General features: G+C 73.9%; 51 protein-coding genes (2 of these 51 cut by a window edge). 24 read left to right on the top strand and 27 right to left on the bottom strand.

What is annotated here, in order from left to right; translation table 11 throughout:
- On the top strand, positions 1-586 hold the end of the coding sequence (locus ACSUPR_RS27360) for a hypothetical protein (RefSeq protein ID WP_436887699.1). 800 nt of this gene lie to the left of the window's left edge; the window shows 586 of its 1,386 coding nt (coding positions 801-1,386); the start codon falls outside the window, past its left edge; it ends in the stop codon at positions 584-586.
- A 1-nt stretch (position 587) separates the two neighbouring features.
- On the opposite strand, the gene ACSUPR_RS27355 is transcribed toward ACSUPR_RS27360, so the two are convergent.
- A complete protein-coding gene (locus ACSUPR_RS27355; RefSeq protein WP_436887697.1) occupies positions 588-1,013 on the bottom strand; it encodes a YchJ family protein in 426 nt (141 codons plus the stop codon).
- A gap of 68 nt (positions 1,014-1,081) precedes the next feature.
- Between ACSUPR_RS27355 and ACSUPR_RS27350 the strand changes: the two genes are divergently transcribed.
- Positions 1,082-1,567, top strand: coding sequence for a hypothetical protein (locus ACSUPR_RS27350; protein WP_436887696.1), 486 nt, complete (start codon positions 1,082-1,084; stop codon positions 1,565-1,567).
- 553 nt (positions 1,568-2,120) lie between these two features.
- Positions 2,121-2,852 carry a class I SAM-dependent methyltransferase gene (locus ACSUPR_RS27345; RefSeq protein WP_436887694.1) on the top strand — a complete coding sequence of 244 codons (732 nt, stop codon included), beginning with the start codon at positions 2,121-2,123 and terminating at the stop codon, positions 2,850-2,852.
- Between the two features lie 25 nt (positions 2,853-2,877).
- Here the strand turns inward: ACSUPR_RS27345 and ACSUPR_RS27340 are convergent, their stop codons facing one another.
- Positions 2,878-3,300: a kinase gene (locus ACSUPR_RS27340; RefSeq protein ID WP_436887693.1), complete on the bottom strand. Its 423-nt coding sequence runs from the start codon at positions 3,298-3,300 to the stop codon at positions 2,878-2,880.
- A 180-nt stretch (positions 3,301-3,480) separates the two neighbouring features.
- Here ACSUPR_RS27340 and ACSUPR_RS27335 point away from each other — a divergent pair, with 180 nt between their 5' ends.
- Entirely contained in the window at positions 3,481-3,915 is a 435-nt protein-coding gene (locus tag ACSUPR_RS27335; RefSeq protein ID WP_436887691.1) for a hypothetical protein, read from the top strand.
- A gap of 1,047 nt (positions 3,916-4,962) precedes the next feature.
- Here ACSUPR_RS27335 and ACSUPR_RS27330 read toward each other — a convergent pair.
- Positions 4,963-5,784, bottom strand: coding sequence for a DeoR/GlpR family DNA-binding transcription regulator (locus tag ACSUPR_RS27330; protein ID WP_436887689.1), 822 nt, complete (start codon positions 5,782-5,784; stop codon positions 4,963-4,965).
- A gap of 165 nt (positions 5,785-5,949) precedes the next feature.
- Here ACSUPR_RS27330 and ACSUPR_RS27325 point away from each other — a divergent pair, with 165 nt between their 5' ends.
- From ACSUPR_RS27325 to ACSUPR_RS27300, 6 genes are all read left to right on the top strand, one after another.
- Positions 5,950-7,338 (top strand): homoserine dehydrogenase, encoded by a 1,389-nt coding sequence (locus ACSUPR_RS27325; RefSeq protein ID WP_436887686.1) that lies wholly within the window; start codon positions 5,950-5,952, stop codon positions 7,336-7,338.
- Position 7,339: 1 nt separating this feature from the next.
- Complete coding sequence (locus tag ACSUPR_RS27320) at positions 7,340-8,713, top strand: GntP family permease (RefSeq protein WP_436887684.1); 1,374 nt, start codon at positions 7,340-7,342, stop codon at positions 8,711-8,713.
- Between the two features lie 95 nt (positions 8,714-8,808).
- Positions 8,809-10,044, top strand: coding sequence for a 3-oxo-tetronate kinase (gene otnK, locus ACSUPR_RS27315; RefSeq protein ID WP_436887682.1), 1,236 nt, complete (start codon positions 8,809-8,811; stop codon positions 10,042-10,044).
- Positions 10,041-10,685 (top strand): class II aldolase/adducin family protein, encoded by a 645-nt coding sequence (locus ACSUPR_RS27310; protein ID WP_436887680.1) that lies wholly within the window; start codon positions 10,041-10,043, stop codon positions 10,683-10,685. The genes otnK and ACSUPR_RS27310 overlap by 4 nt, the downstream gene beginning before the upstream one ends.
- 626 nt (positions 10,686-11,311) lie before the next feature.
- Positions 11,312-11,983 carry a hypothetical protein gene (locus ACSUPR_RS27305; RefSeq protein WP_436887678.1) on the top strand — a complete coding sequence of 224 codons (672 nt, stop codon included), beginning with the start codon at positions 11,312-11,314 and terminating at the stop codon, positions 11,981-11,983.
- A 119-nt stretch (positions 11,984-12,102) separates the two neighbouring features.
- The gene (locus ACSUPR_RS27300; RefSeq protein ID WP_436887677.1) at positions 12,103-13,143 is read left to right on the top strand and encodes a helix-turn-helix domain-containing protein; all 1,041 of its coding nucleotides are present in this window, start codon (positions 12,103-12,105) and stop codon (positions 13,141-13,143) included.
- Positions 13,144-13,165: 22 nt separating this feature from the next.
- Here the strand turns inward: ACSUPR_RS27300 and ACSUPR_RS27295 are convergent, their stop codons facing one another.
- Positions 13,166-13,525, bottom strand: coding sequence for an MmcQ/YjbR family DNA-binding protein (locus ACSUPR_RS27295; RefSeq protein ID WP_436887675.1), 360 nt, complete (start codon positions 13,523-13,525; stop codon positions 13,166-13,168).
- Positions 13,526-14,188: 663 nt separating this feature from the next.
- Between ACSUPR_RS27295 and thpD the strand changes: the two genes are divergently transcribed.
- Together thpD and ACSUPR_RS27285 are read left to right on the top strand one after the other, a co-directional pair.
- Complete coding sequence (gene thpD, locus ACSUPR_RS27290) at positions 14,189-15,097, top strand: ectoine hydroxylase (RefSeq protein WP_436887673.1); 909 nt, start codon at positions 14,189-14,191, stop codon at positions 15,095-15,097.
- Between the two features lie 143 nt (positions 15,098-15,240).
- Entirely contained in the window at positions 15,241-15,558 is a 318-nt protein-coding gene (locus ACSUPR_RS27285) for a hypothetical protein (RefSeq protein ID WP_436887671.1), read from the top strand.
- 543 nt (positions 15,559-16,101) lie between these two features.
- Here ACSUPR_RS27285 and ACSUPR_RS27280 read toward each other — a convergent pair.
- Entirely contained in the window at positions 16,102-17,187 is a 1,086-nt protein-coding gene (locus ACSUPR_RS27280) for a type I restriction endonuclease (protein ID WP_436887669.1), read from the bottom strand.
- Positions 17,188-17,986: 799 nt separating this feature from the next.
- Positions 17,987-18,700, bottom strand: a complete 714-nt coding sequence (locus ACSUPR_RS27275; RefSeq protein ID WP_436887667.1) for an NUDIX hydrolase — start codon at positions 18,698-18,700, stop codon at positions 17,987-17,989.
- An 89-nt stretch (positions 18,701-18,789) separates the two neighbouring features.
- On the opposite strand from ACSUPR_RS27275, the gene ACSUPR_RS27270 reads away from it, so the two are divergent.
- From ACSUPR_RS27270 to ACSUPR_RS27260, 3 genes are read left to right on the top strand one after another with little or no spacing between them, the layout of a single operon-like run.
- On the top strand, positions 18,790-20,553 hold the full coding sequence (locus tag ACSUPR_RS27270) for a hypothetical protein (RefSeq protein WP_436887666.1): 1,764 nt from the start codon (positions 18,790-18,792) through the stop codon (positions 20,551-20,553).
- Positions 20,550-21,497 (top strand): phosphorylase family protein, encoded by a 948-nt coding sequence (locus tag ACSUPR_RS27265; RefSeq protein WP_436887664.1) that lies wholly within the window; start codon positions 20,550-20,552, stop codon positions 21,495-21,497. Before ACSUPR_RS27270 ends, ACSUPR_RS27265 begins: the two co-directional genes overlap by 4 nt.
- Before the next feature lie 46 nt (positions 21,498-21,543).
- Complete coding sequence (locus ACSUPR_RS27260) at positions 21,544-22,233, top strand: hypothetical protein (RefSeq protein ID WP_436887662.1); 690 nt, start codon at positions 21,544-21,546, stop codon at positions 22,231-22,233.
- Positions 22,234-22,982: 749 nt separating this feature from the next.
- On the opposite strand, the gene ACSUPR_RS27255 is transcribed toward ACSUPR_RS27260, so the two are convergent.
- Entirely contained in the window at positions 22,983-23,828 is an 846-nt protein-coding gene (locus ACSUPR_RS27255) for an alpha/beta hydrolase (protein ID WP_436887660.1), read from the bottom strand.
- 221 nt (positions 23,829-24,049) lie between these two features.
- Here ACSUPR_RS27255 and ACSUPR_RS27250 point away from each other — a divergent pair, with 221 nt between their 5' ends.
- Positions 24,050-24,667, top strand: coding sequence for a hypothetical protein (locus ACSUPR_RS27250; RefSeq protein ID WP_436887659.1), 618 nt, complete (start codon positions 24,050-24,052; stop codon positions 24,665-24,667).
- On the opposite strand, the gene ACSUPR_RS27245 is transcribed toward ACSUPR_RS27250, so the two are convergent.
- The 6 genes from ACSUPR_RS27245 to ACSUPR_RS27220 form a co-directional block, all read right to left on the bottom strand.
- Positions 24,655-24,846, bottom strand: a complete 192-nt coding sequence (locus ACSUPR_RS27245; protein ID WP_436887657.1) for a hypothetical protein — start codon at positions 24,844-24,846, stop codon at positions 24,655-24,657. The two genes, ACSUPR_RS27250 and ACSUPR_RS27245, sit on opposite strands and share 13 nt — an antisense overlap.
- 117 nt (positions 24,847-24,963) lie before the next feature.
- Positions 24,964-25,914 carry a bile acid:sodium symporter family protein gene (locus tag ACSUPR_RS27240; RefSeq protein ID WP_436887656.1) on the bottom strand — a complete coding sequence of 317 codons (951 nt, stop codon included), beginning with the start codon at positions 25,912-25,914 and terminating at the stop codon, positions 24,964-24,966.
- Between the two features lie 103 nt (positions 25,915-26,017).
- Positions 26,018-26,587, bottom strand: a complete 570-nt coding sequence (locus tag ACSUPR_RS27235) for a hypothetical protein (RefSeq protein WP_436887654.1) — start codon at positions 26,585-26,587, stop codon at positions 26,018-26,020.
- Positions 26,588-26,641: 54 nt separating this feature from the next.
- Positions 26,642-31,165, bottom strand: coding sequence for an SbcC/MukB-like Walker B domain-containing protein (locus tag ACSUPR_RS27230; protein WP_436887652.1), 4,524 nt, complete (start codon positions 31,163-31,165; stop codon positions 26,642-26,644).
- Positions 31,165-32,538 carry a DUF2398 family protein gene (locus ACSUPR_RS27225; RefSeq protein ID WP_436887650.1) on the bottom strand — a complete coding sequence of 458 codons (1,374 nt, stop codon included), beginning with the start codon at positions 32,536-32,538 and terminating at the stop codon, positions 31,165-31,167. The genes ACSUPR_RS27230 and ACSUPR_RS27225 overlap by 1 nt, the downstream gene beginning before the upstream one ends.
- A gap of 376 nt (positions 32,539-32,914) precedes the next feature.
- A complete protein-coding gene (locus tag ACSUPR_RS27220) occupies positions 32,915-34,444 on the bottom strand; it encodes a TIGR02677 family protein (RefSeq protein WP_436887649.1) in 1,530 nt (509 codons plus the stop codon).
- Positions 34,445-34,904: 460 nt separating this feature from the next.
- Here ACSUPR_RS27220 and ACSUPR_RS27215 point away from each other — a divergent pair, with 460 nt between their 5' ends.
- On the top strand, positions 34,905-36,590 hold the full coding sequence (locus ACSUPR_RS27215; RefSeq protein ID WP_436887647.1) for an ATP-binding cassette domain-containing protein: 1,686 nt from the start codon (positions 34,905-34,907) through the stop codon (positions 36,588-36,590).
- A gap of 136 nt (positions 36,591-36,726) precedes the next feature.
- Here ACSUPR_RS27215 and ACSUPR_RS27210 read toward each other — a convergent pair whose 3' ends face one another.
- The 8 genes from ACSUPR_RS27210 to ACSUPR_RS27175 form a co-directional block, all read right to left on the bottom strand.
- Positions 36,727-37,641: a hypothetical protein gene (locus ACSUPR_RS27210; RefSeq protein WP_436887645.1), complete on the bottom strand. Its 915-nt coding sequence runs from the start codon at positions 37,639-37,641 to the stop codon at positions 36,727-36,729.
- A 121-nt stretch (positions 37,642-37,762) separates the two neighbouring features.
- Positions 37,763-39,004: a cytochrome P450 family protein gene (locus ACSUPR_RS27205; protein ID WP_436887643.1), complete on the bottom strand. Its 1,242-nt coding sequence runs from the start codon at positions 39,002-39,004 to the stop codon at positions 37,763-37,765.
- Positions 39,004-40,257 carry a cytochrome P450 gene (locus ACSUPR_RS27200; RefSeq protein ID WP_436887642.1) on the bottom strand — a complete coding sequence of 418 codons (1,254 nt, stop codon included), beginning with the start codon at positions 40,255-40,257 and terminating at the stop codon, positions 39,004-39,006. Before ACSUPR_RS27200 ends, ACSUPR_RS27205 begins: the two co-directional genes overlap by 1 nt.
- A gap of 184 nt (positions 40,258-40,441) precedes the next feature.
- The gene (locus ACSUPR_RS27195) at positions 40,442-41,053 is read right to left on the bottom strand and encodes a GTP-binding protein (RefSeq protein WP_436887640.1); all 612 of its coding nucleotides are present in this window, start codon (positions 41,051-41,053) and stop codon (positions 40,442-40,444) included.
- Positions 41,034-41,393 (bottom strand): DUF742 domain-containing protein, encoded by a 360-nt coding sequence (locus ACSUPR_RS27190; RefSeq protein WP_436887638.1) that lies wholly within the window; start codon positions 41,391-41,393, stop codon positions 41,034-41,036. The genes ACSUPR_RS27195 and ACSUPR_RS27190 overlap by 20 nt, the downstream gene beginning before the upstream one ends.
- Complete coding sequence (locus ACSUPR_RS27185) at positions 41,390-41,794, bottom strand: roadblock/LC7 domain-containing protein (RefSeq protein ID WP_436887636.1); 405 nt, start codon at positions 41,792-41,794, stop codon at positions 41,390-41,392. Before ACSUPR_RS27185 ends, ACSUPR_RS27190 begins: the two co-directional genes overlap by 4 nt.
- The gene (locus ACSUPR_RS27180) at positions 41,794-43,158 is read right to left on the bottom strand and encodes an ATP-binding protein (protein WP_436887635.1); all 1,365 of its coding nucleotides are present in this window, start codon (positions 43,156-43,158) and stop codon (positions 41,794-41,796) included. The genes ACSUPR_RS27185 and ACSUPR_RS27180 overlap by 1 nt, the downstream gene beginning before the upstream one ends.
- A gap of 358 nt (positions 43,159-43,516) precedes the next feature.
- Positions 43,517-44,350, bottom strand: a complete 834-nt coding sequence (locus tag ACSUPR_RS27175) for a hypothetical protein (RefSeq protein ID WP_436887633.1) — start codon at positions 44,348-44,350, stop codon at positions 43,517-43,519.
- Between ACSUPR_RS27175 and ACSUPR_RS27170 the strand changes: the two genes are divergently transcribed.
- Both ACSUPR_RS27170 and ACSUPR_RS27165 read left to right on the top strand, forming a co-directional pair.
- A complete protein-coding gene (locus tag ACSUPR_RS27170) occupies positions 44,351-44,545 on the top strand; it encodes a hypothetical protein (RefSeq protein WP_436887632.1) in 195 nt (64 codons plus the stop codon).
- 349 nt (positions 44,546-44,894) lie between these two features.
- Positions 44,895-45,278, top strand: a complete 384-nt coding sequence (locus tag ACSUPR_RS27165) for an RNA polymerase-binding protein RbpA (RefSeq protein WP_436887630.1) — start codon at positions 44,895-44,897, stop codon at positions 45,276-45,278.
- A gap of 72 nt (positions 45,279-45,350) precedes the next feature.
- On the opposite strand, the gene ACSUPR_RS27160 is transcribed toward ACSUPR_RS27165, so the two are convergent.
- The 4 genes from ACSUPR_RS27160 to ACSUPR_RS27145 form a co-directional block, all read right to left on the bottom strand.
- Positions 45,351-46,148, bottom strand: coding sequence for an HAD-IIA family hydrolase (locus ACSUPR_RS27160; protein WP_436887628.1), 798 nt, complete (start codon positions 46,146-46,148; stop codon positions 45,351-45,353).
- Positions 46,149-46,486: 338 nt separating this feature from the next.
- Entirely contained in the window at positions 46,487-47,251 is a 765-nt protein-coding gene (locus ACSUPR_RS27155; RefSeq protein WP_436887626.1) for an SCO1664 family protein, read from the bottom strand.
- Positions 47,252-47,258: 7 nt separating this feature from the next.
- On the bottom strand, positions 47,259-47,837 hold the full coding sequence (locus ACSUPR_RS27150) for a DUF3090 domain-containing protein (protein ID WP_436887624.1): 579 nt from the start codon (positions 47,835-47,837) through the stop codon (positions 47,259-47,261).
- Positions 47,838-47,847: 10 nt separating this feature from the next.
- Positions 47,848-48,591, bottom strand: a complete 744-nt coding sequence (locus ACSUPR_RS27145) for an MSMEG_4193 family putative phosphomutase (RefSeq protein ID WP_436887622.1) — start codon at positions 48,589-48,591, stop codon at positions 47,848-47,850.
- A gap of 146 nt (positions 48,592-48,737) precedes the next feature.
- Here ACSUPR_RS27145 and ACSUPR_RS27140 point away from each other — a divergent pair, with 146 nt between their 5' ends.
- The gene (locus tag ACSUPR_RS27140) at positions 48,738-49,691 is read left to right on the top strand and encodes an aldo/keto reductase (protein WP_436887621.1); all 954 of its coding nucleotides are present in this window, start codon (positions 48,738-48,740) and stop codon (positions 49,689-49,691) included.
- Between the two features lie 28 nt (positions 49,692-49,719).
- Here the strand turns inward: ACSUPR_RS27140 and ACSUPR_RS27135 are convergent, their stop codons facing one another.
- Positions 49,720-51,993, bottom strand: coding sequence for an LLM class flavin-dependent oxidoreductase (locus ACSUPR_RS27135; RefSeq protein ID WP_436887619.1), 2,274 nt, complete (start codon positions 51,991-51,993; stop codon positions 49,720-49,722).
- A gap of 124 nt (positions 51,994-52,117) precedes the next feature.
- On the opposite strand from ACSUPR_RS27135, the gene ACSUPR_RS27130 reads away from it, so the two are divergent.
- Together ACSUPR_RS27130 and ACSUPR_RS27125 are read left to right on the top strand one after the other, a co-directional pair.
- On the top strand, positions 52,118-52,678 hold the full coding sequence (locus tag ACSUPR_RS27130) for a MarR family winged helix-turn-helix transcriptional regulator (protein WP_436887617.1): 561 nt from the start codon (positions 52,118-52,120) through the stop codon (positions 52,676-52,678).
- A 106-nt stretch (positions 52,679-52,784) separates the two neighbouring features.
- Entirely contained in the window at positions 52,785-54,530 is a 1,746-nt protein-coding gene (locus tag ACSUPR_RS27125; protein WP_436887615.1) for a helix-hairpin-helix domain-containing protein, read from the top strand.
- A gap of 57 nt (positions 54,531-54,587) precedes the next feature.
- Here the strand turns inward: ACSUPR_RS27125 and ACSUPR_RS27120 are convergent, their stop codons facing one another.
- Positions 54,588-55,076: a glutathione peroxidase gene (locus ACSUPR_RS27120; RefSeq protein ID WP_436887613.1), complete on the bottom strand. Its 489-nt coding sequence runs from the start codon at positions 55,074-55,076 to the stop codon at positions 54,588-54,590.
- A gap of 183 nt (positions 55,077-55,259) precedes the next feature.
- Here ACSUPR_RS27120 and ACSUPR_RS27115 point away from each other — a divergent pair, with 183 nt between their 5' ends.
- Together ACSUPR_RS27115 and ACSUPR_RS27110 are read left to right on the top strand one after the other, a co-directional pair.
- Entirely contained in the window at positions 55,260-55,679 is a 420-nt protein-coding gene (locus ACSUPR_RS27115; RefSeq protein ID WP_436887611.1) for a MerR family transcriptional regulator, read from the top strand.
- A protein-coding gene (locus tag ACSUPR_RS27110) for an aldo/keto reductase (protein ID WP_436887609.1) crosses the window boundary here: on the top strand, positions 55,676-55,690 show its 5' portion. 603 nt of this gene lie beyond the right edge of the window; only the first 15 of its 618 coding nucleotides appear in the window; it begins with the start codon at positions 55,676-55,678; its stop codon lies off the right edge, out of view. Before ACSUPR_RS27115 ends, ACSUPR_RS27110 begins: the two co-directional genes overlap by 4 nt.

Here is a 55,690-nt window from a genome sequence, read left to right as displayed (position 1 = left end):
GGTGGGAGCCGCAGAGTTCCTCGACTCGCTGAGGTCCTTCTCCTCCGACGGGCGGCTCATCGCCATCGACTCCTGGCTGGCGGCCCGCACCCCGGCCCGCGCCCTGCGGGAGGTGTGCGAGGCCGTCGACCGGCCGGGGGTGGAACCGCGCCGCTGGGAGGGCGCCGCCGTCCTGGACCTGACCAGCTCCCACCTGGGCCCGCAGCTGCGCGGCCTGCTGCACTGCGACCGGCCGCCCCGGGCGCACCTGGCCGCGATCGTCCTGCTGGGCTCGCGGATGCTCCGCCAGGACGAGATCGACCGGATCATGGCGGGCCGCGGCCCGTGGGTGATCGTGGACATGCTCGCGGCCGCGCTCTCCGGCGGGGAGGAGGGCCTGGCCGACTTCCTCGCCTCCCCCGCCACCGGCGGACTGGAGTCCCTGCTCCTGGACGACGTCGACCGGCTGCGCCGCGCCGGCCACCCCGACACCGTGGGCGTCCTGGAGGCGCTGGGCCGCGTGCACCCCGACCCGGAGCGGGCGGCCCGGGCCCGCACCGTCGCCTTCCTGCTCCGGACCCTGGGCCGCCCGGACCGTCCCCGGTGACTCAGGAGGGCAGGGCGTCCAGGTACACCCAGGCGCCCTCGAGCCGGACGAAGCGGCTGTGCTCCACCATCTCCCCCGCACGGCCGCCCTCCCGGTAGCGGGCGCGGAACCGCACCGTGCCCTCGGTGTGGAAGGGGGTGCCTCCGCCGGTCTCCAGGATCTCCAGGCCGGTCCACTCGGTGTCCGGGTCCGCCTCCACCCGGGCCGGCCTGGTGTCGGGGTGCCAGGTGCGCTCCAGGTAGGCGCGGTCGCCGACGGCGAAGGCGCTGTAGCGCGAGCGCATGAGCGCCTCGGCGGTGGCCGCCGCCCGGTCGCCGCGGTGGGCCGGACCGCAGCAGGATCCGTACTCCCCGCCCCCGCAGGGGCAGGGGGCGGTGTCCGGGGGGCGGGCCGGGGCGGTGCGTTGGCGTGTTCTGCGCTGCGACATCCTCCCATTGTGGCGTCCGGCCGGACCGGCGGGATCCGGCGCCCGGCCGCAGGCGGGAGACTGGCTCCATGACCTCTTCCCCGGACCTGCCCGACGAACTCCTCCCCGGCAACGACCCGCTGGCCCTGCTGGCCGACCCCGCCGCCGTCCCCGACCGCGCGGAGGAGTACGCGGCGGCCGTCCGCGACCTGGTGCGCGAGGTGGAGGCGCTCTCCGCGCTGGACGAGTGGGCCGCCGCCGAGGCCCTGGCCCGCCGCGCCATCGTGCTGATCGACCGCACCGTCCCGCTGCTCACGGATCCGGACACCCCGGCGGCGGAGGCCGCGGCCCTCGTCCCGCTGCACGCCGCCGCCTGCGCGCGGGCCGGTCTCGACCCGGAGGAGGTCGCCCGGTGGCTGCTGGCCGCCCGGGCCAACGGCCAGGAGGTCCCCGCCCTGTCGGCGGACGCCTACGCCGAGGCTCTGGGGCCGGAGGGCGCCGCCGCCTACACCGCCTCCCTCGCGGCCCTGCACGACCTCGACCCCGCCACCGCCGCCCGCCTGGACACGGACTGACCACCGGCACGGGCCGCACCGCGGCAGCGCGCGCCGTGTGCCGCGCGCTGCCGCGGGCCCGTCGTCCCCGCTCCGGCCCCGGCACTCCGCCGAACGGCACCGCGAATTCGGGGCGCCCTCCTGTGTGATTCCCGTTTTCGTTGGGGCCGTTGGCGTGGATTGGTGCTCGATGACCGATCCGCCACCTTTATAGCGTAGATCAAATATTTTTTCTTGGATTTTTGCGAAAAGCCCGCGCGGGACCGGCCGGGCCCGGTACGTTCGGTCACGCGAACACCACCCCCACTCGGCGGCCCCGCCCCGTACCCTTTCTCCTGTTCGGCCGCGATCGCCGCCCCCACGCCGCCGGCCCCGGCAGGAAGCCGCCCCCGGCCACCTCCTCCACCCCCTCCGCGCCCGCCCCCGCGCGGAAGCCGACCGGCGGACGGCGCCCGGAGCAGAAAAGGGAAATCACCTCCACGGAACTCCAGGATAAGCTTCGGAACGCACCCCCGCCTTTCCGGGGAGAAATGCGAGCACGCCCGCGAGCGACCCCACCAGGAGGAACAGCAGAATGCCGACAGTCGAATGGAACCGCAAAACATGGGGCAAAACGCACTCCTGGGACAAGAACGGCGACGAGTGGTCCTTCATGGCCGCCCACTGCGGCCAGCCCTACGAGGAATGGAAGACGTCGCTCATCGACACCCTGCTCGTCCCGGGGGCCTCCCTCGGCCCCTCCCTGGAGATCGGCCCCGGTCACGGCCGCTGGACCGAGCACCTGCTGGAGCACTCCCCGCAGGTGTGGATCGTGGACGTCAACGAGAACTGCCTCGACCACTGCCGTGAGCGCTTCGCCGACCGCCCCGGCCTGCGCGTCCACCACACCGACGACTGCGGCATGGAACCCGTCCCGGACGCCTCCGTCGCGTTCGTGTGGTCCTTCGACGTCTTCGTCCACCTGGACCCGGACGTCATCACCGGCTACCTCGCGCAGATGTCCCGGGTCATGGCCCCCGGGGCGACCGCGGTCGTCCACCACGCGGGCAAGCCCGACTGGTCGCTGCGCCTGGCCCCGCTCACCCGCCGCGCCGGGCGTCCGGGCCGCATCGCCCAGCGCTGGATCAGCCAGCGGCGCTGGCGCGACGACGGCAACCGCTCCGACGTCTCCCCCGAGGCCTTCGCCCGCTGGGCGGAAGCCAGTGGCCTGGAGGTGGTCGAGCAGCGCACCTCCTGGGGCGACCGCGGCCAGCACACCGTCGCCAGGTACCGCGACCGCATCACCGTCCTGCGCAAACCCTCCTGACCGCGGCCCGGACCGGCCGGCGCCCTCACTCCCGGGGCGCCGACCGGCAGCCCCACCCGCAGGACTCCATGATCCGGGCCACGCCCTCCTCCAGGGAGGCGCCGCCCCCGATGGCCTCCTCCACTCCCCCGGGCAGCAGGTCCCGCGACCGCCACCAGCGCCGCAGGGACTCCGCCCCGTACTCCGCCGCCTCGGGCCCGGTGGCGTGCCGCTCCACCGTCACCCCGAAGGGCACGTCGAGGTAGAAGCACCGGGACACCCCCCTGTGGTCGGCCACCAGCGCGGTGAGCATGTCCCCGTACCGGTCGGCGTACAGGACCCCCTCCACCACCACGTGGAACCCGTGGCCCAGGACGTAGCGGGCCGTCGGGTCGATGAGTCCGATGTCGGCGCCCCCGACCGCGCCGCGCTCGCGCAGCACGGTGCGGCGCACGTTGTCCCGGCCCACGACGGCCGGCCCCGCCCGTACGCGGCGCGCGCCCCGGCGGCCAGGGAGCTCTTGCCCGAGGCCGAGTCGCCCCGGATCACCACCAGACGCGTGTCCGGCCGGCCCGCCACCACGGAACCTCCCCGAATCCGGCCTGTGGACAACCCGATCCGGGCGGGTCGGGGCGCACATACTCGGACCATGTCGACCTCACGCGCCCGCATCCTGCTGTCCGCCCTCCTGCGGGATCTGCCCGGCAGGCACCACATCCTCACCCTCTACACCGGCGATCCGGTCTCCACGTCGATCGTCCTGCACGCCGGGGGCTGGGACATCGAGCACCCGCCGGTGGTGGAACGGCTGTCCACCGTCCTGGCCACCGGCCGCAGCGCCGCCGTGGTGCTGCGCAGCTTCACCGAACGGGTCTCCCACACCCTCCCGGACGGCCTGGAGGTCCCGGTCAAGGTGGTCCGCGGCTGGCGGATCGCCGACCACACCCTCCAGCCCCTGGACGAGGCGGAGATGTTCGACGCCCACTGCACCGACGCCGCCTCCGGCGAACCGATCCCCCCGGAGCGGGGGGTGGAGTTCGCCCCGGCCCCGGCCGTGGACCTCTCCGCCTTCCACACCCGGTGAACCCGGCCCGCGTCTCCCGGCGACACGGCTCCGCACCCCGGGCGCGGCCGGAGCCGGGTGAGCGCTTCCCGCCGGGCGCCGCCCTCTGCGGTCATCGGGGCGGCCGCTCCCGAGCGGAAGCGGTGCCATGCCGGGCCCCTGCGCGGTTCCTCCCCTCCGGCACCGGCCCCATCGCCCGCACGGCCGGCCGGGCTCGGACGGCACGGGCCCGGTGCGCCCGGGGCGCTCCCCCGGCGGGCACACGGTCACCGTCAGGGCGGCGCGCCCCGAACCCGCCGACACCCCCGGCTTCCGGCGCCGCTCCACCGTGGGGACCTCTGTCACCCGCGGGTCGGACGGCCTGTACACCGCCAGGTCGTGGAGGCCCGCCCCGGCGGCGACCCGCCGCGGCCGGCCCCGGGGGAGAGGCGGGCCCCGCACGGCGCTCCGCGGCCGTTCGGGACGGCGGCGGCCGCCACAAGGGGCACCGGCCGGTTCGTGAAGGTGCGCTACGTGGCCGCAGCGACGGCGCTCCCGTCCGCCGGATCCGTGCTCTTCGGGCCGCCGGCCGGTCCCGTGTGCGGGATGCGGGAGCCGCTCTGCGACGAAGCCCCGGCGTTCGCCCGGGACCTGCCCACGGGAATGCCCGGGGTCCGGCTCCTGGGGGCCGGTGCCGTCCCCGCCCTCCTCGGCGAGGGCTCCTCGGGACGCGGCCTCCTCGTCGTGGACCTGAGGCGGCTGCGCGTGGGGGACCGCCCCTTCCTCCCCGGCCCGGCGCCGCCTGCGCTCCCCCAAGGCCCCCGTTGCCCGTTCCGCTTCGGGCGGGGCCGAGATCGGCATCGCCGCGGAGTCCGCAGGAGGCCGCGCACCCGACGCGGTCCGGCTGCGGCGCCACCGCGTGGTCGGGCCCGACCGGGGCCGCACGGTCGCCTCCGCGCGCCTGCCGAACGCGGCCGTCACACCGCGCCGGGTGTGCGAGGCGCTGGAGCACCTCGGCGGCGACGCACACGTCCGGTCCCGACGGCCCCCGTGGTCGGAAGTGACCGGCCGCGGGGCCGGTCACCGGGTTCAGGCCGACGGGTCGGCGTCCTGGGAGCCCTCCTCCTCGGTCTCGCCGGTCCGGTGGGGCACGGCGATCTCCAGGGTGACGCCCAGCTCGCGTACGGCGCGGGCCGACGACTCCGGGAGGCGGTCGTCGGTGATCACCGACGAGAAGCGGGTGAGCGGCGCGACCTTGAAGGTGCCGAAGGACCCGTACTTGTCCGCGCCGGCCACGAGCACCGCCGTGGAGGCGGCGGCCATGGCCGCCCGCTTGACCGCCACCTTCTCCCGGGAGGGCGTGGTCGAGCCGCGGTTCAGGTCCCAGGAGCTGGTGGAGATGAACGCCGTGTCGATGTTGAACTCGCCGACGGTGGCGGCGGCGATGTCCCCGACCGAGGAGCGGTTCTCCCGGTCCACCATCCCGCCGACGAGGAACAGGGTCACGTCCGGGTGGTCGCTGAAGGAGGCCGCCGTGGTGATGTCGTTGGTGATGACGGTGAGGCCGGCCGTGGTCCACAGCAGGGGGACCAGGTGCCCCAGCGTGGTCCCGGCGTCGAGGTAGAGGGTCTGGCCGTCGCCCACGAGCGACGCCGCGGTGCGGGCCATCGCCCGCTTCTCCGCCACGTCCGCTCGGGACTTGTCGCGGTAGGAGGGCTCGGCGCGCACCTGGGAGACCAGCTCGACGCCCCCGGGCACCGAGCGCACTCGGCCCTCGCCCTCCAGCGTCATGATGTCGCGGCGCACCGTCATGTGGGAGACACCGAGGATGTCGCAGAGCTCCCGCACGCTCAGCACCCCCATGCCGCGCAGTTCCCGCAGTAGCAGCTCGCGTCGTTGCGCCGGGATCATCGTCCTCCTTCGGGGCCGTCTCACCCGTCATGGTAAACCAGAGTTACCACATGATCTCAGATGTGATGATTATTGACTCATATGTGCATGCGATGTTAAAACTTGGCTCATCGCCGATGCGGGACGCGGGCACGCGCCCTCCATGAGGCGGGAGAAGGAGAACCCATGCAAGACACCGACGCCACCACCGCGCCGCCCTCCCCGGTGCGGTACGCGCTCACCGGGGCGCGCGGCGGATTCGCGCGCACCCTGCTCGCCCAGACGAGGCACATCGAGCGCCTGCGGCCCGCCGTGCTGTGCGACCTCGACACGGCCGGTACCGTCGCCCTGTGCACCGAGCTCGGCTACGACCCCGCCGACCTGCGCGTGTGCGCCGACGGGCGGGAGCTCGCCGCACTGGAGGAGGGGCGCATCGCTGTGATCGCCGACGCCGCCCTCCTCGAACACGCCGGCTACGACGTGCTCGTCGAGGCGACCGGCAGCCCCGGGACCGGAGCCCGGGCCGCCCGCACCGCCATCACCACCGGCCGCCACGTCGTCATGGTCTCCAAGGAGGTCGACTCCGTCGCCGGCATCGCCCTGGCCGACCTGGCCCGTGAGCGCGGCGTCGTCTACACCCCCGGTATCGGCGACCAGCCCGCCAACCTCATCGAGTGGTACGAGCGCACCCGACGGCTGGGCCTGGACGTCGTCGCCATCGGCAAGTCCGGCGAGTACGACCTCGTCTTCGACCCCGCGACCGGACGCGTGCGCCAGCTCGACCAGGAGATCGACGCCCCCGGCCTCGCCGACCTGCTCACCCTGGGCGAGGACGTGCCCGCGACCCTGCGGGCACGCGCCCGCGCGGTGGCCGCCCTCCAGCGGTCGGCCACCGCCGACTACTGCGAGATGGCCGTGGTGGCCGACCACACCGGCCTGGTCCCGGACGTGGAGTCACTGCACTACCCGGTGGCACGGACCGCCGAACTCGCCGACGTCTACGCCCTGGCCGAGGACGGCGGAATCCTCGGCCGCCCCGGTGCCGTCGACGTGTTCAGCGTCCTGCGCCTGCCCGGGGAGGCCTCCTTCGCCGGGGGCGTCTTCGCCGTCGTGCGCACCGGGGACCCCGTCACCTGGGAGATGCTCGCCCAGAAGGGGCACGTGGTCTCCCGCTCGGGCCGCTACGCCTGCCTGTACCTGCCCTACCACCTCATGGGCGTCGAGACCCCCCTGAGCATCCTCGACGCGGCCGACCGCCACCGCTCCGCCGGCACGCGCCGCCCCGCCCGCCACACCGTCCTGGCCGGGCGCGCCCGCGGGCCGCTGGCCGCCGGTACGCGCCTCGACATGGGCGGACACCACCACGACGTCACCGGCGTCACCCCAGTCCTGATGGACGCCGGGCAGGCGCCCCGCGACATCACACCGCTCTACCTCGCGGCCCACTGCGTCCTGGCCCGCGACGTCCCCGCCGGCGAACCCCTGCGCCTGGGCGACCTCGCCGACCCCGACGAAGACCTCCTCCACGCCTGGCGCCACGCCCGGTCCCTCCCCCCGAACGATCGGAGCCGGTGACATGTCCGACCTCTACACCCTCGGGGCGTTCGTCGCCGCCATCGTCGTCCTCGTCCTGCTCATCGCCCGCTTCAAGGTCCACCCCGTGGCCACGCTCTTCATCGTGGTCGTCTCCCTGGGCCTGCTCCTGGGCATGGGCGGCGAGGGCACCGTCGAACTCGTCACGGCCGGATTCGGCAACACCCTGGCCAACGTCGGCCTGCTCATCATCTTCGGCTGCGTGCTCGGCAAGATGCTCGAACTCAGCGGCGCGGCCCTGAAGATCACCGAGACGGCGCTGAAGATGTTCGCCGAGAAGCGCGTCCCCTGGGCGATCGCCCTCGCCTCGGTCGTCCTGGGCATCCCCCTGATCGCCGACACCGCCGTCGTCATGCTCATCCCCATCGTGTCCGCGCTGGCCTACCGCACGGGCATCTCGATGATGAAGCTGGGCCCGATCCTCTACCTCGGCGCCTACGTCATGACCTCGGTCGTCCCGCCGGGCCCCGGGCCGCTGGCCTCGGCCTCCCTGCTGGACGTGTCCATGGGCGAGGCGATCCTCTACGGGCTCGCCGTGGGCCTGCCCGGCGTCCTCGCCGCCACCCTCTACCTGTCGCGGACCAGGACCCACGTCCCGCCCAAGCCGGAGTTCGTCGAACACCTGGCGGGCGGTCCCGGAACGGGCTCCGCCGGGACCGGGACCGACGCACCCGCGCAGGAGGAGGCGCCGCGGGTGGGCCTGTTCGGCTCCCTGCTGCCGATCGTCGCGCCCATCCTCCTCATCGTCACCGCCGCCCTGGCCGCCCCGGTCCTGCCCGAGGGCTCCCCGCTCGCCTCCGCCGTCCTGTTCGTCGGCGAGCCCACCATCGCCCTGTTCCTGGCCTGCCTGCTCGCCCTGCCGCTGTTCCGGGGCCGCTGGCGCGACAAGGAGACCCTCAACGACCTCTTCGAGTCGGGCCTGCGCATCGCCGCGATGCCCATCGCGCTCACCGGCGTCGGCGGGGCCCTGGCCACCATCATCCGCGAGACCGGCGTGGCCGAGAGCGTCGCCGGGAGCATCGAGAACGCCGGCCTGTCGCCGATCATCATCCCCTTCCTCGTCGCGGCCGCCGTGTGCACCATCACCGGCTCGAACATCCTCGGCGTGATGACCTCGGCCGCCATCATGCAGCCCCTGATCCCCGAACTCGACCTCTCCCCGCTCGCGGTCTACCTGGCGTGCGCCACCGGCGCCCAGATCATGAAGCACGCGAACTCGTCGGGTTTCTGGGTCACCACCACCCTGTCGAACATGACGGTGGGCCAGGGCATCCGCTCCATCGGCGTGGCGTCGGCGCTCTCCGGCGTCACCGGTTTCGCGGTGCTCTACGCCCTGCTCACCTTCGGCCTGGTCTGACCCGGCCGCCCCTGGCCGCCCCGCGCCCCGGCCGCAGTGCCGCGGGGCGCGGGCGCGGCCCCCGCGAACGAGAGAACCCAGCACAGGAGGACACCATGGCGACCCTCGGCGTGATCGCCGACGACCTCACCGGCGCGACCGACATCGCGATCGCCCTCGCCTCCGCCGGCCACCGGACCACCGTCGTCCTGGGGGACGAACTCCCGGACGGCACGGCGGTCGGCGCCGACGCCGTCGTCGTGGCCCTGAAGTCGCGCACGGCCCCCGTGGAGGAGGCGGTCTCGGCCTCGCTACGGGCCCTGGACCGGCTCCGCGGCGCCGGCTGCGAGAGGTTCTACGTCAAGTACTGCTCCACCTTCGACTCCACTCCCGCCGGCAACATCGGTCCGGTCTGCGAGGCGGTCCTGGAGGCGCTGGAGGAGGAGGTCACGGTGATCGCCCCCGCCTTCCCCGCCAACGGGCGCACCGTGTACCGGGGCCACCTCTTCGTCGGGGACGACCCCCTCGACGAGTCCCCCATGCGCCGGCACCCGCTCACCCCGATGACCGACTCGAGCCTGCCGCGACTGCTCGCACCCCAGCTCAGCCGGGGCCGGGAGGACGTCGCCCTGGTGCCCTGGCCGGTGGTCGCCCGGGGGGTCGAAGCCGTGCGCGAGGCCCTCGACCGGGCCGGTGCCGCGGGAGCCCGGTTCGTCGTCGTGGACGCGCTGTCCGACGAGGACCTGGACGTACTGGCCCGCGCCACGGAGCACCTGCGCCTGCTCACCGGCGGCAGCGCCCTCGCCCGGGGCCTGGCCGGACCCCGTCCGGGCGCCCGCCCGGCACCCGCCCCGCCCGCGGGGCCGCGCGTGGTGCTCTCCGGCAGCGCCTCCCGGGCCACCCAGGGCCAGGTCCGCCACGCCCTCGCCGCGGGCGGCGGGCACCACCTGCGCCCCGCCGACCTGCGCGCGGACTTCGAGGGCACCGTGGCGCGGGCCGCCGAAAGCGCACTGCGCTCCGGCGGGACCGCCCCGTTCGTCGTCTACGCGACGGCCGCACCCGAACACGTCGTGGACACCGCGGACGCCCCGCTCATCGAGGGGGCGCTGGCGGAGATCGCCGAACGCCTCGTCGCGGCGGGCGTGCGCGCCCTGCTCGTCGCGGGCGGGGAGACCAGCGGCGCGGTCGCGGGCCGGCTGGCGCCGGGCCCCCTGGCCCTGGGCCCCGAGGTCGACCCGGGCGTGGCCTGGATGGTCGGCCGCCGGAACGGCGAGGACCTGCACCTGATGCTCAAGTCCGGCAACTTCGGCCGCGAGGACCTGTTCGTCCGTGCCTGGAAGGGGAACGCGTGAACCGGGCGGAGGCCGCCGGGGAACTGTGCACGGCCGGGCGCCGGGCCGTCGGCCTGGGATTGAGCCCGGGCGCCTCGGGCAACATCTCCGTACGCGCGGACGGCGTCACCCTCATGAGCCCCACCGGTGTCTCCCTGGGCGGGCTGGAGCCCGACGGCCTGTCCGTGCTGGACGCCGACGGCCGGCACGTCGACGGGCCGCCGCCGTCCAAGGAATTCCCCCTGCACCGGGCGATGTACCGCCGCGTCCCACAGGCCCGGGCGGTCGTCCACCTGCACTCGCCGCACGCGACGGCGGCCTCCTGCCTGCCCCCGTGGTCGCCCGGCTCCGCGCTGCCCCCGGTGACGCCCTACCTGGTGATGCGGGTCGGCCGGGTGCCGCTCGTCCCGTACGCGGCGCCTGGCAGCGCCCGGCTGGCCGAGAACGTGTCCGCCCTGCCGGGCCGCTTCGCCGCGGCACTGCTGGCCAACCACGGTTCGCTGGTGGCCGCAGCCGATCCGGCGGCGGCGCTGGAGGGCGCCGTGGAACTGGAGGAGGCCTCCCGGATCGTCGTCGCCCTGCACGGACGGGAGTACTCCGTGCTGGCGCCCGAGGACGTCAGGGAGCTGACGGAGCGCCACGGGACCAGCTGGGACCTCTGACCGGCGCCGTGGGTCCGCCCGGGGCGGGGCGTGCGCGCCCCACCCCGGGCACCTCGCGCCCGCCCCGGGCACCTCGCGCCCGGCACGGGGGCCCGGGCGGGTCGGCGTCATCCGCCCGGAACCGGGGATGCCGCCCGCGCCGGAGGCCACCGGTCCGGGCCGCCGCCCAGGAGCTCCCCGGGACCGGGATCGGCGGGCAACCCCTCCTGCACGTCCTCCTCCACCCGCGCCCCGCGACCGGTCATCCCACCTCCGTCGGCAACGGATCCCACGGGATCACCGCCGTGGCCGCCCAGCGGCCTGCCGGGCGGCCACGGTGGTCCCCGCCCGGCAGGCCGGGCCGTCCCGGAAGCAGCGCCTTCACCGGCCGCCGTCCTCCGGTGGGAGGGCGGAACGGAACACCCGGGCGGGCGTGTCGTCCGTGGTCCCGGAGGCGCGCGGGGCCCCGCGCGCAGGGGCCTGGAGGAGCCGCCGCTGGTGTGATCCGTCGGCGCGCGGCCGCGGAATGTCGGAGGCGCCGGGCACCATGGACGGCACCGACACCCCCATCCCACCCTCGACTTGAAGAAATCCGACCACGATCGCGGCGGGTTTTCTCCAGGCGCACAGAACCCGAGAGGTGTCTCTTGCTGATCGCCGCACACGACCACCCCCGACGGGACGACCGCCTCGCCCTCCTGGGCACCTCCTGGCCGGTCATGGAGAAGGCCCTGCGCATGAGCGAGGCGGGTCTGCGCCGGGTGACCGAGAGCCACGGCCGGACCGCCTCGGGCCAGTACGCCTACCACGAGCGGCTCGCCGCGCTGCGGTCGGAGCAGAAGGTCCGGTACGGCTGGGACAACGTCAGCCACCTGCAGATCGACCTCACCGTCGACCCCGGGCGCACCGTCGGCATCCAGACGCTGAGCGGCGACTCCAACACCGGCAACCCCGAGGCCGTGCCGCGCAGCCAGCACCCGCGAGGGCCCAACGGACGCCACCTCCTCACCGACGAGACCGTGTTCGAGCAGCTCTCCCTGCCAGGTCTGCCGACGGAGCTCGTCCCGGCCCCGCCCGAGCCCTCCGAGCTCGACGGGCTGGAGGTGTGGGTCTTCCTGACCTACCGAAAGCCCGAGACCGACAGCGGTCCCGCGAAGTGGCATAGTGAACTGTCCCGCCCCGGCCCGCCCGACGAGCAGGGGTACCTCACCTCCTGGCACGAGCGCATCCTGTTCCCCGACCTGGAGATCGGGAGCGTGGTCTTCCCCGAGGACGGTGAGGGGATGGAGCCGATCGACATCCCCGTCGACTTCCGTTAGCGACGAACACGCCCGGCGGCGTTCCCACCGGGCCCACAACCGACAGGGCAGCGCACACCATGGTCACGCCGTCACGCATCCGACTCGCACGGGAGCGAAGGGCGCTCACCCTGGCGCGATTGTCGGCCCTGACGGGGATATCGCAGCAGAGCCTGTCGAACTACGAGAACGCCCGCACCACCCCCACCGGGCCCACCCTGGGCCGGATCGCCGACGCCCTGGGGTTCCCGGTGGGGTTCTTCTCCGCCGACGAGGTCGAGGAGGTGGCCTCCGAGGCGGTGGCCTTCCGGGCCCGGACCAGGACCTCGGTGCGCAAGCAGAAGGCCGTCCGCTCCCAGGCGGCCCTGGCGATCGAGTTCAACGACTGGCTCACCGCGCACTTCTCCCTGCCCGACCCGAACGTCCCCACCTACGGCAGGCCCTCACCCGAGGACTGCGCCGAGACGGTGCGGGCGCTGTGGGACCTGGGCGACACCGCGGCCCCGAACATGGTGCACCTGCTGGAGGCGCAGGGCATCCGCGTGTTCTCGCTGGACAGCGAGCACCACGAGGTGGACGCGTTCGGCTTCTGGCGCGACTCGGTCCCCTACGTCTTCCTCAACACCGCCAAGAGCGGCGAACGCGGACGCTTCGACTGCGCCCACGAGCTGGGCCACCTGGTCATGCACGGCGACGAGCGGCCGCTCAGCGGACCGGAGGCCGAACGCGAGGCCAACCGGTTCGCCAGCGCCTTCCTCATGCCCCGCGCGGACGTCGTGGCGCGCATGCCCGCGGGCGCCCAGGTCGACCAGATCCTCAAGGCCAAGTCGATCTGGCGGGTCTCCGCCATGGCGCTGACCCACCGGCTGCACGACCTGGAACTGCTCACCGACTGGCAGTACCGGTCCACCTGCCGCCGGCTGGCGGAGATGGGGTACCGCACCGCCGAGCCGGACGGGATCGCCCGCGAGACCTCCCAGATCCTGCCCAAGGTCTTCTCCCTCCTGCGCCGCCGGGGCACCACGCCGGGGAGGGTGGCCGAGGAGCTGCGCATCCCGCCGTCCGAGCTCGACTCCCTCATGTTCGGGCTGTCCTTCACCGCCCGGACCGGTGGAGGCGGCGGCACGGGCGGCCGCCGGGACCGGGACCGCCCCGTCCTGCGCGTGGTCCCGGCCCGCTGACGGCGTCCGCCCGCCGCGGCGCTCAGACCCCGACCAGTTCCTCCGGGGTGGGCTGGACGGGGTGCAGGTCCTCGGGGGCGGTGTGGAACCAGGCCTCCAGCAGGAGTTCGCTGAGCTCGTCCAGCTCGATCCCGTCGAGGTGGACGACCACCCATCCGAACCCGCCCGCGGTGAACTGCACCTCGAACACCTCGGGGCGCTCGGCCACCAGTGCCTTCTGCTCCAGCAGGGTCTGCTTGAGCCCCACGGTGGCGGTGCGCGGCCACAGGTAGCCGAACGGCTTCCCGCGCACCCGGAAGGTCGTGTACTTCTCGCCCTGCTGCTGCTCGCATTCCGGCAGCGCCTTCACCAACCGCAGGAACCGCTCGATCTCGACACCCATGGGACGAGACAACCACATCCCACCGACACCGCGGCCGCCGGTGCCGCAGGGAGGGATCGGCCCCCGAGGCGGACCGAAGCGCCGGGACCGTGCACCCGGTGTCCTCCGGATCCGCCGCGACGAGGCCTCCGGCCGTGTCCCGTGGACGGCGCCCCGACCGGGGACAAAGGCCGGGAACACCCTTTCGGCCGACCCGGGAAATACACGGACAGGGGTTCATCGCTTTTCGGTGGCGGCGGAAACCACAAAGGACACGGAAGGCCCCGGGAAGCGATCGGAGATCTGCACCAAGCATTGCATCAGATCCGTGTGAAATAGCGCATAGCACAAGTGTGCATCAATGCCAGAATCCCCTTCCCCGGCACTCCGCGGGGCAACGAACTGGGGTGATGACGATCGGTGGCCGCTTCGACACCCCCGGCCCCTCTGCCCAGGTGAGCAGACCGACGGCCAGGACGAACAAAGGGAGAAGAGCGGGAGAAATCCCGCTCCGAAGAATTTCCGCCCATATAGTAAGGGAGCCCTACCCGGGCGTTCGGGTCGTCAAACACATCGCGCCGCGCACCCCGGACAGGCGGAATGCCGGTCTTTGTTAAGTTCCCGTGACGGCAGGAGAGAACACCGACACCCGGAGAGGATGAGACCCCGCCAGGGGATTCGGCCATGACTCTGCAGATGGATCTTCAGGCATCGACCGTTGACGAGTACCCCACCCGCAAGACCCCCGAACCGGCACTGCTGGACCGCCGGGACCCCACCGTCTGGGGCCCCGGCGACGGCCCCTTCACCTCGGACGAGCTCGCAGGGTACGAGCGCCGCGGCTACACGCAGACCGAAGCCTTCGTCACCGACGACGAGGTCGCGGCCTACCGGGCCGAACTGGACCGGCTCGCGAACGACCCCGCGCTGCGCGGCGACGAGCGCCTGATCGTCGAGCCCACCTCCGAGGAGGTGCGCTCGGTGTTCGACGTGCACAGGATCAGCCCGGTGTTCTCCGACCTGGTCAACGACCCCCGCCTGGTCGAGCGCGCACGCCAGATCCTGGGCTCGGACGTGTACGTGCACCAGAGCCGCGTCAACTACAAGCCGGGCTTCGGCGGCGGCTCGTTCTACTGGCACTCCGACTTCGAGACCTGGCACGCCGAGGACGGCATGCCCCGGATGCGGGCGTGCAGCTTCTCGATCGCACTGACCGACAACTACACGCACAACGGCGCCCTGATGATCATGCCGGGCTCGCACAAAACGTTCGTGTCTTGCGTGGGCGAGACCCCGGCCGACCACTACCGGGCCTCGCTGAAGAGCCAGCACGTGGGCACCCCGGACGAGGGGTCCCTGTCCCGCCTGGCCGACCGGCACGGCATCGACGTGCTCACCGGCCGGGCCGGAGGGGTGACCGTGTTCGACTCCAACTGCATGCACGGGTCCGGTGGCAACATCACGCCGTTCCCGCGCTCGAACGTGTTCATCGTGTTCAACAGCGTGGAGAACGCCTGCGTGGAGCCGTTCAGCGCTCCGACCCCGCGCCCGGAGTTCCTCTCCTCGCGCGACTTCACCCCCGTCGGCCGCTGACGCCCGGGGCCCGGCGCGGGGGCACCGCACCTCCCGCGCCGGGCCCGCGGAGGAGCGCCTCCGGCCGAGATGGCCGAAGGCGGCCGGACGGAACACCTCGACCGGGGGTCCCGCGCGGGCCCCGGACCCGTAGGCCGGCTGGCATGCGGACTCTTCGAGCGGTCCTGATCCGGCTCGGCTTCTTCTGCCTGCTGCCGTCCGCCGTGCCGGTGCCGGCCCTGGCCGACGCCGCGACGAGCAGCACCCCGGCCTCCCCGGGGCTCTACAGCGTGCCCTTCCCGGTGGTGTCGGCACTGGTGGGCACCGGCCTGCTCGTGGGTGCGAACACCCTGGGACGGTCCCTCGCCGCGCCGCAGGCGCCGTCCGCGCCCGGCGACCAGGCCCCCGTCCCCCAGCCGTACGCCCAGCCCCGGCACCAGTCCCCACGCGCTCCAGCCCCCGGCGGCCGGTGCCGCGTCTGACGCCGCGCCCGTCCCCGACCGCTCCCGGCCCCACCGGCACTCCGCTCGGAGCACGCGGCGGGGCCGGCCGCCTGCCCGTCGGGCCAGGCGGCCGGGTGCAGGCCCGGGGTCGGTCGGACGGCGACCTCAGGAGCGTCCGAGGGGCCGCGCACCGTTCCGTCCGCCCCGGTCAGCGCCCCGGTCAGCGCCCCGGGGGTGGCCCCGGGGCACGGAGACGCAGGCCACAGCGACGCCGCGAGCCAGACCGGCGCCGCACCGGACAGCACGTGGATCCCGATGGTCAGGAGCGAGTCGGGAAGGGGCGCCGCGAGCGCGAGCGCGGCCGGGCACACCGTGTGCACCCAGGCGGGAAACGGCCTGATCTGGTCCCGGGCGGGGCGTTACCCGCTCGAAAATGCCAGCGAGTCCGAAGCGGTCCGAATCGGACCCGCTTCACGGTGGGTGCGGTGGAAGACCGTGGTACCGGTCACCCGCCCCGCAGAAAACAGCCGGTCGCGAAGGGACTTCCGAAGTACCTCTGCTGCCGGCGGAGGCTCCGCGCGCTCAGTCCAGATGGCTGCGCACCGCTGCGCGGATCGCCTCGGCGTGGAGGTAGATCTCGTCCAGCGACCCCAGGAGGTGACGGGTCTCGTTCTTGTTCGCGTCGAAGGTGCCCAGGTACTTCTTGGACCTGGCGTTGAAGTGCAGGCGCGCGATCGGCTTGCGGTTGTTGTCGTCGAGCAGGATGGCGAAATAGCTCTTGGAGTCGCGATGCGTGATCCGCTGGGGCTTGACCTCACTGCACGCGATGGCCTTGACGACCTGGTATCCCTCCAGCTCCTCCAGTGTGGTCTCGATTCCCGTCCCGCGCTCCAGGCTCTCCTCGGCGACCCCTTCTCCGTCGACCGCGGCTTCCTCCTCGGCCCGGGGCCGGGTGCTCTCCAGGGCCTTCTTCAGCCGGATGTTGACCTGGTCGTCGAGGAAGGCTGAGGCGGCCTCGCGCACCAGAGGGGTGAACTGCTCACGCGCGCGCTTGCTGAAGGTGCCGTCGTAGACGCGGCCTGCGAGGGACTTGACCCACGCCTCGTCGGGCTCGGCGAACTGCTCGGCGAGCGCGCGCTTGATGGCTCCTAGGTACTTGAGCTTCTCCGCGGCGCTGACAACGGAATCGAGGTTGAAGGAGGCTTTGGTGAGTTTGCGCAGCTCGGGCAGCAGGCTCTCGTCGACGTCCCCCAGATCGAGCACCATGAAAGGCTTGGAGTCCATGAGATTGGGAGCTTCCAGGTCGGTGAAGAACTGGTACTCCACACCGTTGGTGAGGATGGCGATCCGCGCGTTGGTGACGGAGAAGTACCGGAAGAGCTGGGAGGCGTGCTCCACCTTCAGCGGGCCGTTGGCCTTCTTGCACTCGATGAGGATCTGCACCTCGTTGTCGCGCATGATGGCGTAGTCGACCTTCTCGCCCTTCTTCACCCCGACGTCGGCAGTGAACTCGGGGACGACCTCGCGCGGGTCGAAGACGTCGTAGCCCAGGACCGTGGCGATGAAGGGCATGACGAAGGCGTTCTTCGCCGCCTCCTCGGTCTGGGTCAGGTCGCGCTGTTTCTGCGCCTTGGAGCTGAGCGCTGCCACCTTCTCCGTGAACTCCATACCGGGGGGCCTCCTCCATCACCTGGGCGGGGAGCCTGCCTGAGGGCCTCCCCGCACTTCTTCCAGCGGTTCTCTCGTCGCGGCTCAGAGTGCGCCGACTGTGGGGACAGCCCATCGCACCGCGATCGCCCATGTAGGACATTCGGCGGACTGAATGACGAATCGTGACATGGACTCGCGTGCTCCACGAAAAGCACGAAGTTCTCCGTACGGCGGCCCGTCGGCCGGGTAAACCGGGGGAGAGCCGCTGCCGTCTCTTTTGAAGAGAACGCGGTCCCGTTTCTGAAACAACGATACACAGAAGCCTGTGAATCTAGTTAACAATCTAATCTCGCCTCTAAGTGGCCCGACCAGGAAGACCACTGGAGGCCGGGGCTCGGGTACCGCCGCGTCCACCTCTGCGGACCGCGCGCCAGAAGCCGCGGTCCTTTTCCGTACGTGCACCGCCGACCTCCCTCCGGCCGCCGCATCGGAAACCGGCCATGGACGTGCACATGACAGTCCCACTGTCGACTTCCGACCGCGCCGTCCCACCGGATCGGAGGAGGCCGGGTCCGGGTCTTTCAAAACCGGTATCTCCGAACACGACACCCCGTGCGGGGCGGTGCTCCAGAAAGGATGGAAGGCACAGCACAAGGCGGACCGTGGGCCGCAACCCCCTCGGCCACCGGGAGCGGCGCGGCACTCCATAAGTGGAGGCGGGCGTCGTCTCGTACAGATCCGACCCGGCCCCCGCCGCCTCCGGCGCCCTGGCCCGGAGAATCGCACCCCTGATCCTGCGGGCCGACGGAGGCGGAGGTCACGGGGCCGATCTCAGCAGGGGCGGGGAGAGCAGCACCGCGCCTCCCCTTCGGTACAGGGCCGCGGGCCGTCCCGCCTGCTGGGCGCGCTGGTCGCCGGTGGGCTCCACGAAGCCCTCCGCCCGGGTGACCTTGCGGCGGAAATTGCTGGGGTCGAGCCCGTGTCCCCAGACCACTTCGTAGACGGTGCGCAGTTCGGTGAGGGTGAACGGTTCGGGGCAGAACGCCGCCGCGACGGTGGTGTACTCCAGTTTCTCCCGGATGCGCTCGAGGGCGTCGGAGAGGATGCGGTCGTGGTCGAAGGCGAGGGAGGCCCGGCCTTCGAGGATGTCGCCCACCGGTATCCAGTGGGCCTGCGCGGCGTCGGTTCCGCCAACCGGCTCGGGTAGGTCCGGCCCCAGGGCCAGGTAGGCCACGGTGACCACCCTGCCCCGGGGGTCGCGCCCGGGGTCGCCGTAGGCCCCGAGCTGTTCGAGGTGCAGGCGCGCTCCGTCGATTCCGGTCTCCTCCATGAGTTCGCGCCGGGCTCCCTCGTCGAGCGTCTCCCTGCTGCGGACCCTGCCACCGGGCAGTGCTCGGCGGCCCGAGAAGGGCTCCTCTCCGCGTTCCACCAGCAGGATCATCAGCGTCCCGCCCCTGATGGTGAAGATGGCCAGGTCCACCGTCACCAGGGACAACTCCACGCCGACGGACCTCACCAAGCGGTCGTCCACCGCATCCCCCTTAAAGGTCATCTTGACCTGAACACTCGAAGCCATTTATGGTCACATCGACCCTAATTGGATCGGCGCAGGAGAAGTGCATGACCGCCACGACCCACGCCCCTCCCTTCCACAGCCCTCCCCCGTCTCCGGACACCACCGGAGAACCGACCGGGGCCACCCGCCACCTCTGTACCGGCGTCCATGTCGACGAGGAGTTCCGGGACCTCGTCATCGGAGAGATCTGCACGACCCCCTACCGCCGGATCGCCCCCTCCTACGGGTTCGACCTCGTCCCCGTGATGCGCCACGCCTGGCTGGCCCTGCACCTGACGTCCCTGCTGAGGTCGGCGCTGGCGGCCGCGGCACTCGCGCCCCACCTGTTGGGGTACACCGTAACGAGCCTGCTGGTCATCGGCGGGTTCACGCTCCTCGTCCTCCTCGAGAGGGCATGGGCCCTGTCCAAGCGGCTCACCCGGCCCGAGGAGCCGCTGCCCGGCCGGCGGTCGAAGAAGAAGCCCAAGCGCCTTCCCAGGCTCCCCTCGGCGTACGACTGGAAGTACGGCGAGGACGGGCAGCACCTCAAGCGCACCGGCGCCTACTGCCTACTGCTCGCCGCGGCCCTGGCCGCCGTGGCCTACTTCCACCCCGAACAGGGGACCCTGGCCCTCTACATCGGCTGCGCCGTCGCCGCGCTGGCAGTGGTCACGGGCGGTCTACGGCAGTGGTGGATCAACGGGATCCAGAAAGCGCCCAGCCTGCGGCCGCGACGGCTCTCGCACCGGGAACAGGTCGTGGACGACCAGCAGAAGCACCCCTGCGTGGTCTACCGCCGCCCGGCGCACAGGAAGGACACGAAGGACGAGGAGCAGGGCTTGTTCACGCTCTTCGGCGAGGAGTCCCCCTTCATCGGCGCGGGAACGCTGATCCACCAATGGAACCCGCCCATGAACGTCCAGCTCCTGCGCCCGGGGAGCGAGGGCAGCCCCCTGCACGAACGCGAGCACCGGTACCCGCCGTTCAAGCCCCACGAACTGGTGGACCACCTGCGCGAAGCCGTCGCCCAGCTCCGCGAGGACGACGAGAGCGTCCGCCTCCCCGTGGAGGTGCGGGACCGTGTCTACGTCGCCCAGTCCGACATCTCAAAGGACAGGTCCCTGCTCCGGGAAGAGGTGAGCACCTCGGTGATGCGCCGCATCATCGACCGGCGGGACCCCGCGTACCACTACTTCCTCGAAGCGATCGTGCCCGACGCAGGCGGCGAACTGGTGGCCACCGTCCTACTCCAGATCGGAGTGCGGGGCCGCACGCTGAGCCTCTCCTTCGCGGCCTGTGTCCTGACGCGCACCCCCGACGACTTCCGCAAGGCCGGAGAGTTCGGCCAGCACGGCAAGCGGGCCGTCATCAGCGCCGCACGACGCGGCCTGTTCCGCCTCCCCCGAGAGATCCGTTCCCTGGGGCGGGTCGTCTACTACCCCTACTTCCTCGCCAGGGCGCTCGTCTTCCACAAACGCGATCTCACCCTCAAACCCATGCGCAATGTCGGAATCGGCAGTCGAATCAGCATCCGCCAGGAGCACGCGGAGGAATGGAGCAAGGTCCAACTGGACAAGACCCACGTCCTGGGCCACATGAAGAACGTGGAACAGCGCCTGCTCAAGGCCACCAGCGACTTCCTCCGCTCCCGCGGCGTGGACGTCTCCGACTTCGACAATCGAGCGCTGCAGATCATCAACAGCGGCATCGTCAACATGGGCGGCACCAACGACTTCCGGAACACCGCCGTCGGCGACCACGCCCAGTTCCACCACAACCCGAACGGATCCACCGCTCCCGGTGGAGCACAGAACGGAAGTGCGACATGAACCCCCACGGATCCACGCAGGGCAACAGCGGCATCGTCAACCTGGGAGGGAGCAACAGCTTCACCAATACCGTCGTCGGCAACGAAGCGCACATGACCGTGTCCCCGAACACCGCGGAGGCCCTCGGAACCCGGACCGCACCGGGCGGCGACGAACGCCGCCGGGACGTCGGCGTCGTCACGATCCTGCCCACGGAGATGCGGGCGGTCCTCGACGAGCTGGGGCTGGACCGTCCGCGCAAGAAGGAGGGCCTGTTCTTCAGCACCGGCGACATCCCCACCGACAGCGGTACGGCGAGCGTCGTCGCCACCCGGACCCACGGTCCCGGGCAGCGGTCCGTGATGGCGGCGCTGGACCATATGCGCCACCACTTCGCTCCCCGCCTGTGGGTCCTGGTCGGGATCGGAGGCGGCCTCCATCACGGATACAGCCGGAATGAGGGGCCCACCCGGGCCGGCAACGTCATCGTCTCCACACGCATCGTCTACTACGACGCGCGCAAGATCACGGCCGGGGACCGCGTACAGCGCCGGGGCGAGGAGCGACAGGCTCCGGCCCGCATCGTGCACGCGGTGAACGCCTACTTCACCGACCAGGGGGAACCCGCGATGATCCGGGGCCGGGTGGACGGGCACCGCAAACGCAGCTTCGAGGTCCACCACGGACTGATCGGTTCCGGCGAGGCGGTGATCGCCGACGGCGACTCGGAAGTGCGCCACTGGCTCAGGGACTACAACGACAAGGTCCTGGCCGTGGACATGGAGTCGGGCGGCCTCAGCCAGTTCTGGCAGGAGAACTCGGTACGCGGGGAGGACAATCCGGGCTGGCTCGTGGTCCGCGGGATCTCCGACGGGGCGAACGCGGAGAAGGACGACGGCGCCCATGGGCTGGCCGCGCACAACGCGGCCCACGTGGTCAGGGAACTGCTCCCCTACCTGCTCTGATCCGTTCTTCGACCGCGCCTGCCCCTGATGGACGAGGAGTCATCGCGTGACCGCCTTCGCACTCGGCGTTCTCAGCTCGATCCTGGCCACGATGATCCTCCTCGCCGCGGGGTGGGTGCGGTCGTCCCGTCCCCGCTGGTGGCTGGTGGGGCTGCTGTCACGACTCACCGGCACCGGGGTGCGCCGGGTGTACCGGCGGCAGCGGTCCGCCGAGGAGGACATCTCGCGTGACCTGGCGAGGGCCCGCTGGGTGAAGGTGCTGGCCGGGCGGGGCAACACCCTCACCAGGGACGTGTTCGCCCCGTTGTGGTCGGGAGCCGTCGACAGGGTCGAATCAGTACAGATCCTCCTGCCCGACCCCGACGCCGTTCCCGGCGAGTGGCTGACACGGCGTGCGACCGGTCTGGCTTCGGTCGACCCGGGTTTCACCACCGACCTGTTGCGCGACCAGATCCGGTCCAACACCTCTTATCTGGCGCGGGTGGCCCGAGGCCGACGGGGGGTGGAGCTGCGTCGGTTCGACCTTCCGCACCTCTACCGCATCATCGTCACGGACCGGGCCGCGTACATCACCTTCTACGAGCGCCACGGGCATGGAAGGCACTCACCCTGCCTTTACGTGCGCGCACCGGGAATGCTCTACGAAGCGGCGCTCCACTTCTTCGCGACAACGTGGGCAGGAGGCTCCCCCGAGACGCCGGAACAGGGCAGTCGGGCACACGGACAAGGCGGATAGAGGTCGGGGAGCGGCGCCGCTCGCATACCGTTTTCAAGCCGGGGAGGAAACCATGGCCTCACCCCTCTCCCCTACTTCGGATCACGGGCCACGGGCGGCCGCACAACCGCAATACGCGATGGTCACCGCACCACCGGAGCGTCTTCGCCGTTCCGGGCTCTCTGGACCGGCACCCGGCCGACGCGATGGCGGCGCGGCGGAAGTCGGCGTGGAAAGAGCACGAGGAGGGAGTGAACCTCGCCGACCTGGTCGCCGGGCAGGAGCGTGGCTGCCCGTGGGCCGTGCGGCGGGGATCGCAGCGCAGGTGTACGCGGTACTCGCTGAACATGCGGCGGCGGATCCGGTCGGCGGTGTCGTCCAGGGCCACATAGGGGACGAGTTCGTCGACGACCTCCTGGATACGGCCCTCCTCGTGTGGGGCGGCGGTACCGCGGCGGGCCTTCCCCCGGCCCGGGCGAAGACGCCCGCCGTCTCCCCGGCGCTCATGGATCCGCCGCCGTGGACCACGCGGCGGTCGTCTCTCGTGCGCAGGCCGACCCGCGGCAGGAGGAACGGAACCGAAGCGGCAACGGGCGGCGGGCAGCCCGGGACGAGGCCCCGGAGGGCCCGGCCCCGTGGCGGGGGCCGGGCCCGGGTCCCGGCGGGGTCCGGCGCCGGGACCGGGGGGTGCCCCGGCCGTATCGGTGGGCGGCGCGGCCGGGGCGGTGTGCGGCCCGGCCCCCGCGAGCCGGGCCGCACGATCGGGGGGGTCAGGACAGGTTCTTGTGGGCGATGGTCCAGTCGGTGCCGCACAGCCCGCAGTCCGGGCCGACGAACTCGGCGCGGGCCTCCTGGTCGCCCTTGAGGTGCCAGCGCAGCCAGGCGGTGCCGACCCGCCCGTACTCGCCGCCGTTGGGTTCGGCGAAGGTCCCGAAGTGGCCGACGTCGAGGTGGCCGATGAAGGCGGGCAGCCCGGAGGGGAGCTTGCCGTAGTCGTCCAGGGCGTTGGGGTGGGCGATGTCGCTCGGGCCGCCGGTGAAGTAGGCGACGGGTGCGTGCAGGCGGGTGAGCAGGTGGTCGTCGCGGTCGGTCAGCAGGCCGCTGTTCCAGAGCACGGTGGTGGTGATGCGCCGGTCGTCGGCGACCTCGTAGGCCTCCAGGCCGCCGCAGGACTGGCCCATGACGGCGATACGGCCGGTGTCGATGCGCCCCCGGTACTCGCTGAACAGGCGGGTGTTCTCGGCCACCGCCCAGTCGATGGCCTCGGTGAGCATCTCCGGGTCGGTGCGGCCGGTGCCGCCGGGGCGGCCGTTGGCAATGACGAGGAAGCCGTGGGAGGCGAACTCGGTGAGGATGTTCCGGAACCAGGTGCCGTCGGCGCGGCAGGCGCCGTTGCCCCACACCACGATGGGCAGCTTCTCGTCGGCGGGCAGGACCACGGGGCGGTAGACGGTGTGGTCGCGCAGGCGCCAGGTGGTGGTGTACTCCGCGTCGTAGGGGCCGCTGCCGCCCGCCGCGGAGACGGGGGCGGCGGAGGCGGCGGGAGTGAGGGTGAGGGCCATGAGCACGCCCAGGGCCAGTGCGGTGAGGCCGCGGAGCGGTCGTCGTCGGTGCATGGGGGTCCTCTGGTGGACGGGGGTTCGGGTGCAGCGCGCTGCACCCGAATATCGGGGGGCCGTGACGGCGCGTCAACGGGGTGTGACCGCGGACGGGTGGTTTCCCTGATCGGGATCCGGAGCCGCTCGGGTGTGTCCCGTGGTTTCCCTGATGGGACCGCTCCGTTCCGGGGGAGAACCGGGTCCGCGGCGCGGGGATCGGAGCATGGCGGAGGTGCCGGATGGGCGGACGGAAGCGGCGGGGTGTGCGGCGCAGGGCGGAGCACGGGAGGACGGGGCGCGGAGGGGCGGCCGAGCCGAAGGCGCCCGAGGAGGGGCGGGCACGGCCGCCGCGGATCGGGTCGCCGGCGCGGCGGCTGGGGCTGGCGGCGGTGTCGGCCCTGCTCGCGTACTTCTTCCTCTCGGTGGGCTTGCAGTTCGGCGGTCACGAGGTGCGCTCGCTGGGAGCCGCCTACGGGTGGGCCGGGGAGGCCGGGCGGGTGACGGTGACCCACGAGGCGCAGGTGCGCAAGGAGAGGCGTTGTTACGGCGTCTTCGACCCCGTCGACGGCCCGCTGCGGGAGGGGGTGCGGGTGTACTCCTCGCACGGGTGTACTCCGGGCAGGGTCGCCGACGCCCGGCTCGTGGACGGTGAGCGGACGAGGGTGTCGACGAGCCTGGAGGACCGGGCCTACGAGGAAGGCGCGCCCGGGGGTGTGGTCGGCTCGGTGCTGTTGCTCGTGGTCATCGGCCTGTTGTGCTTCGGTCTGGGCGGGCTGTTCGGGCTGGGGGCGCTGGTCGTGGGCGGCGGGCTCGCGGCGGGCGCCGCCCGTCGGCTCCTGCGGGGTCAGTCGAACTGACAGCGCGGGCGGGGGATCCTGCGCCTGCGGTGGGCGCGGGCGCGCCGCAGGGGTTCGTGCGCGGGGACCGGGGCGGGTTCCGTCAGAACGGGAGCGGGCGGCGGGGTCGGGCTGAGGGGGAGGTGGGCACCGGTCGCGGTCAGGGACAGGGCGAGGAGGCCGGAGAGGATGCGTGCCATGGCCACAGCCTGGCAAGCATCACTCTCCGGCGCGAGTCGATCACCCGAAGAAAACTGTCCGGTTGTGGACTTTGAATGCGCGTGTGGGTGCGATCATGCCCGGGTAGGCGGTTCCGGTCAGGGGGGCGGAACCGGCTCGTCCTCGGGTGCGCGGCGGGCCCAGTAGGTGGCCAGCGCCGATCCGGACATGTTGTGCCAGACGGAGAACAGGGCGCCCGGCAGGGCGGCGAGCGGGGAGAAGTGGGCGGTGGCCAGGGCGACGGCCAGCCCGGAGTTCTGCATCCCCACCTCGATGGCGGTGGTGCGCCGGGCGCTCTCGGGGACGCGGCCCACCGCGCCGATGAGGTAGCCCAGCCCCAGGCCCAGCCCGTTGTGCAGGACGACGGCGAGCGCCAGCAGCAGACCGGTGCCCAGGACGGCGCCGGCGTTGGCGCCGACGATCCCCGCCACCACGACGACGATGCCCGTCACCGAGACCAGCGGCATGGCGGGCAGCAGGCGGTCGACCAGGCCCGGGGCGACCATGCGCAGCAGGATCCCCGCGACGACGGGCCCCAGGACGATCTGCAGGATCGACAGGAACAGGTCGCCCGCGTCGACCGGGAGGGTCGAGCCGGCCAGGCCCAGGACCAGGAGCGGGGTCAGGAGCGGGGCGAGCAGCGTGGAGACCGAGGTCATCGCCACCGAGAGGGCGACGTCGCCGCGGGCCAGGTAGACGATGACGTTGGAGGCGGTGCCGCCCGGGGCGGCGCCGACCAGGATCATGCCGACGGTGAGCATCGGCGGCAGACCGAGCAGGTGGGCGATGCCCCAGCCCAGGAGCGGCATGACCGTGTACTGCGCCAGCACGCCCAGCAGGGCGGCCCAGGGGTGGCGGGCCACGACCGTGAAGTCGGCCGGGCTCATGGTCAGGCCCATGCCGAACATGATGACGCCGAGCAGCAGCGGGATGTACGGGGTGAGGGGGGCGGTGGCCCCGGGCAGGAGGAGTCCGAGCACGGCTCCGCCCAGGACCAGGAGTGCGAACCATCGGCCGGTGAAGTCGGCGATGTTCTTGATGGTGTTCATGTGCGGCTTCCCAAGGAGTTCCCCGGGGCGGGCGGGACGTCGTACCCCGGGCGGTTGCCGCCCCGTGGGGTCGACACCGCCCGGTCAGGGTAGCCCCCGCCGCTCAACGGGCGACCAGGTGGGTGTCCAGTCCGTCGTCGGGGTGGAAGCTCCAGGTCGCCTCGATGCCGTTCCATTCGAGGCTCCGGCGCCCGTCGAGGGCCCGCGTCTGGCCCATCTCGACGAACAGGCTGTCGGGGGCGTCCAGCTCGGTCAGGACGCAGTCGAGTTCCTCGTCGGTGAGGCCGGTGGTGTCGGTGGCGCCCCGGTGCTGGAGGAACACGGAGCGGCCCTCGTCGCCGACCTCCGCGGAGGGGTGGTCGGTGAGGCCGCAGGTGTCCAATGCGGCGTCGAAGGGGCGCCCGCGCAGGTCGAACGAGGTGAACAGGAGGGTGGCGCCGACGCCCACGACCGCTCCGGCCAGGAGCCCGGCGACCAGGGTGAGCCAGGGCGAGACGCCGCGGGCGGGCGGGCGGTGCGGTGCCGCGGGCGAGCCGGGGGGCGGGGGCGGCAGGGGGCCCGCCCCGGGCGGGATGCTCCAGCCCGGCCCCGGTGCCGAAGGCGGCACGGGCGGCGGCGGGGCCCAGCGGGGCACACGTCCGGACTCCCCCTGCGGGGGTGGCCCTGCGTCCATACCGCCCTCCCTGTGCGTCTGTGCGTCGCGCTCAGGAGGTCATGCCCGGCGCGGTCACATCGCATCCTCCGGCCCGGGCAAAGCCGCGGTCGCGCCGCCCGCCGGACCCTCCTGCGGGTCGTCGCCGACGGGGAGGGTGCCCTCGGTGTTCAGGGGGACGAACCGGCTGGGGGTGATGCCGAGCAGGTGGGCGGCCAAAGCGTCGTTGCCGGAGAACCCGGCGTCGGCGTCGACGACCTGGGCGCCGTCCCAGAGCATGAACATGGCGGAGACGGTGTGGGAGGCCTTGTCGTGGTGCATGTCGTAGTGGGCGGCCATGGGAACGCTGTCGTAGTGCACCCACAGGTCGTGCCCGGTCATGAACACGTCGAGGTCGAAGGTGACGGTGAGGCCCATGAGCTCGGGCTTGTAGCGGTCGTCGATACCGGCGAACGCCTCGTCCAGGGCGATCAGGCGCGGGCAGGTGGCGCGCGCGGAGGAGTACAGGGCGTTGGCGGCGGCGAACAGGGGCAGGTGGATGGCGGCGGACTTCTCGCCGCCGGACATCTCCTCGTGCTTGGCCTTGGTGAGGCGGACCTCCTCCTGGCCCGGGACGGCCTTGCGCAGCTCGAACCGGTACCAGTCGCGGTAGTCCAGGACGGCGGCCAGGACCTGCTTGTAGGTGGCGCGGGGGTGGGCTGCGTGGTAGGCGCGGATCATCTCGCGCAGCTCACCGCGCAGGTCGGCCAGGCCCTCGGGGCCCGGGCCGACGGAGTCGCGGCGCAGCAGGTCGGCGACGGCGCGGCCGCGGCCGGTGAGGTGGTCGGCGCGGGTCCAGCGGATGCCGATGCGGGTGCCGGAGGTCATGGGCCGCGAGCGGGTGTCGGCGTCCATGCTGCGGACCAGGTCGCGGGCGGTGCGCACCCGGTCGCGGATCTGCTGGGCGATGGCGGTCAGCAGCTCGTCCTCCAGGACCCCGCGCTCCTCCCTGCGCAGCAGGGCGTCCTGCTCCTCGACGCGCTCGGCGACCAGGCGCGCGAAGGCGGGGAGCGGGTTGCGCCCGGCCTCGTCGTTGACGTGGACGACGACGAGGCCGCTGGGGTCGGCCTCGTGGTCCACCTGGTGGCCGTCGGCGGTGGCGGCGAGGGCGTCGGTGAACACGCGCAGCGCCTCGGACATGCGGTTGCCCGCGGTCTTGAGGGCGGCCTCGGTGACGGGTGCGGTGCCGACCCTCGCGGTGAAGGCGTCCAGGGTTTCGGCGGCCCCCGCCGGCAGGACCGACCGCAGGGCCCCGGCGGGGGCGGTGCCGCCGGTGACGGCGGCGGTCACCCGGTCGGCGGCCTCCTCGGCGTCCGGCCACAGGGCCGGGGCGGGCCAGGGGTGGCCGCCGTCGATGCCCAGCAGGGTCCGGGCGCCGGGGCGGGTGAGCGGGGCCAGGCCGGCGCAGTGCTCGAACACGGCCTCCAGGGCGAGCCGGAGGGAGGAGCGGCCGTTCTCGATGCCGGATTCGGCGCGGACGACCTCATCGCGGGCCGCGGCGGCGCGTTCGCGCAGGTCGGCGAGGACGGAGCGGGCGTGGACCAGGTCCTCCTCGGTGCGGCGCAGCCGGTCGATGACCTCGCGGGCGGGGGCGCCGACACTCTCCTGGCGGGTCCGGAGCCGCGTCGCGGTCTCGGCGTGCTCGGCGGCGCGTTCCTCGTGGGCGCGGGTGTCGGCGGTGTGGGCCTGCGCGAGGCGCTCGATGGTGGCGGTGCGCTCGGAGAGGTCGTGCTCGGCGCGCTCGACGTCGGTGCGGGTCTGGATCAGGGAGCGGTGGGCGGCGCGGAACGCGTCCAGTGCGGCGGCCACCGCGTCGAGGTCGGCGGGGGCGGTGGGCAGGGAGCGTTCGGCCGCGACCGCGCGCAGCCGGGTGCGGTGGGCGTCGACGTCGGCGGTGGCGGAGTCCAGGCACAGGCGGGCCTGCTCGCGGGTGGCGCGGGCCCCGGCGACGAGGGTGGCGTGGTGTTCGAGGGTCCTGAGGGCTCGGGCGACGGGCGCGGTGTCGGGCAGGTCGGTGCGGGCCAGGGCGAACGCCTTGACCCGGTCGGCGGCCTGGGCGAGGCGTTCCTCGGTGGCGGTGAGGTCGGCGGTGAGCGCCGCGAGGCGGGCGTCGAGGTCGGCGAGGCGCTCGCGGCGGCGGGCGGCACGGTTGGTGGCTCCGATGAACTCGGGGGCGGCCTTGGGTCCGGCACCGACCAGCACACCGAGGGAGAAGCCGCCCCCGGTGGTGACGTGCGCGAGGGGGGTGCCCGGGGCGGGCGGGGTACCGGGTCCGGTCGGCTCTCCGGGGGCCGTGGTCGCCGGCCCGCCCGGGGTCGGGGTGCCGGCGGCGGTGGGGACGGCGTCCTGCACCGCGGCTCGGCCCGGCGCGGCGGCTGGGCCCGGCGCGGCGCAGGCGGAGCCGGGGGAAGCGGGGCCGGAGCCGGGGGCGGTGTCGGCACCCGCGGCGGTGGCCCCGGGCCCCGTGGAGGCGGCGGAAACGGGATCCGGGCCGTGGGCGGCGGGGGTACCGGCGAGGGCGATGGAGGCGAGGATGCGGTCGATCACGTCCGCGGGGACGTGGTCCTGCTCCTCGGCGACCAGGACGTCGGCCAGCGTGGGCCCGGCGGGGGCGGTCCCCGGCGGGGCCGGGACCAGGTGGGCGTCGGCGGTGCGGGCGGCCAGGGCGGTGCCGGCCGACTCCGGATCGGGGTGGACCCAGGCGGTGAGCAGCCCGGCGGCGTCCAGGGCGCCCTCGATCCCGGCGGCGCGGTCCGGTTCGAGTCCGTCGGCGAACCGGACCAGCCGCCACAGCGGGGCGCCCGGCCGGCCTTCGCGGGAGGCGGTGCGGGCCCGGTCGGCGGGCGGGGCGTCGTCGCGTTCGGCGGCGACCTCGGCGCGTTCGGCGCGCACCGCGGCCAGCTCGGCGGTGATCCGCTCGTGGTCGGCGGCCAGTCGGTGCTCGTGGCGGATCGCGTCGGTGCGCGCCGGGTCGGTGAGGTCGGTGAAGACCTCCGGGAGGGTGGGCGCGCCGGGCTGGCCGCAGGTGTCCAGGGCGGCGTCGAGCGCGGGCAGGGACGCCCGGTCGCAGACCGCGCCCGGCCCCTCGGTCCAGCGGCGCGACCAGGCGCGCAGATCGTCGGAGACTCCGGCGCGGGCGGACTCCAGCCCGGTCTCGGCCCGGGCGCAGGCCTCCTCGGCCTCGGCCAGGGCCGTCCGGGCGCGGGCGGCGTCGGCGTCGGCGCGGCCGCGCTCGGCCTCGACCCGGTGCAGGTCGGCCAGGTGGGCGCGGACCTCGTCGAGGTCGGCGGCGCGGGCGGCCGCCCGCGCCCGGGCGGTGTCGGAGCCGGTGTCGGCGGAGCCCTCGCCGTCGCCGGTGATCCCGGCGCGGTCGGCGGACTCCTCGAGTTCGGCGAGCAGGTCGGCGATGGCGGACCGGCGCTGCTCCAGATGCCGGGCGACCCCCTCGGCCTCCTCGCGCAGGCGGGTGATCTCCTCCCCCTGGCGGTGCAGGCGGCGCGCGGTCTCGGCGAGTTCGCGGCCCCGGTCGTCGCTGTGCCGCAGCTCGACCTCCAGGGCCTGGGCGTCGCGCAGCGCCTCGCTCTCGGACAGGCCCCGGCGAACGGCCTCCAGCTCGTCGGCCTCCTCCTTCACCCGGCCGACCTCGGCGGCCAGGCGCTCTCCCTCGGCGGTGGCGGTCGCCAGCGCGGCGGTGTGCCCGGCGAGGGCGGAGATGTACTCCTCGGCCCGGGCCAGGGCGGCGGCGACACCGGAGGAGCGGTGGCGGGCGTGGACGGTGAGGTAGGACGTGTAGGCGCCGGTGAACGTCTCGACGGCGGCGTGGGCGGCGGTGGCGTCGTCGAACCGGCGCTGGACGGCGGAGAGGTTGGCGAAGTCGCGGGCGGCCTGGTCGATGAGCTCCTCGTCGAGGGGGCTGAGCCCGGCGGTGAGGGTGTCGGACACCTTCTCCGGGTCCAGGTCCTTGGCCAGCAGCGGACGGCGCAGGGCGAGCAGCAGGTCGAGGAGCTGGACGTAGCGGTCGCCGAGCCCGAACAGGCGGGCGTCGACGGCGGCCCGGTAGTCGGCCGCGGAGGTGTGGTGGGACTCCTCCCCCAGGGCCGCCTTGAGCTGGCGCTCGGTGAGGGGGCGCCCGTCGGAGGACAGCAGGCCGAAGTCGACGCCCAGGCGCCGGTCGGTGACGAAGAAGGAGGTGGTGACGCCGTCGCGGTGCTGCTGGGCGCGCAGGCCGATGACGAGGGTGGCGGTCTCGGGGCGGGGGCCGTCGCCGGGGCGGGCGAACTCCATCCACACGTAGCCGTGCTCGGCGTCCTGTCCCCGGTAGAGGAGGTTGGACTTCATGGTGCGGTTCTGGCCGCTGAAGGGGTCCAGGCGGCGTGGGTCGGTGTGGCCGTCCAGGATGAACGGGAACAGCACCTCCAGCGCCTTGGTCTTGCCCGAGCCGTTGTGGCCGCGCAGGACCAGGCGCCCGTCGGCGAAGGCGAACTCCTCGTCCGCGTAGTCCCAGACGTTGATCACCCCGGCCCGGGTGGGCTTGAAGCGGTCGCGGGCGTCGTGGGACATCAGGTTCCTTCCGGTTCGAGGCCCAGGGGCAGCATGCCGCCGTCGGGGCGCTGCGGGAGCGCGCCCTGGATGTTGCGGTAGCGCAGGGCCGCGGGCAGGACGAGGACGCCGCCGGGGACGGGGCGCACCAGGGACAGGTCGGAGAGCAGGTCGAGGGCTGCGTCGAGCAGACCGCGGGGGTCGCGCTGCCAGGCCGCGGTGAAGGAGGCCGCGCCGAACTCGGCGAAGAGCTCGTCGACCATGGCCTCCAGGCGGCTCTGCTCGATGAGGGGCGCGGTGGCGGGCTCGGGCTCGGCCCCGCCGGGGGCCGGCGGGGTCCAGGCCAGGGAGTCGACGACGCCCTCGCGCGGCAGCGCGGAGTCGATGCGGGCGACCAGGCCCGCGTGGACGGCGGGGGCGGCGGGGACGGGCAGCCGGGTCAGGGCCGCCCAGGCCGTCTCCATGCGGTCGGCGATCTTGGCGAGCAGCAGTCCGGCGGTGCGGTTGACGGCGCTGCCGCGGCCGGGGAAGGGGCGGTCGGTGAACAGGCCGCCGGCGTCGGCGAGCAGGACCCCCTCGGCGCGGCGCTCGACGGTCAGGCCGGTGAGGTGGGCGACCTCCTCGGCCACGCCGGGGGTGCGCAGCACCTCGGCGACGTCCGGAGTGACGTCGGCGTAGTGGACGACGGGGAGTTCGACGAGCAGGCGGCGGGCGCGGCGGGCGGTCTGCTCGCGGGCGGGCTCCTCGGGGTGGTGGGTGAGCAGCCCGGCGACGCCGGTGACGTGCTGGACCGGGCGCGAGGGGCGGAAGAGCACCTCGCAGATCTCGTGGTCGATGTCGAAGAGGGCGTCGGCCTGGCCGTGGCCGCCGGCCCACGCCTCCAGCGAGCCGTCGGAGACGTGCAGGGCGCCGCGGTCGACGAGCCAGGAGCACACGTCGACCAGGGCCGCCTTGTGGGTGCCGTCGGTGGGGTCGTAGCCCAGGCCGTCGATGGCGTTGGCGGAGGGGGTGAAGTGGCGGATGAGGTCGGCGAGGCTCACCTCGACCTGGGAGCGCTGGAAGGAGGCGAGCAGCAGGCACAGGTAGGCCAGGCGGCGGCGGTCGAAGGGGCGGCCGGCGCGGGCGAAGACCTGGCGCTGGGTGGGGTCGAGGGCGTCGAGTTCGCGGACCAGGCGGACGTGCTCGGTGGTGGCGATGAGGGTGTGGCCGAACAGGTCGCGCAGGTCCTCGGAGAGTTCGTCGGCCCAGCGCAGGACGTGTGCGAGCACCCCGGGGCGGGGGCGGGAGCGGGTGATGAGGTCGCAGGTGAGGACGCGGCGCATCGCCTGCTGGTAGGAGCCCAGGTCGGCGGGGTCGATCCGCTGCGCGGCGGTCCGGCGGCGTCGGCTGCTCATCGCGCCTCCCCCGGGGTGCCCGTCGGAACGTGGGCGGTGGGCAGGGGGCGGCGGCACGGGGCGGCCGGAGCCGGACGGGCGGGCACCGGACACGCCGCGCGGGCGCGGAGGACGGCCGGGCGGGAGGTCTTGGGGGCAGGGCCCGGGATCGGTGGCGCACACCGGCGCCGGGGCACGGCGGGCACCGACCGCACCCCGCCGGGACCGGCGGGCACCGGACACACCATGCGGGAGCGGAGGGCGACCGGACCGCAGGACGGAAAGGCGAAGCCCCGAACCGGATCCGGTGGCGCACACCGGCGTTGGGAAGCAACGGACACCGACCACACCCCGCCGGGGCGGGGGAGCGTCGGTGCGCCGGGGCGGGACAGGCGGTTCATCGGGCGGCTCCGCGGGCTCGGGGGGCCGTCTCCAGCCGCATGCCGGGCAGGTGGAGCAGGCCGCGGGTGGTACGGACGGTGCTGCCGGTGTCGCTGGGGACCAGCCGGACGAGGGTGCCCTCGTCAGTGCCGGTGGCCGAGGACAGGCGTCCGGCGACGACGGAGCGCGACTCCAGGGCGCGGGTGATCAGGCGCAGCAGCACCCGGGTGTCGACCTCGTCCAGGACCCGGTCGTGGACGCCCTCCTCGGCCAGGCGGGCGGCGGCCTGCCGGTCGGCCGCGCGGTCGGCGGCCTGGAGGCGGCGCAGCTCGGCGCGGGCGCCCGGGTTGCGGCGCACCGGCCTGGGCACCCCGGCGGTGGGCGCCTTGCCGCTGCGGAACAGGGTCACCGACACCTCCACGCCGGGCGCGTCCCACCAGGCGGTGTTCGGGGGGATCTGCTCGTCGTCCTCGTGGGCGACGCCCAGGTGGCGGGCGGAGCGGACGTTGAACGCGGCCCCCATGAGGGCGTGCGCGGCCCCGTCGTCGGGGGTGTCGAACACCCACTGCGCCAGGTGGCGCAGCTGGGTGGAGCGGTTGACGCCGCCGCGCCTGCCCTCGGTGATCTGGCGCAGCAGCGCGATGACCCCGGAGACCGCCGACCGGGTGGCGGCGTGCAGCTCCGCGGCGCGGGTGGGCGCGGTGTCGTCGGCGGTGAACCAGTCGCGCAGCGCCGCCCAGCGGCGGCGCCAGTCCTCCAGGCGCTCCTCCCGGTCCATGAACAGCCGCTCGTCGGTGTCGGCGGCGCGTGCCAGCAGGGTGGACAGGCCGGTGCCCTCCACCTCGCGCACCGCCTCGTCCAGCCGGGGGCGGTACCGGTCGAGCTCGGCGGTGAACTCGGTCATGTGGACGAGCAGGGCGTTCTTGTACCTGAGGAAGGTGTCCGGGGAGGCGTCGGTGGAGCGCAGGATCTCGCCGAGGGTGACGTGGAACTGGGCGGAGCGGCGGCCCATGTCCTCCATCACGGAGTCCAGGCGCGAGAGCCTGCGGTAGACCTGCTCGGCGCGGCCGGTGCGGTTGGCGTCGGCCAGGGCCCGCAGGTCCTCCAGGACGTCGGAGAAGACCAGGCGGGACAGGTTGACGTCCTCGCTGCGGGAGGCGAGGACCCCCTCCACCGCCCGGTAGGCGCGGTAGCCGAGTTCGCTGAACTGGTAGACGGACTGGCGGTTGCGGTAGCGGGCGAGGTTCCCGGCGCGGGAGGCGTCGTCGAAGCGGTGCACGACCCGGTCGGCGTACAGCTCGTCGAGCCGGTTGCGCAGGTCGGCGGTGTCCGGGACGGGCACCCCCTCGTGGCCTGCGGCGAGTTCGCGCAGGGTGGCGGCCAGGTCCTCGGCGCCCGCCTGCACCCGGTGGACCTCGCGCAGCCGGTCCAGGGCGCGCAGGATCCACAGGTAGGTGACGTGGTCGTCCCGGCGGGTGAAGTTGAACAGCTGGAAGCGATCGCTGATCGTGAGCGCGTCCAGGTCGAGAGCGCTGCGCTCGGCCACCCGTGGTTCCCCGTTCCCCTGTACGTCGTCGCCACCGCACGGCGGCCGGTCCCGGCGGCCGTGCGTCTCCCCCGTCCGGCCTTCGGGCACTGGCCATTATCGCAGCGCGCGACGACGTTCCGTCCCCGACCGGGCGCACCTGTGGACGGTGCGGGCGGGTGCGGGGGCGCGGTGGGGAGCGGTGCCGGGATCCGCCGCCGCCCGGTGCCGCCGGCGCGGGATGCGGAGGCGGCGGCGGGACCGCCGACGCCTTCGCCACCGGCTCGCCGGCGCGGGCGCGCCTGCGCGGCCTGCGGGGGTGGGGCGGGGCCCGGACGGGGCCCCGGGGGTGGTCCGGCCCGGGGCCCGGAGGGGGTGAAAACCGGTTGCCCGGCCGTTCGGGGGCGTGCCAGCCTGCCGGGAGGCGCGCGGGCCGGGCCGGGCGCCGGTCCTGTCGCCGACTCCCGGATGGAGCGCGGCCGTGGGCCACATCGACGTCAACCGGGTCACCCACACCCTGCCGGACGGGCGGGTGCTGCTGGACGAGGTGTCCTTCCGGGTCGGTGAGGGCTCCACCACGGCCCTGATCGGCGCGAACGGCGCGGGCAAGAGCACCCTGCTGCGGATCATCCGCGGGGAGACGCGCCCGCAGTCCGGAGCGGTGACCCTGGACGGTGGCCTGGCGGTGATGGACCAGTTCGTCGGCCACGTGCGCGACGAGACCACCGTGCACGAGCTGCTGGTCTCGGTGTCGCCGCCCGTGGTGCGCGAGGCGCACGCAGACCTGGAGGCGGCCGAGGCCGCGATGATGGTCGACGACGGCGAGAAGACGCAGATGCGCTACGCCGCGGCGATCGCCCGGTACGGGGACGCCGGGGGCTACGAGGCCGAGGTGGTGTGGGACCGGTGCTGCACGGCGGCGCTGGGGGTCTCCTACGAACGGTGCCGGTGGCGCGAGGTGCGCACCCTGTCGGGCGGCGAGCAGAAGCGGCTGGTGCTGGAGGCCCTGCTGAGGGGCCCCGCTCCCCTGCTGCTGCTGGACGAGCCCGACAACTACCTGGACGTGCCGGGCAAGCGCTGGCTGGAGGAGGCTCTGCGGGCCACCTCCAAGACGGTGCTGCTGGTGTCCCACGACCGGGAGCTGCTGAGCCGGGTGCCCGACCGGATCGTCACGCTGGAGCTGGGGGCGGCCGGGAACACGGCGTGGACGCACACCGGCGCGTTCGACACCTACCACGCGGCGCGGCGGGAGCGGTTCGCGCGGCTGGACGAGCTGCGCAGGCGCTGGGACGACGAGCACGCCAAGCTCAAAGCGCTGGTGGCGATGTACAGGCAGAAAGCGGCGTACAACTCCGACATGGCGTCGCGGTACCAGTCGGCGCAGACCCGGCTGCGCCGGTTCGAGGAGGCCGGGCCGCCGGAGAAGCTGCCCCGCGACCAGAATCTTCGGATGCGCCTGCGCGGCGGGCGCACCGGCAGGCGCGCCCTGGTGTGCGACGCCCTGGAGCTGACCGGGCTGATGCGCCCGTTCGACCTGGAGGTCCACTACGGGGAGCGGGTCGCGGTGCTGGGCTCCAACGGGTCCGGGAAGTCGCATTTCCTGCGGCTGCTGGCCGGAGGCGGCTCGGATCCGGAGGGGACGCCGCTGTCGCCGGAGGAGCGGGGGAAGGTCGCGCCGGTACGGCACGGCGGTCGGGCCCGGCTGGGGGCGCGGGTGCTGCCGGGGTGGTTCGCGCAGACGCACGAGCACCCGGAGTTCACCGGGCGGACCCTGCTGGACGTCCTGCACCGGGGCGAGGGATCGCGGAAGGGGGTGCCGCGGGACGAGGCGGGCCGGGCGCTGGACCGCTACGAGCTGGCACGGGCGGCGGAGCAGACCTTCGACACGCTGTCGGGCGGGCAGCAGGCGCGCTTCCAGATCCTGCTGCTGGAGCTGTCGGGGGCGACGATGCTGCTGCTGGACGAGCCGACCGACAACCTGGACGTGGTGTCGGCGGAGGCGCTGGAGGCGGCGCTGGACGCCTACGAGGGGACGATCCTGGCGGTGACGCACGACCGGTGGTTCGCCCGGGGGTTCGACCGGTTCCTGGTGTTCGGGGCGGACGGGCGCGTCTACGAGTCGGATGAGCCGGTGTGGGACGAGGGCCGGGTACAGCGCGCCGGGTAGGGGGGTCGGACGCGGCATGGGCGGACCGGATGCCCCGGCAGCGGCGCCCCGGCAGCGGGTGGTGGCACCGGAGCCCCTGCGGTGGGCCCCGCCCGTGCGCGCCGGGGCGGGGCCGCCGGGCCGGGACCGGCGGCGGTCAGCCGACGGGGAGGGTGAGGTCGACCAGGGCGGAGCACTCGGCGAGGCAGCCGCCGACGACGAGCTCGCCGCCCGGCAGGGCGCCGGGGAAGTGGAAGACGGCGTGGGTGGCGGTGTCGGCTGTGAGCTCGCGGCGGCCCGCGGCGTCCTCCGCGCGGAGTTCGGTGCCGTCGGCGGCGCGGTACACGGCGCCGTCCAGGTCCAGGGAGACGTCGTCCACGGCTGCGAACTCCGCCGTCACCACCAGGGTGTGGTCGACGACGGACCGGTAGGCGGTGATCAGGGTCGCGCCGACCCCCTCGGAGTCGGCGGTGACGCCGTCGCCGACGATGAGGGAGGGGCCCGGGTCGGAGCCGTTGATGTGCAGCCCCGTCACCAGCCCGTCCCTGCCGGTGAAGTCGGTGTACTCGCCGCAGTCGGGGTCGTTGCCCACCGCCGGGCACAGCTCGGCGCCGTCGCCGGTGCGGGTCAGCCCCACGATCGGGGGCACCTCGTCGCCGTCGCTGCGGGCCTGGGCGACGGAGGAGGCGTGCAGGAGCAGGTCGTGGGCGGCGGAGTCGTCCGCGGCCAGGGTGAGCCCCTCCCGCATGCGGTCGGGGTCGTCGCCGGCGGCCAGCGCCTCCAGGTAGCCGGTGACCGCCTCCTCGGAGGGAGCGTCCGAGAGCGCGCCGCCGGACGCGCCTGTGGGATCGGCGGACGGGGGGGCCGGGTCGTCCCGGGAGGGCGACGGGGCCGGGGCGGGCGGAACGGCGGGCGGCGGGCTCGGAGACGGGGCGGGCTCCGGGCTCGGCCGGTCGGCCGGGGCGTCGGTGATCACCGGCGCCTCCTCGCCGACCGGGGCGGCCGTCTCCGCGGCACCGCAGCCGGCGAGGACGAGGGCCAGGGCCAGAGCACCGCACCTCGCCACGACCATGTCCGCCCCTCCCCACCGGTGACCTGCGGGGATCGTACGGGCGAATGCCGCAAAAAGGGGCTTTCGTCCGGGCAAGGTTTTCCCCCGGGGGCCGACACGCCGACGGCCCCCGGGGGATCCGCTACGGGCGCAGCACGACCGGGAACTCCTTGAGGCTGTTGACCGACAGGGCCGAGGCCACCACCAGGTCCTCGTCCGGCACCGCGAGCTTCAGGTCCGGGAAGCGGTCGAACAGCATCGGCAGGATGATCCCCGCCTCCAGCCGCGACAGCGGCGCGCCCGGGCAGATGTGCGGGCCGTACCCGAACGAGATGTGCCGCCCCTTCTCACGGTCGGGGTCGAACACCTCCGGGTCGTCGCCGAACTCGGCGCGGTCGCGCGAGGCCGCCCCGTAGTGGGTGAGCAGAGCCTCGCCCTTCCTGATGGTCTGCCCGGCGATCTCGATGTCCTCGGTGGCGAACCGGAACATCATGAGGTTGTTGGGCGGGTCGTAGCGCAGGGTCTCCTCCACCACCGCCTCCCAGGTGACCTCGCCCCTGCGCAGCCGCTCCAGCTGACCGGGGTGCTCGAGCAGCGCCCGCACCACGTTCGTGAGCAGGTTGACGGTGGTCTCGTGGCCGGCGGCGACCACCGTCAGCAGGGTGAGGGTGATCTCCATGTCGTTGAGACCGTCCCCGTCCTCGCTCGCGCGGATGAGGTCGGCGGTGAAGTCGTCGTGCTCGTCGATGGTGGCCCGCTTGCGGGCGACCAGCTCCCCGAAGTACTGGAACAGGGTGCCGTAGATCCGGAGGTGCTCGCCCTCCTCCGTGGTGCCGGAGAACAGCTTGGCGTACAGCTCGCCGAGGTTCTCGTACTCGGCCTCGGACACCCCGTACAGCTCGCCGATGACGGCCATCGGCACCCGGAACGTGAACTCCGACTTCAGGTCCAGCGTCTCGGACGCCCTGGGCTCCAGCGCGTCCAGCGCCCGGGCGGTGATGCGCTCGATGCGCGGGCGCAGCCGCTCGACCCGGCGCGCGGAGAACGGGCTCGCGGTGAGCTGCCGCAGCCGCCGGTGGGGGGCGCCGTCCAGGGCGAGCATGTTGGTGTTGTCGGTGGGGATGGTGCCCAGGAGCGGCCAGCCCTCGGGGACCCGGCCCTCCTGGTAGTCGGCCCAGTGGTCGACGCTCTTGACGAACCGGGGGTCGTTGAGGGTCGCCTTGCTCACCTCGTGGTGGGTGGTCGCCCAGGCGCGCACGCCGCCGGGCAGCTCCACCCGGGTGACCGGGCCCTCCTGGTACAGGCGTTCGCGGTCGGCCTGGACGTCCTCGGGCACGGCGTGGATGAGGGGGACGCCGTCGGCCGTGTGGAAGGGGCAGGACATCAGTGGGCTCCTTGCGGGATCGCGGGGGTGAAGGAGACCGGGAGCGCGGTGACGCCCCGGATCCAGGGGGAGGGCCGCCAGCGGACTTCGTCTGCGGGGACGGAGAGCTCGACGTCGGGCAGCCGGTCGAGGAGGATCTCGATCGCGGTGACCGCCATCGTCTCGGCGAGGCCCTGGGCGGCGTGCGGGCAGCTGTGTTCTCCGTGCGAGAACGACAGGTGGGCGTGGTTGACCCCGTGGCCGGGCCCGGAGGCGTCGGTCCGCAGCCGGGGGTCCTGGTTGGCGGCGGCGTAGCCGAGCAGCAGCAGGTCGCCCTTGCGGATGATGCGGCCGCCCAGCTCGACGTCGTGGGCGGCGAACCGGCCGGCGTTCATCTGGGAGGGCGAGTCCTCCCACAGCACCTCGACGAGGGCCTCGCGGGCGCTGCTGCGGGCGCCGAAGAGGGACGCCCCGAAGCGGTCGTCGGTGAGCATCAGCCGCAGCGCGTTGCCGATCCACTCGCCGGTGGTCTGGTGGCCTCCGGCCAGTACGGCGAGGAGGTCGGCGTTGAGGTCGTCGTCGGTGTAGTCCGCGGCGTGGGCGATCATCCGCGACACGATGTCGGGGCCGGGCTCGGCCCGGCGGGAGGCGATGAGCCCCGTGAAGGCCCCGACCATGCGCTGGTGGGCGGCGACGGCGTCGGCCCCGGCGTTGAACAGCACGTTCATGTCGGAGGTGATGGCGTCGCCGGTCGCGTCGTCCAGGCCGTACATGCTGCACAGCACCAGGGCGGGGACGCGCTCGGCGTACGAGGCGCGCAGGTCCGCCTCCCCCGAGGCGCAGAACCCGTCGATGAGCCGGTCCGCGACGCGGGCGACGAGGGTGCGGAGCTCGTGCGGGTCGGCGCCGTTGATGGCGTCGTTGATGGCGCGGGTGCGCCGCCGGTGCTCCTCGCCCTCCGAGCACAGCACGTTGGGCAGCGGCGCGAGCATCGGCAGCAGGGGCCAGTTCTCGGGCACCCTGTCCCAGGCGTTCCAGCGGCCGGGGTGGCGGGCGAACGTGGCGGGGTCGCTGAGCACACCGTGCAGTTCGCGGTAGCCGATCACGAGCCAGGCGGGGACGTCGCCGTCCATGAGGACGGGCACCACGGGCCCGTGCTCGGCGCGCATCTTCCGGTAGAAGCCTCGGGGGTCGGTGTTGAAGTCGGGGTCGTAGAGCCGGACCGGGGTCGTCGTGTCCACCGGGCACCTCGTGTCGGTTGGGGATGGTGGCATGGGGCGGGCCCGCCCGGCTGGGCGGACCGGTCGCGGGGGCGGGGCGGGGGGCGCACGGACCGTGGAGCGCGCCGCGGGGCCGGTCGTCGGCCCCGCGGCGGCGGCCGGTGTCAGTTCGGGGCGGGTCCCGGGGGGCGCGGCGGCCCGGCGTTCCGTGCCGGCGGTGGGCCGGTGCGGGCGGTGCTCACCGGGAGGCCTGCGCGATGAGGGTGCGGATGTGCTCGACCAGGGCGATGAGGACCTGCTTGGCGGAGCCCCGGTCGCGGGCGTCGCAGCGCAGCAGGGGCACCTGGGGGTCCAGGTCCAGTGCGGCGCGGATCTCCTCCAGGCTGTGCGCGCCCTCCCCGAAGTCGTTGTGGGCGACGACGAAGGGGGTGCCCTGGGACTCCAGCCGGTCGATGGCGAAGAAGGAGTCGTCCAGGCGCCGGGTGTCGACCAGGACGACCGCGCCCAGGGCGCCGCTGAACAGGCGGTCCCACAGGAACCAGAAGCGCTGCTGGCCGGGGGCTCCGAACAGGTACAGGACGGAGGTGGCGTCCAGGGTGATGCGGCCGAAGTCGAAGGCGACGGTGGTGGTGTTCTTGTCCTCCACCCCGCTCAGGTCGTCGACGCCGGATCCGGCCCGGGTCATCGTCTCCTCGGTGTTCAGGGGACGGATCTCGCTGACCGAGCGCACCAGGGTGGTCTTGCCGACCCCGAAGCCGCCGACGACGGCGATCTTCAGGGCCCGGTCCACGGTCGGGGGCAGGGACCGGGGCGGGTCGGCGGTGGGGGTTTCAGAGGTTGTGGAGTGCAACGAGGACCTTCTCCAACACGTCCGGGGAGGCGAGGGGGTGGGCGGGAGAGGGGGCCGGCCTGGGGTGGCGCGCGGTGATCCCGCCGCTGTCGAGCAGGTCGGTGAGCAGGATCCTGGTGACGGCCAGCGGCAGGCCCAGGTGGGCGGAGATCTCCACCACCGCCATGGGCCCGCGGCACATGCGCAGGATGGCGGCGTGCTCGGACTGCATGCCGGGGACGGGCTCGCTCTCGGCGACGATGAGCGTCACCGCGTCCAGGGCCTCGTCGGCCCCGTCGCTGCGCCCGGAGGTGATGACGTAGAGGCGGTCGGGGCTCTCCTCGCGGTGCGAGCGGCTCATGCGGTTCCGGTGGCGGCCCGGGGCGGCGTGGACAGGTGCTCGCCCAGCTGTTCGACCAGTTCGTTCATGTTGTGCCCGACCAGGCCGGGGTCGGCCTCCGGCGAGGTGATGACGGCCAGGTGCGCCCCGGCCCCGGCCTCGACGATGAACAGCAGGCCGCCGTAGAACTCGGCCATGGCCTGGCGGACGCCGCCGGCCCCGTCGCCGAACTCGATGGAGGCGCTGTGGGCCAGGCTCTGCACGCCCGCGGCGATCGCGGCGAGGTGGTCGGCGCTGTCGGCCTTCATGCCCGGCGTGTGGCACAGCTTGAGGCCGTCGCGGGAGAGCACGAGGGCGTGCCGGGTGCCGGGGGTGCGCTCCAGGAGGCCTTCGAGGAGCCAGGTCGAATGTGCGAGGTCCATCATGCGTCCTTCGGGTTTCCGTTCTGGTCCTGGCCGCGCACCGCCGCCCGGAACGCCCCGAAGCCACGGGGCGAGGTGGCCGGGCCGGCGTCCTTGGCGGGTTCGGAGGCGGCGGTCTGCTGCTGCACGGCCGCGAGGGTCTTGCCGCGGTGGCGCTGTGGCAGGCCGCCGGTGTCGGCGGCGGTGCCGTCCCGCGGCGGGAGCGCCGTGGGGAGGGCCGGCGCGGAGGCGGCCGCGGCGGCCGGCTCCGGCCGCGCGGCGGGAGCGGGCGCCGCGGGCAGGGGTTTGACGAGCTTGTTCGGGAGCAGCAGCACCACGGCGGTCCCGCCGCGGGAGGAGGACCGGAAGGACACCGCCAGGTCGTAGCGGCGGGCGATGCGGCCGACCACGGACAGGCCCAGGCGGCTGCCGGAGATGGTGGTGATGTCGGCGTCGCCGGAGACGGACTCGCGGGCGCGGCGCAGCGCCTCCTCCCCCATGACCAGCCCGCTGTCCTCGATCATGACGGCGATCCCGGCCTGGACCTCCTCCACGTGGACGTGGACCTCGGAGGTGGGCGGGGAGAACTTGGCGGCGTTGTCGAGGAGTTCGGCCAGGGCGTGGATGACGCCTTCGGCGGCGAACCCGGCGATGGCCTGGCGCGGCACGTTGTGCAGGCGCACCCGGCGGTAGGCGCCGATGCGGGCCATGGCGCCGCGCAGGACGCTCTCGATCCCGATGGCGCGGCTCCACCGGCGCCCGGACCGGGCCCCGGTGAGGATGGCGATGCTGTCGGCGATGCGGCCGGCCTGGGCGGTGCTGTGGTCCAGGTGCATGAGGTCGCCGAGGATGCCGGAGCCACTGTCCCCGTCGCCGTGTTGCTCCTGCATCCGGCGCAGGTCGGCGAGCATCGCGGTGGTGAGGGCCTGCATGCGCCCGGCGGCGGTGGCGCAGGCGGCCATCGCCGCGGAGCGGCGGCGCTCGGCGGAGGCGATCTCGGCGGCGACGGCGCGCACGACACTCGCGCGGGCGGTGTCGGCGGGCATCGGAATGCGGTGCAGCGCGGTCTCGGCGGAGTCTCCCTCGCGCAGCCGCTCGACCAGGCGCGGCAGGTGGTCGCGGGCCAGGGACTCGGTGCTGGTGCGCAGCCCGTCGAGTTCGGCGCGCAGGTCGCGGACGGTGCGGTCGCGCCGGTCCAGGAACAGGGCCAGGACCGTGAGGAGGACGAGGCCGGTGATGGCGGTGCCCAGCGCCCAGGGCCGGCCGGCGCCGGGGAAGGCCAGCAGGGCGCCGCCCCAGAGGATCAGCAGCACCGGTGGGAGGTACGACCAGCGGGGGGTGGAGAGCGGTGGGGAGGCCGCGCCCCGGGGGGTGGTGGTTGTCATGTCTCACGTCCGGCTGCGACATTTCCCCTGGTCACACCGGCGGTGGCCGGACACGGACCGAGGGGGTGGGATCGGGGGGTGCACGGCGGATACGAGAAGGGGGTGTTTTTCCACAACACGCACTTTCCAGCGCACAGCGAGTCAACATATCACCAGACTCACACAAATGGTATTGCGCAACTGTGAACGGATGAATGGACGCACTCACATCCGGGTCCGGCACGGCCCGGGAGCCCATTGACGGCGCACGGAAAAGGGCGGTGAACTGCGGGAACGGCGTTCCAGACGTGATCTGTGCGCCTCCGGGCGTCCCGAGCGGCCGCGGCCGCTCGGGACGCCCGGAGGCGGGTGGTGCGGGTCAGGGGGCGGGGCGGTCCAGCAGTCCGCACCTGCGGAGGGCCTGGCGGAAGTCGGACTCGGGCGAGGGCGAGACGTGCGCCCACAGGGAGGTCCTGGGCATCACGCGCCCGGCGTGGACCAGGACGCGGGAGGCCCGTTCGAGGTCGCCCCCGTAGTACAGGGCGGCGCCGAACAGGTGGGCGACGTTCGCGTGCTCGGGGTCGGAGGTGACGTCCCCGGCCAGCCACCGGTCGGCGGCCGCGGCCACCTCGCCGTGGACGCCGGGGTCGGCGAGGTACCCCTCCAGGAACTCCTTGACGTCGCCGTACGTGTCCAGTTCGTCGCTGTCCCGGATGAGCATCATGATGTGCTCCTTGTGGGCTTCGGGCAGCAGCCCCAGGCACGCGTCGCCCGGGGCGGCGAGGGAGACGTTCTGCCGGGCGAAGGCGAACATCTCCCCGTGGGAGCCCTGCCACTTGTGGCACAGCACCTGGAGGCGGGAGTAGCGGCCGCGGTGGTGCCAGGAGTCGCGGGCGCACAGCTCCAGCCAGACGCGGTCGAGGTCCTCCCGGCGCAGCTGCATGCCCAGGCCGTACCACTGGAGGTTGTTCCAGGGGCGGGGGTCCTCCGGGGCGAGCTCGGCCGCGCGCATCAGGGGGCGGACCGCGGGCTCCAGGAGTTCGAAGAAGCGGCGGAAGCGCTCTTCGCCCACGGTGGAGGCCCACCCGCCGCCGCGGGCGTTCCAGGCGGCCTTGACGCGGGTCGCCCCGCCCAGGAGGAGCAGCAGGGGGTCGTCCTCCCCGTAACGGCTCTCCAGCGCGGACAGGTGCGGAACGCACGCGTCGGAGAGCACGTGGACGCGCAGATCCGCCTGCCGCGGATCGTCGACGGCCAGGAGTTCACGGGCTTGCGCGATATCGCCCGCACGCACGGCGGGCAGGGCCGCCGCCAGCCCACGGTCGCGCCAGATGTCCCCGAAGGCGATTCCCGCCTTCTTGACCTGGCGTTCCGTGATTTTGTCAATGCCCTTCTCAAGGAGCTTCAGTAGAACCACGGAGAACTTATATCGGACATACGACCCGGTTCCCCATGTTTTTTGATATCGATATCAAAACACGGAGAAACCTCCCGGAAATCAAAAGGCACGAGCCGCGCCGCCCGGACACGGAACGTGACCGCGGGGGTTTTCCGCAGTCCGTACCGGCCCCGGGGTGTGCATCCGGAAAAGATCGGGAAGGAGTGCGACAGGTCACACGCACGGCGTCGCACCGGTCCGGAGCGCCCGCCCGGCGGGATTCCGTCCCGCGGTTCGGGCCCCGCACGGTGGGGAATCTTGGTGTGTACCTGCGTGTTACAACCTCGCGAGACCGCACAAGCGCCTGGGAGGCACCCACACGATGGCCGAGCGAGCACTGCGCGGCACCCGACTCGGGGCGACGAGCTACGAGAACGACCGCAACACCGACCTGGCTCCGCGGCAGGAGGTCACCTACGACTGCACCCGCGGCCACCGCTTCTCGGTCACCTTCGCGACCGAGGCCGAGATCCCCGCCGAGTGGGAGTGCCGCTTCTGCGGCGACCGCGCCCTGCGCCGCGACGGCTCCGGGGAGGAGCCCAAGGCTGCCAAGCCGACGCGCACCCACTGGGACATGCTGCTGGAGCGCCGGAGCATGGAGGACCTGGAAGAGGTCCTCGCCGAGCGCCTGGAACTGCTCCGCGCCCGCCGCCGGGAAGAGGCGGCGAAGGTGGAGGAGATCGCCAGGCAGCGGCAGACCGCCTGACGCACCGCGCACGGCGGGGGCGGCGGACACGGACGTGTCCGCCGCCCCCGCGCCGTTCCGGGACCCCTGCTCCTACTCCCCGCCGCGGCCGAACGGGTCGCCGGTGGAGCCGACCAGCTCCTTGACCGACTCGATGACGCGGGTGGGGCGGTAGGGGAACTCCTCGGCGGTCTCCCGGCCGGAGATGCCCGACAGCACCAGGATCGTCTGCAGGCCCGCCTCCAGGCCGCTCAGCACGTCGGTGTCCATCCGGTCGCCGACCATCAGCGTGTTCTCCGAGTGGGCGCCGATCCGGCGCAGGGCCGACCGCATCATGAGCGGGTTGGGCTTGCCCACGAAGTAGGGGCTGCGCCCGGTCGCCTTCTCGATGAGCGCTGCGACCGCGCCGGTGGCGGGCAGCGGCCCCTCGGCGCTGGGGCCGGTCTCGTCCGGGTTGGTGGCGATGAACCGGGCGCCGCGGCGGACCAGGCGGATCGCCCGGGTGATGGCCTCGAAGCTGTAGGTGCGGGTCTCCCCCAGCACCACGTAGTCGGGGTCGCGCTCGGTCATGACGTAGCCCACGTTGTGCAGGGCGGTGGTCAGACCCGACTCGCCGACCACGTACGCCGACCCGTTGGGGCGCTGGGTCTGGAGGAACTGGGCGGTGGCCAGGGCCGAGGTCCAGATGGACTCCTCCGGGATGTCCAGCCCCGTGTTGAGCAACCGGGCCCGCAGGTCGCGCGGAGTGTAGATGGAGTTGTTCGTCAACACCATGAACGGGGTGCCGTGCTCACGGAGTTCGGCGATGAGTTCGTCTGCCCCGGGGACGAGGTGTTCCTCACGGACGAGCACGCCGTCCATGTCGAAGAGGTAGTTCCATTCGTTGCTCACGGGTTCATTGTGCCGGTATCGGCGCACCGGACGCCATTCCTACTCCCGGGTAGACGACACTCCTCACACTCTCGGCGTGTCGGGGCGGCCCTCGTCCGGCAGGCAAGGAGTTCGCGGCCCCCCGTGCCGGGGTGGAGGCCGCGGTGCCGGTGGCCGTACAGGCCGGCCGGGTCCCGTCGGGGTGGTCCAGGAGCAGGACCGCCCCGCCGCCGGGACGTGCCACGACGGGGGCACCGGTTCCCATGCGCCCTCGGTCCTCGTCGTCCGCCGGCGTTGTCGGGAGCGGTGGCGCCGCGGGGAAGGGAACGGCCGGGCCGGGGCGCCTCCGGGCGGCGGGGTCAGACCGGCGGCCAGGGGACGGCGGGCCAGTCGGGGGCCGGGTAGGGGTGGATGCGGTGCTCCAGGAGCAGGTCGGTGCGGGCCCGCACCGCGTAGACCTCGGGGCCGGTGAGGTGCAGGCCCAGCTCCCGGGGCAGGGCGTCGTCGGGGTCGGCCAACCGGTCGCGCAGGCGCTCCAGCCCGGCCAGCGCCTCCTCGGTCAGCGGCAGTCCCTGCCACTGCCACAGCACCGTGCGGAGCTTGTAGTCCTCGGCGAAGGCCACACCGTGGTCGCAGCCGTACAGGTGGCCCTGCGGGGTGGGCAGCAGGTGGCCGATCTTGCGGTCGGAGTTGTTGATGACCGCGTCGAACACCGCCATGCGGCGCAGTGCGGCGTTGTCGGTCTCCCGGGACAGCGCGACCAGGTCCACCGTGGTGTCGCCGTCCACCCACAGCTGGGCCATGCCCTCGCCGAAGGGGCCGTCGCGGTGGACGGTGGGCGGGACGATCTCCCAGCCCAGCGCCTCGGAGACGGCGTGGGCGCCGACCTCGCGCCCGGCCAGGGTCCCGTCGGGGAAGTCCCACAGGGGCCGCTCCCCCGCCACCGGCTTGTAGACGCAGGTGGCCGAGCGGGAGCCGTCGGAGACGGTGCAGTACAGGGTGGCGTTGGAGGCGGAGGCGAGCCGCCCCTCGACGGTGATCTCGCCGGTCCGCAGCAGGTCCAGGCCCTCGGCGGGGGTGAGTCCGCCGAAGGGCCCCTCGATCGCGGTGTCGTCGTGCGTCAAGGCCGTCTCAGACCAGGCGGTCGGGCCGGTAGCCGTTCTGGCGCACGCAGATGTGCCCGGCCGGGTCCAGGGGGCGGCCGCACAGCGGGCAGTCCGGACGGCCGGCGGCGACCACCTTCAGGGCGCGCCCGGCGAAGGCGCGGGCCTCCCCCGGGGTGAGGTAGACGCGCAGGACGTCGCGGTGCGGCGGCCCCTCCTCGGTGAACACCTCCAGCTCGTCCTCGTCCTCGACGAACTCCTCGCCCGGCGTCTCGTCGATCTCCTGGGCCTCGACGATGACGCGGGAGGCCTCGGCGTCCCAGGCCAGGGCCAGGGTGCCGACGCGGAAGTCCTGCTCGATGGGCTGTTCGAGGGGTCCCTCGTCCTCGGGCACGGCGTTGTCGTCCGGCGGCGCCCCGAAGCGCCGGTGCACTTCTTCCAGCAGCTCCTCGATACGGGTGGCCAGTGCCTCGACCTGGGCTTTCTCCAGGACGACGCTGGTGATACGGCCCTCCCCCACCGCTTGGAGGAAGAAGGTGCGCTCCCCGGGCTGGCCCACGGTCCCGGCGACGAAGCGCTCCGGCGGGTTGAACTGAAAGACGGGCATGCCTAGAACCTTAAAGGATCTCGGAGGCGGTGTGCTCGGCCCCGGCGCCGCCGCCCACGGCGGCGTCCCCGGTGGCCTCGGCCGGGGTGGGCAGAACCGGCCCGGCGCCCTGACCGGTGTCGTTGAGGACGTTGAGGAAGGGGCGGGTGCGCGTGTAGGTGATGGAGGTGACCGAGCAGGGGTCCACCCGCAGCCGCTGGAACAGGTCCAGGTGCAGGCCCAGGGCGTCGGCGACCACGGCCTTGATGATGTCGCCGTGGGTGCAGGCCACGTACACGGGGGGCGTGTCGGTGGGGGTGAGCAGCAGGCGCGAGTTCCAGTCGCGGACGGCCTCGACGGCGCGCGCGGAGGCGGCGGCCAGGGCCTCGCCGCCCGGGAAGCGGACGGCGGAGGGGTGGTCCTGCACGACCCGCCACAGGGGCTCGTCGGCCAGGTCCTTCAGGGCGCGGCCGGTCCAGGAGCCGTAGTCGCACTCGATGAGGCGGTCGTCGGTGGTGATGGGGGCGCCCAGCTCCGCGGAGACGGCCTCGGCGGTCTCCTGGCAGCGCTCCAGGGGGCTGGAGAGCAGGGCGGCGGGGCGCAGCCCGGCCAGTCTCCGGGCCAGGCGGTCCGCCTGGTCCCGCCCGGTGTCGTTGAGGTGGATCCCGGGGGCGCGGCCGGCCAGCCGGGGACCGGTGGCATCGGTCATCCCGTGCCGGACGAGGACGAGCGTGACCGCCTGCGGGAGGGTGTCCTGGGAGGGTGGTGTCGCCATGCCCCCACCCTAAGATCCACGGGCGCCCGGAGGGGACGGGGACACGGGCGGGGCGGACCGCGCGATGGGCCTGCGGGACTCCGGCGGGGCGGTGCCGCGGGACTCGCACCGGGACGGCTGCGGGCGGACACGGTACTCTCCGCCGCATGGAACAGCGACAGGTGGGCAGATCGGGACTCTGGGTGTCCCGCACCGCCCTCGGCACGATGACCTGGGGCAAGGACACCTCCGAGGAGGAGGCCGGACAGCAGCTCACCGCGTTCGTGGACGCGGGGGGCACCCTCGTGGACACCGCGGACATCTACACCGGCGGGCAGAGCGAGCGGATCCTGGGCCGCCTGCTGCGCGCCGCGGTCCGCCGCGATGACGTGGTGGTGGCCACCAAGAGCGGACACACCCCGGAGGGGTACCGGCCGGTGGACGCCTCGCGCCGGCACCTGCTGGCCTCCCTGGACGCCTCGCTGCGTCGGCTGCAGACCGATTACGTGGACCTGTGGCAGCTGCACGTGTTCGATCCGGCGACGCCGCCGGAGGAGACGCTGGCGGCGATGGAGGCGGCGGTGACCGCGGGCAAGGCCCGCTACGTGGGGACCGGCGACCTGGACGCCTGGCAGTTCGCCACGCTGGCGACCTGGCAGCGAGCGCGGCCCGGCCGGATGCCGCTGGTGAGCGCGGGGTCCGAGTACTCGCTGCTCAACCGGGGCGCCGACCGCGACCTGCTGCCCGCGGTGGCGGCCGCCGGGGCGCACCTGCTGGCGTGGGCGCCGCTGGGCCGGGGGGTGCTCAGCGCCAAGTACCGTACCGGGACCCCGTCGAACTCGCGGGCGGCCTTCCCCCACATGGCGTCGTACGTGGAACCGTACCTGGACGAGCGCAGCCGCCGGGTGGTGGAGTCGGTGTGCACCGCCGCCGAGGGCCTGGGGGTGCCGCCGCTGGCGGTCGCGCTGAGCTGGGCGCGGGACCAGCGGGGGGTGGCGGCCGCCGTGGTGGGACCGCGCACCCTGGCCCAGCTGGAGCAGGTCCTGGGTGTGGAGGGCGTGGAGCTGCCCCCGGAGATCCGCGACGCGCTGGACGACGCCACGGCGCCGGGGCGCCGCTGAGGCGGCACCGCGCCGTGGCGCCGCCGGGTCAGCCGTCCGCGGGGTCGATCGGGAAGTTCTGGTCGAACACGTTGTTCGGGTCGTACTGCGCCTTGAGCGCGCGCAGCCGGGACAGGGTGGGCTCGGGGAAGGCCTGGGAGAGCACCTCGGGCCCGGTGCGGGTGTCGAAGCTCAGGTACATCCCGTCGATCGCCCCGTCCAGGGCCGCCCAGTGCTCGTCGAGCCGGGCGGCGGTGCGCGGGGAGGCCAGGGCCGCCAGCGACTGCGCCTGGTGGCGGTGGGCGTAGGCGGTGGCCTGGGCGGGGACGTCGTTGATCGCCCCGCCCACCTGGCGCAGCTGCATGAAGTAGGTCGCTCCGGAGGCGAGCATGCCCGCCAGGGACCGCGCGGTGTCCCCGGAGATCTCGGTCAGCAGTCCGGAGCGGCTCGCCGGGAGCCCGGCGCCCTGGTGGGGCCGGTCGTCGTGGGGCAGGATCGCCGGGTAGGGGGCGAGCTGCGCGCTCTGGTCCAGGACGGGGCCCGCCTTGAGGAAGGGTTCCAGTGCGGCGACCGCGGCGTCGGTGTCGTCCCCGGCGTACACGACCATCGCCCGGGCGACGGGTCCGGATCCGGCCCGGCCGGGGGCGGTGATGAGGAACGCGGTGACCTCGCGGGGCGCGGCGGCGGTGATCTCGCCCCAGGCGCCCAGGAACGCGGCGGCGTTCGAGGCGTCGTAGGCGAACTGTGCCAGGACGACGTCCCCGACGGGCGCGGCGACGGCCTCCACCGAGGTGAGCACGCCGAAGTTGGCACCCGCGCCGCGCATGGCCCAGAACAGGTCGGGGTTCTCGTCGGCGTCGGCGCGCAGGATCCGGCCGTCGGCGGTGACGACCTCCACCGCGGTGAGGTGGTCGATGGTGAGGCCGTGGGCGCGGCCCAGGTAGCCCACGCCCCCCGTGGTGGCGATGCCGCCGACTCCGACGCCGCCGTGGTCCCCGGAGCTGATCGCCAGCCCGTGGGGGTGGAGGGCGGCGGCGACCTCACCCCAGCGGGCCCCGGCGCCGATGCGGACCCGGCGGGCGGCGGGGTCCAGGACCTCGACCCGGTTCATCCGGGACAGGTCGACGATGACGCCGCCGTCGCCGGTGGAGCGGCCGCTGATGCCGTGGCCGCCGCTGCGCACGTGGAGCGGGGCGTCCTGGTCGAGGGCGTAGCCCAGGGCCCGGGCGACCTCCTGCGGACCGCCGGGGCGCAGCACGAGGCCGGGGCTGCCGTGCTGCATGTAGCCGTGGCGGAGCCGGGTGTAGGAGCGGTCGCCGGGTTCGACGGCGTGGTCGCGCAGGGCTTCGGGGACGGCGTCGTAGTCGATGCCCTCGCGGCGGGCGGCCAGGGCGGCGGCGGGGCGGACCGGGCCTGTGGGGGTCCCGGCCGAGGCGCGCTCCTTCTCGACGGCCTCGCGCAGGGCGGGGGCGACCTCGGCCCCGAACGCCTGGATGGTGCGCGGGTCGTCGGTGGCCACGATGAACGTGCCGAACCCGTGCTCCAGGACCAGGGGCAGCAGGTCGTCGACCCACTGCTCCGCGGGGCCCTGGAGGAAGGCGCGGCCGGTGGGCAGCAGGGCCGCGCCGCTGAGGTTGAGCATGCGGCGGATCTGCCGCGGGTCGCGGCCCGCCTGCTCGGCGGCCTCGTCGATGGTGCGGTTGGCCGCGGGGGCGTCGGCGAGGTCGAGGTAGCCGAGGCTGGGCAGCCAGCCGTCGGCCTTGGCGCCGGTGAGGCGGAGCATGCGGGGCTTGTAGGCGCCCAGGTTGATACCGATGTCGTGGGCGGGCGCGGGGCCGCGCTTCATGCCCGAGACCCGGTGGTGCCTCCCGTCGACGCGGACGCCGCCGCGGGCGTCGGTGTCCCAGGCCTGGCGGATGACGTCGATGCCCTCGGAGAGGGCGTCCACGCCCTGGCCGGGGGTGAGCTTCGTGCCGCCCATGGCGGCGATGCCGTCCCAGAAGGCGCCCGCGCCCAGGCCGAGCTCGAACCGGCCGCCGGAGAGGATGTCGAGGGAGGCCGACTGCCGGGCGATCATGGCCGGTCCGCGCAGCGGCAGGTTGAGGACGTTGCCGGAGACCGCGATGCGCTCGGTGCGGGCGGCGACCCAGGTGAGCAGGGTCCAGGTGTCCAGGAAACCCGGGTTGTAGGGGTGGTCCTGGTAGGTGGCCAGGTCGAGCCCGGCGGCCTCGGTGAGCTCGGCCAGGGTGACGGCGCGCTCGTGGTCGCCGGCCGAGGGCGTGATGAAGGTGCCGAACAGGAGGGGGTGTCCGTAGTCGGGCATGGCGCTGTGTCTCCTCGGAGGGCGCCGGGGCCCGTGGTGCGGACCCCGGAAAGTAGTTTGTGAAACAAACGATGTTCTCAACAACTCATCGTATGCCCAACATATTCCTGGTAGCCTCGGGGACATGACGACACCGAGCCCCGGGACCGCCCCGGCGAGCGGCGGCGGCCCGGCACCCGACCTGGGCTGGGCGCTGGCCGTGCTGCTCCAGAGCTGGCACGAGCGGGTGGGGGAAGTGCTCGCCGACGTCCCGCACGGCGGCCGCGGCTACCACGTGCTCGCCGCCTGCGCCGACGCCGAGCCCCCCACCCAGGCCGCGCTCGCCGAGCGCCTGCTCATCGACCGCAGTGGCATGACCTACCTGCTGGACGACCTGGAGTCCGCCGACCTGGTGCGGCGCCGGGTGGACGAGGACGACCGACGGGTGCGGCGGGTGTGCGTCACCGAGCACGGCCGCGAGGTCCTGGCCGACCTGGCCGCGCGGGTGGCCCACGTGGAGGAGCGCGTCCTGGCCGGGCTGGACGAGGACACCCGCGCCCTGTTCCGCGCCGCCGCCGGCGCCGCCGCCGTCGCCGTCCAGGAGTCCTCGCCCGAGCTGGACCCCTGCGCCGCGGTGCGCACGGTGGTCGGCGATCCCCCGGCCGCGCCCCGGGCCCCGCGCCGCCGCACCCGGGCCCGCTCCTGAGCGCCCCTCCGTCCACACGCTCCCGCGGGGGCGCCCCGGACGTCGTCACCTCTCGATAGGCTCCCGGGGAAGCGTGAGAGCACGAGATCGAGGGGGACCGGCCCAGGTGTCCGAGGCAGTCGAACAGGTCAGCGCCGTCCTACAGGGCATGGAGGCCCCGCCCGCCCTGGCACCGCGGCTGCTGGCCGTGCTGGGGCCGGCGGCGGCGGCCGACCTGGCCGCCGACCCGTGGCTGCTGCTGCGGCTGCCGCAGGTCACCGTGGAGCAGGCCGACTACTGCGCCCGCCGCGCCCTGGGCGAGGCCGCCCGCCCCGACGACCCGCGCCGCCTGGCCGCCCTGACCGCCTACACCCTGCGCGCCGCCGCCGCGCGCGGGCACACCGCGGTGGAGGAGAAGCGGCTGGCCTCGCTCGTGGGCCGCCTGGGGGTGCAGGCCCCGGCGCGCGCCCTGGAGGCCGCCGTGGCGGCCGGGGCCTCGGTGGTGTTCGAGAGCACCGACGACTCCGACGACGACTTCGACTTCGAGGAGGGCGGGGTCCCGGACCTGCCCGACCCCGAGCGCTACCACGCCCTGCCCGACCTGGGCGCCGCCGAGCAGCGGCTGGGCGGGCACCTGGTGCGGCTCATCTCCGCCAACGATCCGGTCATGGACTCGGCCACCGCCGCCGAGACCGTGGACGCCGCCTGCGACAGGGGCGGGTTCACCGTCTCGGAGCACACCCGCGCGGCGCTGGTCACGGTCGCCCTGCGCCCGGTGACGGTGCTCTGGCACGGGCCCGGCGACGCCGCCGAGACCGCGCGCGCCCTGCTGTGCCTGGCCGCGATCGCCGAGGACAGCGACGTGGGGATCACCGTGGTGGCCCCCACCGCGCAGACCGCCGCCGCCGTGGCCGCCGACCTGGCCGCCGCGGCACCGGACGGCCCGGGGGTGCGCGTGCTCTCCCTGGCCGCCGCGCTGCGGGAGGGTCCGCTCTCCTCGGGCCTGGTGGTGCTGTGCGAGTCGATGGCGGTGGGCACGGCCCGCGCCGCCGACCTGGCCGCCGCCTGCGCCGACGGCGCGCACCTGGTGCTGCTCGCCGACCCCCGGCAGGCCCCGTCGGCCACGCCGGGCCGGGTCGCCGAGGACATCGTCCGCTCCCGCACCGCCCACACCGCCGAGATCGCCTCCCCCGAGGACGGCGGGGCGCCGGGGCCCCTCGCCGCGCTGGCGCTGGCGGTGTCCGAGGGCGAGGTCCCCGAGGTGGACGCCCCCGGACGCGAGGTGGTGCGGGTCCCGGCGGCCTCGGCCGAGGAGGCCGCCCACCGGGTCGTGCAGCTGGTCACCGACTCCATCCCGCGTGCGCTGGGCATCCCCGCCGGGGACGTCCGGGTGGTCGCCGCCCGGGAGGACGGCCCGGCCGGGGCCCGCGCCCTCAACGCCGCCTGCAAGGAGCGGCTGAACCCGGGGCCGGGAGCCCTGGGCGGTTTCGACCCCGGTGACGCGGTGCTGCTGGTGGCCGCGGGGGCCGGGTACGGTCCGGGGGACACCGGTGTGCTGCGCGGTCCCGTCGAGGGCGGCGTCGAGGTGGAGCTGACCGGCGGGGCGAAGGTCACCGTCACCGACCCGGCGGCGCTGCGCCCGGGGTGGGCTCTCACGGTGGGCGCCGCCCACGGCGGCCGCTGGCCCGCCGTGGTGGGCGTGTTCCCGCCCGAGGCGCCGGTGTCGCGGCCGCGGGTGTACACCGTGCTGACCCGCGCCACCCGCCACGTGTCGCTGGTGGACGCCACCGGCGGCGGGCTGGAGACCGGGGTGCGCGAGACCCTGGCGCCCGACCGCGTCACCCGGCTCGTCCCCCTTCTGCGCGAGGGCTGACCGGGGCCGGGACGCGACCGGGCGGCCGCCCGGTCGCGTCCCGCGCATGCGGAACGGTCAGCCCTGCGGGAGGTGCTTCTCGATGAGTTCGACGATCGCCGGGTCGTCGGGCACGGTCGAGGGGCGGAAGCGGTGGACCCGGCCGTCCGGCAGGACCAGGAACTTCTCGAAGTTCCACTTGACCCGACCCGCGTCGCCCCCGGCGTCGGGGGTCTTCGTGAGCTCGGCGTAGAGGGGGTGGCGGCCCCGGCCGTTGACCTTGACCTTGCTCATCATCGGGAAGGTCACACCCCAGGTCGTCGAGCAGTACTCGGCGATCCTCCCGTCGCCGCCGAACTCCTGGAGGAACTGGTTGCTGGGAAAGCCCAGCACGGTGAACCCGCGGTCGCCGTAGGCCTTCTGCAGCTCCTCCAGCGCGCCGTACTGCGGGGTGAGCCCGCAGCGGGAGGCCACGTTCACCACCAGGCGGACCCTGCCCGCCCACTCCCCGAACGTCGTCTCTCGCCCGTCGATCAGCGTCACCGGGATCTCGTCCAGCCTCGTCATCGCCCTGCCCCTCGTCACCGTGCCTGCGCGCCGACTCCAGAGTGCCAGAACCGGCGGCGCGCTCTCAGCGGCCTCCCCCGACCGCGTACGGCGGACCCGCCGTCCGTGTCCGACCGGCTCCAGCGGGCGCCGGGACCGCGCGGCGTTTGACCTCCAGCGCACTGGAGGTCGCACGATGGGGGCATGACGGAGATCCTGCTCCCGGACGTCGACGCGGAGATCCCGCCCGAGGGGGTGCCCATCGGGCGCGCAGCCGAGATCCTCGGGGTCGGCGTCCGGACACTGCGCTACTACGAGGACGAGGGCCTGCTCCTGGATCCGGCCCCGCGCGGCTCCGGGCACCGGCGGCGGTACCACCGCCCCGACCTGGCCTGGATCGCGGGACTGCTGATGCTGCGCCGGACCGGGATGCCGATCGCGCGGATCCGGGTCATGGCGGAGCTGAGCCGCCGGGAGGGCACCGAGGCCGAGCGGCTGGAGCTGCTGGAACGCCACCGGGACCACGTCGTCGAGGAGATGGAGCGCACCAGGCTCCACCTCCTCGCCATCGAACGCAAGATCGCCGCGTACCGCGAGGTCGTGGCGCACAGGGGGGAACCATGAGGACGACGGAG

It is taken from the genome of Nocardiopsis dassonvillei, assembly GCF_964273065.1.
Classification (GTDB): Bacteria; Actinomycetota; Actinomycetes; order Streptosporangiales; family Streptosporangiaceae; genus Nocardiopsis; species Nocardiopsis dassonvillei_B.
Note: the sequence above shows the minus strand (reverse complement) of the source record. Positions and strands in the feature narration are given on the sequence as shown.

What these genes read in the sequence shown, in the direction of transcription:
- ACSUPR_RS27270 (WP_436887666.1), top strand. Translation starts at nt 18,790, where the DNA reads ATGACCGCCACGACCCACGCCCCTCCCTTCCACAGCCCTCCCCCGTCT.
- ACSUPR_RS27115 (WP_436887611.1), top strand. Translation starts at nt 55,260, where the DNA reads ATGACGGAGATCCTGCTCCCGGACGTCGACGCGGAGATCCCGCCCGAG.
- ACSUPR_RS27230 (WP_436887652.1), bottom strand. Translation starts at nt 31,165, where the DNA reads ATGTCCCACGACGCCCGCGACCGCTTCAAGCCCACCCGGGCCGGGGTG.
- ACSUPR_RS27200 (WP_436887642.1), bottom strand. Translation starts at nt 40,257, where the DNA reads ATGCCACCATCCCCAACCGACACGAGGTGCCCGGTGGACACGACGACC.
- ACSUPR_RS27245 (WP_436887657.1), bottom strand. Translation starts at nt 24,846, where the DNA reads ATGGCACGCATCCTCTCCGGCCTCCTCGCCCTGTCCCTGACCGCGACC.
- ACSUPR_RS27120 (WP_436887613.1), bottom strand. Translation starts at nt 55,076, where the DNA reads ATGACGAGGCTGGACGAGATCCCGGTGACGCTGATCGACGGGCGAGAG.
- ACSUPR_RS27280 (WP_436887669.1), bottom strand. Translation starts at nt 17,187, where the DNA reads ATGGAGTTCACGGAGAAGGTGGCAGCGCTCAGCTCCAAGGCGCAGAAA.
- ACSUPR_RS27205 (WP_436887643.1), bottom strand. Translation starts at nt 39,004, where the DNA reads ATGTCCTGCCCCTTCCACACGGCCGACGGCGTCCCCCTCATCCACGCC.
- ACSUPR_RS27255 (WP_436887660.1), bottom strand. Translation starts at nt 23,828, where the DNA reads ATGCACCGACGACGACCGCTCCGCGGCCTCACCGCACTGGCCCTGGGC.
- ACSUPR_RS27235 (WP_436887654.1), bottom strand. Translation starts at nt 26,587, where the DNA reads ATGGACGCAGGGCCACCCCCGCAGGGGGAGTCCGGACGTGTGCCCCGC.
- ACSUPR_RS27210 (WP_436887645.1), bottom strand. Translation starts at nt 37,641, where the DNA reads ATGGTCGTGGCGAGGTGCGGTGCTCTGGCCCTGGCCCTCGTCCTCGCC.
- ACSUPR_RS27165 (WP_436887630.1), top strand. Translation starts at nt 44,895, where the DNA reads ATGGCCGAGCGAGCACTGCGCGGCACCCGACTCGGGGCGACGAGCTAC.
- otnK (WP_436887682.1), top strand. Translation starts at nt 8,809, where the DNA reads ATGGCGACCCTCGGCGTGATCGCCGACGACCTCACCGGCGCGACCGAC.
- ACSUPR_RS27265 (WP_436887664.1), top strand. Translation starts at nt 20,550, where the DNA reads ATGAACCCCCACGGATCCACGCAGGGCAACAGCGGCATCGTCAACCTG.
- ACSUPR_RS27190 (WP_436887638.1), bottom strand. Translation starts at nt 41,393, where the DNA reads ATGAGCCGCTCGCACCGCGAGGAGAGCCCCGACCGCCTCTACGTCATC.
- ACSUPR_RS27285 (WP_436887671.1), top strand. Translation starts at nt 15,241, where the DNA reads ATGCGGACTCTTCGAGCGGTCCTGATCCGGCTCGGCTTCTTCTGCCTG.
- ACSUPR_RS27180 (WP_436887635.1), bottom strand. Translation starts at nt 43,158, where the DNA reads ATGACAACCACCACCCCCCGGGGCGCGGCCTCCCCACCGCTCTCCACC.
- ACSUPR_RS27225 (WP_436887650.1), bottom strand. Translation starts at nt 32,538, where the DNA reads ATGAGCAGCCGACGCCGCCGGACCGCCGCGCAGCGGATCGACCCCGCC.
- ACSUPR_RS27240 (WP_436887656.1), bottom strand. Translation starts at nt 25,914, where the DNA reads ATGAACACCATCAAGAACATCGCCGACTTCACCGGCCGATGGTTCGCA.
- ACSUPR_RS27295 (WP_436887675.1), bottom strand. Translation starts at nt 13,525, where the DNA reads ATGGGTGTCGAGATCGAGCGGTTCCTGCGGTTGGTGAAGGCGCTGCCG.
- ACSUPR_RS27350 (WP_436887696.1), top strand. Translation starts at nt 1,082, where the DNA reads ATGACCTCTTCCCCGGACCTGCCCGACGAACTCCTCCCCGGCAACGAC.
- ACSUPR_RS27330 (WP_436887689.1), bottom strand. Translation starts at nt 5,784, where the DNA reads ATGATCCCGGCGCAACGACGCGAGCTGCTACTGCGGGAACTGCGCGGC.
- ACSUPR_RS27140 (WP_436887621.1), top strand. Translation starts at nt 48,738, where the DNA reads ATGGAACAGCGACAGGTGGGCAGATCGGGACTCTGGGTGTCCCGCACC.
- ACSUPR_RS27145 (WP_436887622.1), bottom strand. Translation starts at nt 48,591, where the DNA reads ATGGCGACACCACCCTCCCAGGACACCCTCCCGCAGGCGGTCACGCTC.
- ACSUPR_RS27325 (WP_436887686.1), top strand. Translation starts at nt 5,950, where the DNA reads ATGCAAGACACCGACGCCACCACCGCGCCGCCCTCCCCGGTGCGGTAC.
- ACSUPR_RS27150 (WP_436887624.1), bottom strand. Translation starts at nt 47,837, where the DNA reads ATGCCCGTCTTTCAGTTCAACCCGCCGGAGCGCTTCGTCGCCGGGACC.
- ACSUPR_RS27345 (WP_436887694.1), top strand. Translation starts at nt 2,121, where the DNA reads ATGCCGACAGTCGAATGGAACCGCAAAACATGGGGCAAAACGCACTCC.
- ACSUPR_RS27135 (WP_436887619.1), bottom strand. Translation starts at nt 51,993, where the DNA reads ATGCCCGACTACGGACACCCCCTCCTGTTCGGCACCTTCATCACGCCC.
- ACSUPR_RS27320 (WP_436887684.1), top strand. Translation starts at nt 7,340, where the DNA reads ATGTCCGACCTCTACACCCTCGGGGCGTTCGTCGCCGCCATCGTCGTC.
- thpD (WP_436887673.1), top strand. Translation starts at nt 14,189, where the DNA reads ATGACTCTGCAGATGGATCTTCAGGCATCGACCGTTGACGAGTACCCC.
- ACSUPR_RS27355 (WP_436887697.1), bottom strand. Translation starts at nt 1,013, where the DNA reads ATGTCGCAGCGCAGAACACGCCAACGCACCGCCCCGGCCCGCCCCCCG.
- ACSUPR_RS27185 (WP_436887636.1), bottom strand. Translation starts at nt 41,794, where the DNA reads ATGGACCTCGCACATTCGACCTGGCTCCTCGAAGGCCTCCTGGAGCGC.
- ACSUPR_RS27130 (WP_436887617.1), top strand. Translation starts at nt 52,118, where the DNA reads ATGACGACACCGAGCCCCGGGACCGCCCCGGCGAGCGGCGGCGGCCCG.
- ACSUPR_RS27335 (WP_436887691.1), top strand. Translation starts at nt 3,481, where the DNA reads ATGTCGACCTCACGCGCCCGCATCCTGCTGTCCGCCCTCCTGCGGGAT.
- ACSUPR_RS27250 (WP_436887659.1), top strand. Translation starts at nt 24,050, where the DNA reads ATGGGCGGACGGAAGCGGCGGGGTGTGCGGCGCAGGGCGGAGCACGGG.